The 55,157-nt window shown below is 58.4% G+C and carries 58 protein-coding genes, 1 tRNA gene, 1 pseudogene and 1 riboswitch (1 of these 61 cut by a window edge); of the genes and pseudogenes, 26 read left to right on the top strand and 34 right to left on the bottom strand.

Annotated elements, in window-relative coordinates; translation table 11 throughout:
* Positions 1-32: 32 nt before the first annotated feature.
* Genes KUF73_RS07110 through KUF73_RS07100 form a run of 3 tightly spaced genes read right to left on the bottom strand, consistent with a single transcriptional unit; the run spans position 33 to position 1,894 of the window.
* Complete coding sequence (locus tag KUF73_RS07110) at positions 33-575, bottom strand: DUF2937 family protein (RefSeq protein WP_218437333.1); 543 nt, start codon at positions 573-575, stop codon at positions 33-35.
* Between the two features lie 12 nt (positions 576-587).
* On the bottom strand, positions 588-1,364 hold the full coding sequence (locus tag KUF73_RS07105; protein WP_034150022.1) for a class II glutamine amidotransferase: 777 nt from the start codon (positions 1,362-1,364) through the stop codon (positions 588-590).
* A gap of 32 nt (positions 1,365-1,396) precedes the next feature.
* A complete protein-coding gene (locus KUF73_RS07100) occupies positions 1,397-1,894 on the bottom strand; it encodes an MFS transporter (RefSeq protein ID WP_218437332.1) in 498 nt (165 codons plus the stop codon).
* Between the two features lie 215 nt (positions 1,895-2,109).
* Between KUF73_RS07100 and KUF73_RS07095 the strand changes: the two genes are divergently transcribed.
* Positions 2,110-4,164: a S9 family peptidase gene (locus tag KUF73_RS07095; RefSeq protein WP_218437331.1), complete on the top strand. Its 2,055-nt coding sequence runs from the start codon at positions 2,110-2,112 to the stop codon at positions 4,162-4,164.
* A 203-nt stretch (positions 4,165-4,367) separates the two neighbouring features.
* Positions 4,368-4,841, top strand: coding sequence for a cyclic nucleotide-binding domain-containing protein (locus KUF73_RS07090; RefSeq protein ID WP_218437330.1), 474 nt, complete (start codon positions 4,368-4,370; stop codon positions 4,839-4,841).
* On the opposite strand, the gene KUF73_RS07085 is transcribed toward KUF73_RS07090, so the two are convergent.
* A complete protein-coding gene (locus KUF73_RS07085) occupies positions 4,838-5,128 on the bottom strand; it encodes a hypothetical protein (RefSeq protein WP_218437329.1) in 291 nt (96 codons plus the stop codon). The genes KUF73_RS07090 and KUF73_RS07085 overlap by 4 nt on opposite strands.
* 94 nt (positions 5,129-5,222) lie before the next feature.
* On the opposite strand from KUF73_RS07085, the gene KUF73_RS07080 reads away from it, so the two are divergent.
* From KUF73_RS07080 to KUF73_RS07060, 5 genes are all read left to right on the top strand, one after another.
* Positions 5,223-5,909 carry a spermidine synthase gene (locus KUF73_RS07080; protein WP_218437328.1) on the top strand — a complete coding sequence of 229 codons (687 nt, stop codon included), beginning with the start codon at positions 5,223-5,225 and terminating at the stop codon, positions 5,907-5,909.
* Positions 5,910-5,958: 49 nt separating this feature from the next.
* Entirely contained in the window at positions 5,959-6,330 is a 372-nt protein-coding gene (locus KUF73_RS07075) for a YajD family HNH nuclease (RefSeq protein WP_007944009.1), read from the top strand.
* Between the two features lie 345 nt (positions 6,331-6,675).
* Complete coding sequence (locus KUF73_RS07070) at positions 6,676-7,533, top strand: hypothetical protein (RefSeq protein ID WP_218437327.1); 858 nt, start codon at positions 6,676-6,678, stop codon at positions 7,531-7,533.
* Between the two features lie 73 nt (positions 7,534-7,606).
* Positions 7,607-8,077: an RNA methyltransferase gene (locus tag KUF73_RS07065; protein WP_007911337.1), complete on the top strand. Its 471-nt coding sequence runs from the start codon at positions 7,607-7,609 to the stop codon at positions 8,075-8,077.
* An 82-nt stretch (positions 8,078-8,159) separates the two neighbouring features.
* A complete protein-coding gene (locus KUF73_RS07060; protein ID WP_218437326.1) occupies positions 8,160-8,531 on the top strand; it encodes a DUF2892 domain-containing protein in 372 nt (123 codons plus the stop codon).
* Between the two features lie 88 nt (positions 8,532-8,619).
* On the opposite strand, the gene KUF73_RS07055 is transcribed toward KUF73_RS07060, so the two are convergent.
* Both KUF73_RS07055 and KUF73_RS07050 read right to left on the bottom strand, forming a co-directional pair.
* Positions 8,620-9,852 carry a hypothetical protein gene (locus tag KUF73_RS07055; RefSeq protein WP_218437325.1) on the bottom strand — a complete coding sequence of 411 codons (1,233 nt, stop codon included), beginning with the start codon at positions 9,850-9,852 and terminating at the stop codon, positions 8,620-8,622.
* 36 nt (positions 9,853-9,888) lie between these two features.
* Positions 9,889-10,338, bottom strand: coding sequence for a YcgN family cysteine cluster protein (locus KUF73_RS07050; RefSeq protein WP_218437324.1), 450 nt, complete (start codon positions 10,336-10,338; stop codon positions 9,889-9,891).
* Positions 10,339-10,503: 165 nt separating this feature from the next.
* Here KUF73_RS07050 and KUF73_RS07045 point away from each other — a divergent pair, with 165 nt between their 5' ends.
* Entirely contained in the window at positions 10,504-11,097 is a 594-nt protein-coding gene (locus KUF73_RS07045) for a nitroreductase family protein (protein ID WP_218437323.1), read from the top strand.
* Between the two features lie 91 nt (positions 11,098-11,188).
* Here KUF73_RS07045 and KUF73_RS07040 read toward each other — a convergent pair whose 3' ends face one another.
* The 10 genes from KUF73_RS07040 to KUF73_RS06995 all read right to left on the bottom strand — a co-directional run bounded on the left by KUF73_RS07040 (position 11,189) and on the right by KUF73_RS06995 (position 21,165).
* On the bottom strand, positions 11,189-12,121 hold the full coding sequence (locus KUF73_RS07040) for a D-2-hydroxyacid dehydrogenase (RefSeq protein ID WP_218437322.1): 933 nt from the start codon (positions 12,119-12,121) through the stop codon (positions 11,189-11,191).
* Between the two features lie 120 nt (positions 12,122-12,241).
* Positions 12,242-12,535 carry a YcgL domain-containing protein gene (locus tag KUF73_RS07035; protein WP_218437321.1) on the bottom strand — a complete coding sequence of 98 codons (294 nt, stop codon included), beginning with the start codon at positions 12,533-12,535 and terminating at the stop codon, positions 12,242-12,244.
* Entirely contained in the window at positions 12,532-13,665 is a 1,134-nt protein-coding gene (gene rnd / locus KUF73_RS07030) for a ribonuclease D (RefSeq protein WP_218437320.1), read from the bottom strand. The genes KUF73_RS07035 and rnd overlap by 4 nt, the downstream gene beginning before the upstream one ends.
* A gap of 123 nt (positions 13,666-13,788) precedes the next feature.
* Positions 13,789-14,451 carry a class I SAM-dependent methyltransferase gene (locus KUF73_RS07025; RefSeq protein ID WP_218437319.1) on the bottom strand — a complete coding sequence of 221 codons (663 nt, stop codon included), beginning with the start codon at positions 14,449-14,451 and terminating at the stop codon, positions 13,789-13,791.
* 71 nt (positions 14,452-14,522) lie between these two features.
* Positions 14,523-16,172, bottom strand: a complete 1,650-nt coding sequence (locus KUF73_RS07020) for a phosphoethanolamine transferase (RefSeq protein WP_218437318.1) — start codon at positions 16,170-16,172, stop codon at positions 14,523-14,525.
* A gap of 235 nt (positions 16,173-16,407) precedes the next feature.
* Positions 16,408-16,773 (bottom strand): 5-carboxymethyl-2-hydroxymuconate Delta-isomerase, encoded by a 366-nt coding sequence (locus tag KUF73_RS07015; protein ID WP_218437317.1) that lies wholly within the window; start codon positions 16,771-16,773, stop codon positions 16,408-16,410.
* Between the two features lie 56 nt (positions 16,774-16,829).
* Entirely contained in the window at positions 16,830-17,756 is a 927-nt protein-coding gene (locus KUF73_RS07010) for a LysR substrate-binding domain-containing protein (RefSeq protein ID WP_218437316.1), read from the bottom strand.
* Positions 17,757-17,942: 186 nt separating this feature from the next.
* The gene (locus tag KUF73_RS07005; RefSeq protein WP_218437315.1) at positions 17,943-18,134 is read right to left on the bottom strand and encodes a DUF1508 domain-containing protein; all 192 of its coding nucleotides are present in this window, start codon (positions 18,132-18,134) and stop codon (positions 17,943-17,945) included.
* A gap of 305 nt (positions 18,135-18,439) precedes the next feature.
* Positions 18,440-20,158 carry a diguanylate cyclase domain-containing protein gene (locus KUF73_RS07000; protein ID WP_218437314.1) on the bottom strand — a complete coding sequence of 573 codons (1,719 nt, stop codon included), beginning with the start codon at positions 20,156-20,158 and terminating at the stop codon, positions 18,440-18,442.
* A complete protein-coding gene (locus tag KUF73_RS06995) occupies positions 20,155-21,165 on the bottom strand; it encodes a PotD/PotF family extracellular solute-binding protein (protein ID WP_256345467.1) in 1,011 nt (336 codons plus the stop codon). The genes KUF73_RS07000 and KUF73_RS06995 overlap by 4 nt, the downstream gene beginning before the upstream one ends.
* Before the next feature lie 218 nt (positions 21,166-21,383).
* Between KUF73_RS06995 and KUF73_RS31310 the strand changes: the two are divergent.
* Positions 21,384-21,647: pseudogene (locus KUF73_RS31310) on the top strand (sn-glycerol-3-phosphate transporter); the annotation flags it as partial.
* 77 nt (positions 21,648-21,724) lie between these two features.
* On the opposite strand, the gene KUF73_RS06990 reads toward KUF73_RS31310, so the two are convergent.
* From KUF73_RS06990 to dapA, 5 genes are all read right to left on the bottom strand, one after another.
* Positions 21,725-21,814: transfer RNA gene (locus KUF73_RS06990), tRNA-Ser, on the bottom strand.
* A gap of 83 nt (positions 21,815-21,897) precedes the next feature.
* On the bottom strand, positions 21,898-22,611 hold the full coding sequence (gene purC, locus KUF73_RS06985) for a phosphoribosylaminoimidazolesuccinocarboxamide synthase (RefSeq protein WP_218437312.1): 714 nt from the start codon (positions 22,609-22,611) through the stop codon (positions 21,898-21,900).
* Positions 22,612-22,639: 28 nt separating this feature from the next.
* The gene (locus KUF73_RS06980) at positions 22,640-23,398 is read right to left on the bottom strand and encodes an MBL fold metallo-hydrolase (RefSeq protein ID WP_218437311.1); all 759 of its coding nucleotides are present in this window, start codon (positions 23,396-23,398) and stop codon (positions 22,640-22,642) included.
* Between the two features lie 4 nt (positions 23,399-23,402).
* A complete protein-coding gene (gene bamC, locus KUF73_RS06975; protein ID WP_218437310.1) occupies positions 23,403-24,518 on the bottom strand; it encodes an outer membrane protein assembly factor BamC in 1,116 nt (371 codons plus the stop codon).
* 17 nt (positions 24,519-24,535) lie between these two features.
* Complete coding sequence (dapA, locus tag KUF73_RS06970) at positions 24,536-25,414, bottom strand: 4-hydroxy-tetrahydrodipicolinate synthase (RefSeq protein WP_218437309.1); 879 nt, start codon at positions 25,412-25,414, stop codon at positions 24,536-24,538.
* 326 nt (positions 25,415-25,740) lie between these two features.
* Here dapA and KUF73_RS06965 point away from each other — a divergent pair, with 326 nt between their 5' ends.
* Entirely contained in the window at positions 25,741-26,301 is a 561-nt protein-coding gene (locus tag KUF73_RS06965) for a glycine cleavage system protein R (RefSeq protein ID WP_007979776.1), read from the top strand.
* Between the two features lie 10 nt (positions 26,302-26,311).
* Positions 26,312-26,785: a peroxiredoxin gene (locus KUF73_RS06960; protein WP_218437308.1), complete on the top strand. Its 474-nt coding sequence runs from the start codon at positions 26,312-26,314 to the stop codon at positions 26,783-26,785.
* A 96-nt stretch (positions 26,786-26,881) separates the two neighbouring features.
* Here the strand turns inward: KUF73_RS06960 and KUF73_RS06955 are convergent, their stop codons facing one another.
* Positions 26,882-27,952 carry an AI-2E family transporter gene (locus KUF73_RS06955; protein WP_218437307.1) on the bottom strand — a complete coding sequence of 357 codons (1,071 nt, stop codon included), beginning with the start codon at positions 27,950-27,952 and terminating at the stop codon, positions 26,882-26,884.
* 31 nt (positions 27,953-27,983) lie between these two features.
* Positions 27,984-28,223 (bottom strand): sulfurtransferase TusA family protein, encoded by a 240-nt coding sequence (locus KUF73_RS06950; protein WP_096512996.1) that lies wholly within the window; start codon positions 28,221-28,223, stop codon positions 27,984-27,986.
* Positions 28,224-28,321: 98 nt separating this feature from the next.
* On the opposite strand from KUF73_RS06950, the gene KUF73_RS06945 reads away from it, so the two are divergent.
* Complete coding sequence (locus KUF73_RS06945; protein ID WP_218437306.1) at positions 28,322-29,755, top strand: M48 family metalloprotease; 1,434 nt, start codon at positions 28,322-28,324, stop codon at positions 29,753-29,755.
* Positions 29,756-29,831: 76 nt separating this feature from the next.
* Here the strand turns inward: KUF73_RS06945 and KUF73_RS06940 are convergent, their stop codons facing one another.
* The 4 genes from KUF73_RS06940 to rpoE form a co-directional block, all read right to left on the bottom strand.
* Positions 29,832-31,259 (bottom strand): DegQ family serine endoprotease, encoded by a 1,428-nt coding sequence (locus tag KUF73_RS06940; RefSeq protein ID WP_218437305.1) that lies wholly within the window; start codon positions 31,257-31,259, stop codon positions 29,832-29,834.
* A 178-nt stretch (positions 31,260-31,437) separates the two neighbouring features.
* On the bottom strand, positions 31,438-32,397 hold the full coding sequence (locus KUF73_RS06935) for a MucB/RseB C-terminal domain-containing protein (RefSeq protein ID WP_218437304.1): 960 nt from the start codon (positions 32,395-32,397) through the stop codon (positions 31,438-31,440).
* A gap of 8 nt (positions 32,398-32,405) precedes the next feature.
* Positions 32,406-32,993, bottom strand: coding sequence for a sigma-E factor negative regulatory protein (locus KUF73_RS06930; RefSeq protein WP_218437303.1), 588 nt, complete (start codon positions 32,991-32,993; stop codon positions 32,406-32,408).
* A gap of 31 nt (positions 32,994-33,024) precedes the next feature.
* Positions 33,025-33,606 (bottom strand): RNA polymerase sigma factor RpoE, encoded by a 582-nt coding sequence (gene rpoE / locus KUF73_RS06925; RefSeq protein WP_003172477.1) that lies wholly within the window; start codon positions 33,604-33,606, stop codon positions 33,025-33,027.
* A gap of 557 nt (positions 33,607-34,163) precedes the next feature.
* Between rpoE and nadB the strand changes: the two genes are divergently transcribed.
* Positions 34,164-35,780, top strand: a complete 1,617-nt coding sequence (gene nadB / locus KUF73_RS06920) for an L-aspartate oxidase (protein ID WP_218437302.1) — start codon at positions 34,164-34,166, stop codon at positions 35,778-35,780.
* Here the strand turns inward: nadB and KUF73_RS06915 are convergent.
* Positions 35,749-36,201: a protein YgfX gene (locus KUF73_RS06915; RefSeq protein ID WP_218437301.1), complete on the bottom strand. Its 453-nt coding sequence runs from the start codon at positions 36,199-36,201 to the stop codon at positions 35,749-35,751. The two genes, nadB and KUF73_RS06915, sit on opposite strands and share 32 nt — an antisense overlap.
* Positions 36,185-36,439 carry a succinate dehydrogenase assembly factor 2 gene (locus KUF73_RS06910; RefSeq protein WP_028624454.1) on the bottom strand — a complete coding sequence of 85 codons (255 nt, stop codon included), beginning with the start codon at positions 36,437-36,439 and terminating at the stop codon, positions 36,185-36,187. The genes KUF73_RS06915 and KUF73_RS06910 overlap by 17 nt, the downstream gene beginning before the upstream one ends.
* Positions 36,440-36,588: 149 nt before the next feature.
* Here KUF73_RS06910 and KUF73_RS06905 point away from each other — a divergent pair, with 149 nt between their 5' ends.
* The gene (locus KUF73_RS06905) at positions 36,589-37,530 is read left to right on the top strand and encodes a folate-binding protein YgfZ (RefSeq protein WP_218437300.1); all 942 of its coding nucleotides are present in this window, start codon (positions 36,589-36,591) and stop codon (positions 37,528-37,530) included.
* Positions 37,531-37,565: 35 nt separating this feature from the next.
* Positions 37,566-38,387 (top strand): HDOD domain-containing protein, encoded by an 822-nt coding sequence (locus KUF73_RS06900; RefSeq protein WP_218437299.1) that lies wholly within the window; start codon positions 37,566-37,568, stop codon positions 38,385-38,387.
* An 88-nt stretch (positions 38,388-38,475) separates the two neighbouring features.
* Here the strand turns inward: KUF73_RS06900 and KUF73_RS06895 are convergent, their stop codons facing one another.
* Both KUF73_RS06895 and KUF73_RS06890 read right to left on the bottom strand, forming a co-directional pair.
* Positions 38,476-39,864, bottom strand: a complete 1,389-nt coding sequence (locus tag KUF73_RS06895) for a sensor histidine kinase (protein WP_218437298.1) — start codon at positions 39,862-39,864, stop codon at positions 38,476-38,478.
* Entirely contained in the window at positions 39,857-40,528 is a 672-nt protein-coding gene (locus tag KUF73_RS06890; protein WP_218437297.1) for a response regulator, read from the bottom strand. The genes KUF73_RS06895 and KUF73_RS06890 overlap by 8 nt, the downstream gene beginning before the upstream one ends.
* Before the next feature lie 407 nt (positions 40,529-40,935).
* Here KUF73_RS06890 and KUF73_RS06885 point away from each other — a divergent pair, with 407 nt between their 5' ends.
* From KUF73_RS06885 to KUF73_RS06870, 4 genes are read left to right on the top strand one after another with little or no spacing between them, the layout of a single operon-like run.
* Positions 40,936-41,913, top strand: coding sequence for a tripartite tricarboxylate transporter substrate binding protein (locus KUF73_RS06885; protein WP_218437296.1), 978 nt, complete (start codon positions 40,936-40,938; stop codon positions 41,911-41,913).
* A gap of 58 nt (positions 41,914-41,971) precedes the next feature.
* On the top strand, positions 41,972-42,430 hold the full coding sequence (locus KUF73_RS06880; protein WP_218437295.1) for a tripartite tricarboxylate transporter TctB family protein: 459 nt from the start codon (positions 41,972-41,974) through the stop codon (positions 42,428-42,430).
* 1 nt (position 42,431) lies between these two features.
* On the top strand, positions 42,432-43,946 hold the full coding sequence (locus KUF73_RS06875) for a tripartite tricarboxylate transporter permease (protein WP_218437294.1): 1,515 nt from the start codon (positions 42,432-42,434) through the stop codon (positions 43,944-43,946).
* Positions 43,939-44,982, top strand: a complete 1,044-nt coding sequence (locus KUF73_RS06870; protein WP_218437293.1) for an AbrB family transcriptional regulator — start codon at positions 43,939-43,941, stop codon at positions 44,980-44,982. The genes KUF73_RS06875 and KUF73_RS06870 overlap by 8 nt, the downstream gene beginning before the upstream one ends.
* Positions 44,983-45,067: 85 nt before the next feature.
* Here the strand turns inward: KUF73_RS06870 and ung are convergent, their stop codons facing one another.
* Positions 45,068-45,760 carry a uracil-DNA glycosylase gene (ung, locus tag KUF73_RS06865; RefSeq protein WP_218437292.1) on the bottom strand — a complete coding sequence of 231 codons (693 nt, stop codon included), beginning with the start codon at positions 45,758-45,760 and terminating at the stop codon, positions 45,068-45,070.
* A 132-nt stretch (positions 45,761-45,892) separates the two neighbouring features.
* Between ung and KUF73_RS06860 the strand changes: the two genes are divergently transcribed.
* Positions 45,893-47,005, top strand: coding sequence for an enoyl-CoA hydratase/isomerase family protein (locus KUF73_RS06860; protein WP_218437291.1), 1,113 nt, complete (start codon positions 45,893-45,895; stop codon positions 47,003-47,005).
* Positions 47,006-47,121: 116 nt separating this feature from the next.
* On the opposite strand, the gene KUF73_RS06855 is transcribed toward KUF73_RS06860, so the two are convergent.
* Together KUF73_RS06855 and KUF73_RS06850 are read right to left on the bottom strand one after the other, a co-directional pair.
* Complete coding sequence (locus tag KUF73_RS06855) at positions 47,122-47,598, bottom strand: hypothetical protein (protein WP_218437290.1); 477 nt, start codon at positions 47,596-47,598, stop codon at positions 47,122-47,124.
* Positions 47,599-47,765: 167 nt separating this feature from the next.
* Positions 47,766-48,029, bottom strand: a complete 264-nt coding sequence (locus KUF73_RS06850; RefSeq protein ID WP_218437289.1) for a hypothetical protein — start codon at positions 48,027-48,029, stop codon at positions 47,766-47,768.
* 276 nt (positions 48,030-48,305) lie between these two features.
* Positions 48,306-48,406: riboswitch (guanidine-I (ykkC/yxkD leader) on the top strand.
* 60 nt (positions 48,407-48,466) lie between these two features.
* Here KUF73_RS06850 and KUF73_RS06845 point away from each other — a divergent pair.
* The 6 genes from KUF73_RS06845 to uca form a co-directional block, all read left to right on the top strand.
* Complete coding sequence (locus KUF73_RS06845) at positions 48,467-49,534, top strand: putative urea ABC transporter substrate-binding protein (protein ID WP_218437288.1); 1,068 nt, start codon at positions 48,467-48,469, stop codon at positions 49,532-49,534.
* A gap of 16 nt (positions 49,535-49,550) precedes the next feature.
* On the top strand, positions 49,551-50,366 hold the full coding sequence (locus KUF73_RS06840) for an ABC transporter permease (RefSeq protein ID WP_218437287.1): 816 nt from the start codon (positions 49,551-49,553) through the stop codon (positions 50,364-50,366).
* On the top strand, positions 50,363-51,151 hold the full coding sequence (locus KUF73_RS06835) for an ABC transporter ATP-binding protein (protein WP_218437286.1): 789 nt from the start codon (positions 50,363-50,365) through the stop codon (positions 51,149-51,151). The genes KUF73_RS06840 and KUF73_RS06835 overlap by 4 nt, the downstream gene beginning before the upstream one ends.
* Before the next feature lie 11 nt (positions 51,152-51,162).
* On the top strand, positions 51,163-51,888 hold the full coding sequence (locus tag KUF73_RS06830; protein ID WP_218437285.1) for an urea amidolyase associated protein UAAP1: 726 nt from the start codon (positions 51,163-51,165) through the stop codon (positions 51,886-51,888).
* Positions 51,889-51,899: 11 nt separating this feature from the next.
* Positions 51,900-52,541, top strand: coding sequence for an urea amidolyase associated protein UAAP2 (locus KUF73_RS06825; RefSeq protein WP_218437284.1), 642 nt, complete (start codon positions 51,900-51,902; stop codon positions 52,539-52,541).
* A gap of 279 nt (positions 52,542-52,820) precedes the next feature.
* Positions 52,821-55,157 carry the 5' portion of an urea carboxylase gene (gene uca, locus KUF73_RS06820; protein WP_218437283.1) on the top strand. Its footprint extends 1,311 nt past the window's final position, so only the first 2,337 of its 3,648 coding nucleotides appear in the window; it begins with the start codon at positions 52,821-52,823; its stop codon lies beyond the right edge, outside the window.

Below are 55,157 nucleotides of genomic sequence, written 5' to 3'. Positions count from 1 at the left end.
GCCGCAGGCTGCGATCTTTTGATCTTTCGTCCTTACAACCCGCGCATATCCCGCTCTTCGATCGGCCGGCTCTGCCGCAGTCGCTTGCCGCCCAGCACCACCCAGTCAATCAGACGGAACAGGCATTCCAGGCCGAACGACAACAGCAATGCGCCGCTCATGCCCCAGATCATCGCTTCCGGCGTCAACAGGATCTGGTAGCTGTAGCCATTCCAGGTTTCCTTGCGAATGTCCGGGTCAGCGGCCAGCACCACTTGCAGGAAGCGGATGTACCACGGGCCCTGCATCGCCTGGAACTGTTTGTCCAACGCCAGCTGACGGGTCAGCAGATTGCTCAGGCTGTCGGCGTCACTGCGGAAGATCGGGTCTTCGCTGGCGCGATAATGCGCCACCAGCGCTTGCATATCGCCTTTGAAGAACTGATTGGCCGTGCCCTGAAAGCCGCTCAAACTGGTTTGCGCTTCAATCAGATGCGCTTCGACCCGCTTGGCGTAATCGTTGATGAACCCCGGCACCTGGACACCGACCAACAGGCCCGCCGCGAACAACACCAGCCGTAGATAACTGAGCAACATGGGGGAGAATCCTTATTCGGTCTTGCCCTGGCTGACGCATTCACCGCGTCGCCACAGGCTCCATTGGCCCGGCTCGTAGCGGGTCCAGGTTTCGTTTTCGGTCAGGGGTTCGGTGGCGATCACCGTGACCACATCGTTGGGTGTGGTTTCGGCCTGGAAATCGACAATGACGTCGACATCCTTCAGGCGCGCCGGGCCGAACGGGGCTCGGCGGGTGATCTGCGCCAGCTTGGTCGAGCAATAGCAGAACAACCAATCGCCGTCGCTGAGCAGGCAGTTGAATACGCCTTTGCTTCGATATTCGGCGCAAGCGGCCACCAGGTCCGGCAGCAGTTCTTCGACTTCGACCGGCTCGGGGAACGCCGCACGCACACGGTTGAGCAAATCACAGAACGCCGCTTCGCTGTCGGTATCGCCCACCGGGCGGTAGAAACTGGCGGTTGGTTGAAAATCCGCCAGTTGGCCGTTATGCGCGAAACACCAGTTGCGGCCCCACAATTCGCGCACGAACGGGTGGGTGTTGGACAAACAAACCTTGCCGACGTTGGCCTGGCGTATGTGCCCGATCACCACTTCGCTCTTGATCGGATAACGCTGCACCAGGTTCGCGACTTCCGACTCACAACTCGCCGCCGGGTCCTGGAACAGGCGCAATCCCCGGCCTTCATAGAAGGCGATGCCCCAGCCGTCGCGGTGCGGACCGGTGCGGCCGCCGCGCTGCATCAGCCCGGTGAAGCTGAACACGATATCGGTCGGGACATTGGCGCTCATGCCCAATAACTCACACATGCTCGGACTCTCGCTCAATGGCAGGGGCAAGGTTACAGACGGGGTTCTACCCGCATACGCTGGGGATTGCTCGGCACAGGCGGACGGCCGTAACGATCATCGCCGGCACCGCCGAAAGGATGATATTCTTCCGGTTCGTCAGCGGCGACAGCGGCCTTGGCAGCAGCAGCCCTTTCCTTGCGCGCATTGGCGGCGCGCTCGATCGCGAAGCGGATCGCCACAAACACCAGGTAAATGCCGAAAGCGATCATGCCGTACATGAACAGATCGGAAATCGCCCGCCACGCGTTGTTGCCGACCTTGAACGCCAGATCAAGGGCGGTAATGGCGATGGCCGGGGCGACCTTTTCTTTCACCGGGTCGATAATGGTCGGGGAAAACAGCAGCACCGCCATCAGCAGCCGCAGCGGTTCACGCAACCAGCGCCACATCCAGCGGGTAATGCGCATCCACACCAACAGGCAGCCTAAAGCGGCAAAGGCGTAAAGGCCCCAAGCGATCAGATAGTCGTTCTCGGTCATGGTGTCCATGGCAAGGCAGGCAAAGAGGCGCTTATAGTAACGACTTTTCGCACGTCAGGCTGCACCAATGGCAGTCTGTCAAACGCAATCCCATGTAGGAGCGAGCCTGCTCGCGAAAGCGGTGTGCCAGTCAGCAGAAATGTTAAATGCGCTGACCCTTCGCGAGCAGGCTCGCTCCTACAGGTTGCGAAGTCTCTATTCCGTACTTTATTCGAGAGCCGCTCATGCCCCCATCCGCCAACGTTTCCGTCGCGCCCATCGCCCACAAGGCCGAAGGTTCCGACCCGTATGCCTGGTTGCAGGAGCGCGACACCGATGCGGTGCTCGACTACCTCAAGGCTGAAAACAGCTTTCAAGAGGCGCAAACCGCCGATCAGGCCGGGCTGCGCGAAACCCTGTTCGAAGAGATCAAGGGCCGGATTCTCGAAACCGACCTGTCCCTGCCCTCCCCATGGGGACCCTACCTGTATTACACGCGCACCACAGCCGGTGACGAATACGCCCGTCACTACCGCTGCCCGCGCCCGGCAGACGACAGCCTGCAACTCGACGAAAGCCAGGAACAACTGCTGCTGGACCCGAACGCCCTGGCCAATGGCGGCTTCTTTTCACTCGGTGCCTTCAGCATCAGCCCGGACCACCAGCGCCTGGCCTACAGCATCGACTCGACGGGCGATGAGATTTACACGCTGTTCGTGAAGGAATTATCCGACGGTCGCGTCAGCGAACTGGAGTTCCAGGACTGCGACGGCAGCATGACCTGGGCCAACGACAGCCTGACCCTGTTTTTCGGCGAACTGGACGACACCCATCGCCCGCACAAACTGTTCCGTTATCGCCTGGACGGCACGGCCGCCGAAGAAGTGTTCCATGAGCCGGACGGCCGCTTCTTTATGCATTGCTACCGTGCAAGTTCCGAGCAGCAATTGTTGCTGTCGACAGGCAGCAAAACCACCAGCGAAGTCTGGGTGCTCGACGCAAACCAGCCACAGCAGGCCTTTACCTGCATCGCGCCACGGGTCGAGGACCATGAGTACGACGTTGACCACGGCGCACTGAATGGCCAGTGGACCTGGTTCATTCGCACCAACCGCGACGGCATTAACTTTGCCCTGTACACCGCCGTCGATACCGGCGCAGCGCCCACCGAGGCTGACTGGCAGAACCTGATTTCCCACAGCGACACCGTGATGATCGACGGCATGAGCCTGAACGCCGGCGCCATGACCCTGAGCCTGCGTGAAGGCGGCTTGCCGATCATCGAAGTGCATCCGCAAGACCTGCCGAGCTACCGCGTGCAATTGCCCGACGCCGCCTACAGCCTGCATGTGCAGAACAGCCTGGAGTTCGTCAGCCAGCGTATTCGTCTGCGTTATGAGGCGTTGAACCGCCCGGCGCAAATCCGCCAACTCGAACTGGCCACCGGCGAACAGAAAGTCCTCAAGGAAACCCCGGTGCTTGGCCCGTTCGACGCCGACGCCTATGTCAGCCAGCGGCTTTGGGCCACGGCCCCCGACGGCACGCAGGTGCCGATCAGTCTGGTGGTCAAACGCGAAATGCTGGGCAAACCCGTGCCGCTGTATCTGTACGGCTACGGCGCTTACGGCGAAAGCCTCGACCCGTGGTTCTCGCATGCGCGCCTGAGCCTGCTGGATCGCGGCATGGCGTTTGCCATCGCCCATGTGCGCGGCGGCGGTGAACTGGGTGAAGCCTGGTATCGCGCCGGCAAGCAGGAACACAAACAAAACACGTTCAGCGATTTCATTGCCTGTGCCGAACACCTGATCGCCAATGGTTTCACCACAGCGCCACAACTGGCGATCAGCGGTGGCAGTGCCGGTGGCCTGCTGATCGGCGCGGTGCTCAACAGTCGACCGGAGCTGTTCGGCGCAGCGATTGCCGAAGTGCCGTTCGTCGACGTGCTCAACACCATGCTCGACCCGGACCTGCCGTTGACCGTTACTGAATACGACGAGTGGGGCAATCCTGAAGAGCCGGACGTTTATGATCGGATCAAGGCCTACGCCCCGTACGAAAACGTCACTGCGCAAGCGTATCCTGCGACCCTGGTGATCGCCGGCTATAACGACAGTCGTGTGCAGTATTGGGAAGCAGCCAAGTGGGTGGCGAAATTACGTGCGACCAAAACCGACACAAATCCCCTGCTGCTCAAAACCGAACTGGGCGCCGGGCATGGCGGCATGAGCGGTCGATATCAGGGATTGCGTGACGTAGCACTCGAATACGCATTTTTGTTCAAGGTTTTGGGTGTTGCCTGAGGAACTTGGTCCGATGAACCGGTCTTAATTGCGGACACCTGTGGCCGATACAACACCAAATCCCCTGTAGGAGCTGCCGCAGGCTGCGATCTTTTGATCTTGAAAATCAAAGTCAAAAGATCGCAGCCTGCGGCAGCTCCTACAGGAGGTTGCGGTGATTTCAAATCCAGAATCGAACCAGACAACAAAAAAGACCGCACGACATGTCAGAACTGACCTTACTGAACAACGAAATTCGCGACTGGCTGATGGACTGCGGCCTGTTCAATCAACTGTTGCCCGCCGACTTCGCCGCGGCCTCGGGCTATTTCAGCATCAGCACGATTGCCCAGGGCGAAGAGATTTTCCAGGAGGGTGATGCCGGTAGCTTCATGTGCATCATCCACACAGGCCAGGTGGCGGTGCAGAAGACCTCCGCCGACGGGCAGCGGGTGACCATCGCAACGTTGCGCAGCGGCCGTTCGTTCGGCGAAATGGCCGTGCTTGATGGCGAACGCCGCTCGGCCAGTTGCGTGGCCGCCAGCAACTGTCAGTTGCTCAACCTGGGCAAGGACTCGCTGGAAAAAATGCTCAACGACGCGCCGAAAATCGCCGCCAAGATCATCCGCGCCCTTGCCGTCTCCCTTTCCAAACGCTTGCGTATGGCCGACGGGCAACTGCTGTCGCAGCAAGTCTAACCGCCAGGCGATTTGGCTTTTGGCGGGTTGGACTCCATACCCGGCAATGGCTGGTCTTTGCTCGGCGGACTTGGCATTTCCATGGGTACCAACGGTGGTCCGCCACTGCCGGGGCCGACTCTGGGCAAGGGTGCCGGGCTGATTTGCGGATACGGCGTGGGCGTCGCGGTGCCCGGCGAACCGGGCATCGGCGCGGGAGTGACCGGTGTGGATTGCAGCTGTTGAGCCTGCACTGCAGTTATCGAGAGCGCGGCCAGGGTAATGACCGTTAGAATGGTGCGCTTCATCAATGGCTCCGTTGGCCTTGGTGTCATGTGCAGGCTACTCCCAACTGCATGTATTTGCCCTCCCCGAAATGCCAATTCTTCTCAAGAGTGCTCCATGAAACGTTTCGTACTGCTCGACACCACCCCCATTCCCGAGAACGGCGGTGCCCTGTGCCTGTTCGAATACGGTGAGGATTTCGTCATCAAGATCCAGGGTGGCGACGGCGGGCAATTGATGAACACGCGCATGCACGGCTCCGAAGATGCCTTGGCCGAGATCCCCTGCCGCAAGGTCGCCGGCCGGCCCAATTCGCGGGTGTTGATTGGTGGGCTGGGTATGGGCTTCACCCTCGCCTCGGCACTGAAGCATTTGGGCAAGTCCGCTGAAGTGGTGGTCGCCGAGCTGGTGCCCGGTGTCGTGGAATGGAACCGTGGGCCGCTGGGCGAGAAAGCCGGCAATCCCCTGCTCGACCCGCGTACGGTGATTCGCATGGAAGACGTGGCCAAGGTGCTGCAAGCTGAGCCACAAGGTTTCGATGCGATCATGCTCGACGTCGACAACGGCCCCGAAGGCCTGACCCAGAAGGCCAACAGTTGGCTGTACTCCGCCGGCGGCCTGAGCGCCTGCGCCAAGGCCCTGCGGCCTAAAGGCGTGCTGGCGGTCTGGTCAGCCAGCGCGGACCGACAGTTTTCCGACAAACTGAAAAAAGCCGGGTTCAAGGCCGAGGAAGTTCAAGTCTTCGCCCACGGCAACAAGGGCACTCGCCACACGATCTGGATTGCCGAGAAGCTCAAAGGCTAGGCTAAACTTCACCCATAACCGTCATTAGTCTTTCTACAAAGGTGAACCCATGAGTTCGTCCACCCCAACCAACACGTCGAAGCTGGACCGCATCCTCGCCGACAACCAGCGCGACAAAGAAATGGGCTACCGCGACAAAGCCCTGAAGATGTACCCGCATGTCTGTGGCCGCTGTGCCCGTGAATTTTCCGGCAAGCGCCTGAGCGAACTAACGGTGCACCACCGCGACCATAACCATGACAACAACCCGCAGGACGGTTCGAACTGGGAATTGTTGTGCCTGTACTGCCACGACAACGAACACTCGCGTTATACCGACCAGCAGTATTTCGGTGAAGGCTCGCTGAGCACGCCAAAAATCGCCAAGGCGACGCATAACCCATTTGCCGCCCTGGCTGGGTTGATGAAAAAAGAAGACTGAACCTACTTCAACCTGTAGGAGCAAAGCTTGCTCGCGATGATGGCCGCACAGACAACATCTGCTTTGCCTGACAGTCCGACATCGCAAGCAAGTTTTGCTCCTACAGGGGTGTGTCAACAAGCCGGCAAAACCTGACGGCAGACGGCGATAATCTGCCGCTACCGGCAAACACCTCCACCTTCCCGCGCTGCAAACATGTCCAGACCGTTACAAAGCCACGCCTAAATGCCATCAGCCCTGATGGCACTGTTCTTGCTGCGTACCAGCATCGATACACTGAGCGCTGTCAAAATCCGGGTTGCTCAGCCGTCTCTAAACTGTGTCACACATGGACATGCCTGATTTATGAACGTCACCTCAACCCTCAATAGTGCCGCCATGGTGGCCTACAACAATTCGGCTGAGACCAGAACTAAAGCCACAGCGCGTGCATACGAACAGACGGCCACCCAATCCAAAAAAGATGATGCACTCAGTCTCTCTAAAACAGCCGCTGACTACAGTGGCTCGATTACCGACAACGCACCGTTTTTTCCGGTACGTCCGGGCATGAACGCCGATGCCCTGGTACTTGGCGTCACCCAGCCGGGTGCTACTTCCAGTTCAAAAGACAAAACCTTTGCGCAGGTCGCCACCGATGCGCGCAAACGCATGGACGACAAATACGCGCAGATGAAGGCTGGCGATAAGCCGTACACCGGCAGCGTTGAAGACCGTAATGCGCTGATGGGCGATCTGGATCGACGTTCACTCAACGCCGTCGCAACGAATGAAGGCGGACAGTTTTCCAAGGATGAGCAGGATGCGGCGAAAGCGTTGATGCAACAGCAGTCGCGACTGGCAACCGGTTACTTCAGCGGCCCCGAAGATCAACGAAAGGACTGGAAAGATCCCTTCGCCAATGACCCGGTCGGCCGAGCCAAGGCTGCATTGAATTTTCTCGACAATATGAGCCCTGAAGAAAAAAACACACCGCAATGGCTGTCCCAGCACATGACCTTGCAGAATGCATTGAATCAGTACGACAAGGTCGCTCCAGATTCCGCGGAGAAGAAATCCGGGCATTTCCACAACCTTGCGGAAATTCTCGCAGGGGTCGACACCGACGGTTCCGAGAGTAAAAACCCGCAGAACGACAAGATCAACACTGCCGGGAATGCCATGATGGACAGGATCAAGGCGCTCATGCCAGCCACCCAGTGAGGCTGTCGCCGAATCAGCGGGCCGAGCGCAATCCCCGTATAATCGCGCTTTTTTCCTGAAAGGCACCCCGCTCGTGGCAGACAAACGGTACAGCTGCATTGGTTTGTATAACCCCAAATCACCGGAGAACGTCGGTTCGGTGATGCGCGCCGCTGGCTGTTATGGCGTGGCTTCGGTGTTCTACACCGGCAAGCGCTATGAACGCGCCGCCGACTTCGTCACCGATACCAAGCGCGTGCACTACGATATCCCGCTGATTGGCATTGACGACCTGAAGAAAATCTTGCCGCTCAATTGTGTTCCGGTCGCCGTAGAACTGGTGGAAGGCGCTCGCCCGCTGCCGGAGTACACCCATCCAGACCGCGCGCTGTATATCTTCGGCCCGGAAGATGGCTCGCTGGATAAAGAGATTCGCGACTGGTGCGAAGACGTGGTCTACATCCCGACCACCGGCTGCATGAACCTCGCGGCCACGGTCAACGTCGTGCTCTACGACCGAATGGCCAAGGGCCTCAATACCCGTTCGGGGCCGAAATTCCGCTGAATCGACGTACATCCGATGGAACCCGCCGACCGCCCAGGCAGTCAGCTGACTATCGATTATTGAAGCAGCCTGGAGACAGATCATGAGCGAACTCAAACGCGTCGAGCGCATTGAATCCACCCCGTTCCAGACTTATTCCGACCAGAACGTCCAGGGCTGGGAACGCATCGGCTCCCTGGCGGGTGGCGTGGTGATGGTAGGCAAGGGCCTGCGTCGTGGCGGCATCTTCGGCCTGATTCAAGTGGCTATCGGCGGCGTCGCCCTGGCCCGGGGCATCACCGGCCATAGCTCGGCGAAAAGCCTGCTGGAAAAAAGCCGCCAGGACATGGACAACGTGCGGGCGAAGATTCAGCGCGCGGGTGAGGAGTTGAGCCGTTTGAAAGCCAATGCCGAGGCGGCGACCAAAACAGCGACGGTGACTGGCAATGATTCTCTGAAATCGCCGAAGCTTTAAAAAGCACAAGATCGCAGCCTTCGGCAGCTCCTGCAGGGTGTACACCAACCCAATGCAGGAGCTGCCGAAGTCTGCGATCTTTTGATTTTTACTGAAGCAACTCGGTATCAAGAACCTTGGAAGACTCGCCGATAACGCTTTCACTGAGCTGCACAAACGCCTTGGTATCAACACTCTCCAGATGCATGGCCCCACGCAACACATCATCCAGCGAACGCTTGTTGCGGGTCTTCAGGCGAATCTCGCGATCCAGCTCCTGCAACACCACTACCGCTTTCGAGACTTGCGCCGGGCTGATCTGCTCACCGCGCAAGGTCGTGACTTTCTGACTGTCCTTGATCAGCTTGTCCTGAAGGCTTTGGTAGCGCTCGTCACTCACGCCTCCGGCGCGACGCACCAGTTCGATCGCGTAAAACTCGGCAAACCCCTCGCTGATCCAGTCGCTGCGCTGAGTATCGTTGATCCGCCCGAACACCTGCACCAACTCACGAACCAACGCACTGGTGCCGCTTTCGCTGACCAACGGCAAGTGGCTGTTGAGGTAGATCGACTCGTGCGCCGCCAGCCCCCCGCGCCACATCGGATCATTGGCGCCGACAATCAGCAATTTAGTGGGGTGACGAGGGAACACGGCTTGCACTTGCGGCCAGACGAAAGTCAGCAGGGTCAGCACATCCATGCGGCGCATGCCCTGGCCTCGGGGTGAGGCGACGGTAACTTCGGTTTCGCCCAGTCGAGTGCGACGACTGCCGAGCTGTCCGGCGAGCATCCAACCGGTTGGTCGGTCGAACAGTCTGGAAACATTGTCGATGCGGAATTTGTTCTTGCCGATCCTCGGCCAGGCAGTTTCGATGCTTTTCCAGCCGTTGGGCAATTCGAATTCGAGGCGTGAAACCAGCTCGATGCCATCCTGCTGATCGAGTTTGGCGGCCGGCACCAGATCATCGCCGCGCATCAAGGCCCAGGCCGGGGTCATGCGCGTGTCGAAGCTACCGCTCTTGCGTCCATGGCTGATGCGTACACGGTAGGTCAAGCGGGCCTTGTCGGTGGCCGGTCGCCACACGCCGCGGGCCTGCTTGCCGGGTGTCAGCTGCCACTGGCCGTCGGCTTTGAAATCGCTGTAATGGCTGCCGTCGCCGAGGTCGAAATCCAGACTGCGGACTGCCGAGCCCTGGGCCAGCGTCAGGCGGACTTCAGCCTGATCACTTTGCGGCAACAGGCGCACGTGGTAATCCAGATCGACCTTCTTCGTCGCCGCCCACAGGGGCGAACTCAGGGCCAGTAATCCAACGACCAGCGTCCGCCGCCATCCCACAGCCATACACACTCCTTCGTGAATCATCAGAACGCAATGCGCTCAACCCGCCCGGAAAATCAGATGATCTTCCCAATCATCTTCCGGCACGCTGCCTTCGGCGAGCATACGCCCGGATTGTGAAATACGTTCGTGATGCACCGCATCGCGATCACCGCACACCAAGTGATGCCACAGTGGCAGGTCCTTGCCCTCGCTGACCAGTCGATAACCACAGGTCGGCGGTAGCCATTTGAACTCGTCAGCCTTGCCCGGCGTAAGCTGGATGCAGTCAGGCACGAAGTCGCGACGATTCGGGTAATCGCTGCACTGGCAGGTTTTCAGGTCCAGGAGTTTGCAGGCGATGCGCGTGTAATAGACGCTGTTGTCGTCTTCATCCTCAAGCTTTTGCAGACAGCACAGGCCACAACCGTCGCACAGCGATTCCCATTCCTCCTGATCAAGTTGATCGAGGGTTTTACGTATCCAGAACGGTTCGACTTTGGCGACCATGGCTCAAGCATCAATATCAGGTGGTGAAAAGGCCGCCAGTCTAGTGCCCTAAGCCTCGCGGGCCAAGCATTGGCGACTGCCGGTAGAACGCGCTTGTCAGTTATTGCGCCGCCACGTAGGGTTTTGCGTCGCCCCTCACTTTCAAACGTAGCAAGGAATCTCTTGATGAGTGCAAACACACGCGTTGCCGACTATGCCATCCATCCTCAGTTCACCGATCGCTGGTCGCCTCGCGCTTTCACCGGCGAAGCCATCCCCGTCGAGACGCTGCTCAGCTTCTTCGAAGCCGCACGCTGGGCACCGTCGGCGTACAACTCACAGCCTTGGCGGTTTCTCTACGCGCGTCGCGACACCGCGAATTGGGAGCGTTACCTGGGCCTGCTGAACGAGTTCAACCGCAGTTGGGCGCAACATGCTTCGGCGCTGGTGATTGTGGTATCGAAAACCACCTTCGCGGCGCCTGGCGCCACCGAAGAAACCCCGGCCCTGTGGCACACCTTTGACACGGGTTCGGCCTGGGGCCATCTGGCGTTGCAAGCGAGCATCAGCGGCTGGCACACCCACGGCATGGCCGGTTTCGATCAGGAACTGACCCGCAAGGAGCTGAACATTCCTGAAGGCTACGCCCTGCACGCCGCCGTGGCGATTGGCAAACTGGGTGACAAATCGACACTGGCGGACTACCTGCAAGCCCGTGAAGCGCCAAGCCCGCGTCGTCCACTGAGCGAACTCGCGGCTGAAGGCGACTTCACCCTCTAAAAGTAAAAGATCGCAGCCTTCGGCAGCTCCTACAGGTGTACACCTATCCCTGAAAGAGCTGCCGCAGGCTGCGATCTTTTTTGCTTACGCCTCAATACCCGCGATCGAAATCCACTTCCCCGCGCAACGCCTCACCCGCCTGATACGCCCGCAGATTCTCGACAAACAGGTTAACCATCAGCGATGGCGAGGTCGGTGCCGAACTGTGGCCCGTCAACAATAAGCCCCAGGCTGTCCAGAATGGATGACGTTGCGGCAACGGTTCCTGACGGCAGACGTCGATCACCGCACCCACCAGATGCCCTTCTTTCAAGGCATCCACCAGGTCCGCATCGACCACCGCGACACCGCGCCCGACGTTGATGAACAACCCGGTCGGCTTGAATCGCTTGAACAACGCCGCATCGTAAATATCGTGAGTGTTCGGCGTATTGGGCAGCAGATTGACTACGTAATCCACTTCACCGACCAAACGCGGCAGATCGGCCAGCGAGCCGACTTCGACAAACGGTGCGAGTTCACGAGCGGTACTGGCGATGCCATACAGTTCGACGCCGAACGGCAGCAAAAACTGCGCGACGGTCTGGCCGATATCACCGGTGCCGACGATCAATACCTTGCGCCCCGCCAGGCTTTGGCCATGGCGACTGTCCCATTTGCGTTCGACCTGGCTGACCAGCCGCGCCAACACTTCACGTTCGTGACCGAGCATATAAGTAAGCACGTATTCAGCCATGACCTGGCCGAAAATCCCCACCGCGCGGGTCAGGCGATAGTGCCGTGGCAAGCCATCAGCCAACAGCGGCGTGATACCTGCCCAAGTCGATTGCAACCATTGCGGCTGATGGCCCTGACGCAGCAGAGTCGCCAGCAGGTCAGGCTGGCCGAGCCATACAGGGCAATCAGCCGCCTGACGGGCCAATTCGGCGGAGTCGCCGCTAGTCAGCACTTCCAGATCCGGCGCTGCCTCGCGCAACAGTTGGGCGTAGACAGGGTGGTCGTGTTCAGCAATCAGAACGCGCATGCTTCAAACCTTTCGAAAGCGGTGCAGACGGCCGCCGCCAGAGTGTCGCTCCGTCGTCGCGGCCGTCGCCAAAATCATTCCAGTGTTTCATACAGGCTCTGAACCGAACCTGTCTGCCGATCACATCGGATCGTTGCGTCGCAGCAACTCTTCCGGCAAGTGTTCGATGTATTCGTCCTCGGCCGGCGGCATTTGCAGGTGATAGCCCTGCTTTTCGAGATTTTCCAGCACCACGGCGATGTCCTCACGCGACAGTTTTCGCTCGGGAGTCAGGACTAGATCGAACGCGTGATGAGGCTTGCCGAACGCTGCCAACAGCGGCTCCGGGACGCGCTCCAGTGCATCGCTTTTGAGCACATAGAGGTACATCTCGTTTTTCTTCAGGCTTCGATAGATGGAACAAATACGTTTCAAGGCTGTTCTCCGGCGGTGGCCAGGCTGTCGAGCAGCGCCTGGCCCATCAACTCGCGGCGCCAGCCACGCAGCGAATCAGGCAATTGGTAAGGACCATTGGGATAGCCGCTCTTGAGCAGCGCTTCCAGGGTTTTCTTGCGCAGCATCAGTTCGGGCGCGATGTTCAGGCGCTCGCCCTCGGCCTGGCCGATGGCTTTCATCTGTTTGAGTAGCGCGGCGGCATCCACCGGCAATGGCTCCGGCACGGCTGGCGGCCATAGATCAGGCGACACACTGCCAGAGCGCTTGATCAGATCAAGCAGAAACTCACCGTCCTGACGCACGGTACGCGGGTGCATGTCTTCGATTTTCGCCAACGCGCCGAGGTTGTCCGGCTGCGTGCGTGCCAGTGGCCACAGTGAATGCTCGCGGATGATGCGGTTACGCGGCAGATCACGGGCACGGGCTTGTATCTCGCGCCAGGCGCAGAGCTCACGCAATACGGTGAGTTGGGCACGGGACAGTTTCCAGGCCAGCTTGGCGTCGCGATAGACCTCATACGGGTCGATCTCGCGACGCAGATTGGCCACCAGTTCGGCACCGTCTTCCAGGACCCAGGCGTATTTGTCGTCAGAAAGCTTCGGACGAAGCTGTACGAATACTTCCGCCAGGTGCAAGGCATCTTCGGCGGCGTAGCTGATCTGGGTATCGGAAAGCGGGCGTTGCAGCCAGTCGGAGCGGGTTTCACCCTTCGGCAGGTCAATGCCGAGCACTTCCTGCACCAACCGCGAATAGCCCATGGAGAAGCCCAGGTTCAGGTAAGCGGCGGCCAGTTGGGTATCAAACAGCGGCGCCGGCAGACTGCCGGTCAGGCGCAGCAGGACTTCGAGGTCTTCGCTGCACGCATGAACAACTTTGACCACCGCCGGATTTTCCAGCAAGGCGGCCAAAGGCTGCCAGTTGTCGATGGTCAGCGGATCAATCAGGTAAGCGCGTACGCCATCGCCCACCTGCAGCAGGCCCGCGATGGGATAGAAAGTATCGACCCGCATGAATTCGGTATCGAGGGCAACGTAGGGCAGTTGGTGCCATTCGGCGCAAAACCGACCGAGGCTATCGTTGTCGCGAATCCAGTGAATATCGATGGCCACACGGCTCTCCCTTGATGAATGGCGCGCAGTATATATCGCCCCCGGCGATTTCCGCGCATCCACTGAACAAGAGCGTTAGCGAAAATACCTGCTTAACAAAAAGAATAGTCCGACAAAACCGGGCTAGCCGACCTTACGCAGCACGTAAACCCGCATCGGCGCGCAGCCGGGAAGGAAGTCCTGGTAGCTGAGCACAAGAAAACCCGCCTGCTTGAATTCGGCCTCTACCTCCGCCTTGCTGGCCAGCGGACGCGCTGCAAGCCCCTCCACGTCGGTGCGTCGCCCCTTGAAACGGCCGCCGACGTGAACCGCGATAATCACCGTATCGCGACTGACCCGGTGAAACTCGCGCAGCATCGTCAAGCGATGTTCGGAGCAAGCGATGTGCTGAAACAGTTGCATGCAAAAAATGCAATCAACTGCATTCTCTGACAAACCAATGTTGAAGGCTGAACTTTGAAACGTCCTGACCCGCTTCAATAAGCCAGGCGAATGGTGAGTACGGGCGTGATCGAGAATGTCCTGGGACGGATCGGTTGCCAGAATCACCCGGTTCGCATGCTCGGCCAGCACCGACCAGAAGCGCCCGACACCGCAAGCTACATCGAGGATCAACCCTGGTTCGCCGGCGACATAAAGCGCATTGCGTACCAGTTGCTCCTCACGCCAGAACGCCAGACGCCCGGCCAGACCCTGCGCGCACGGCTGCAGACAGACGCGGGCGTGTTCCTGATCGTAGCGCCGGGCGAACTCGAGTTCTATGGCGGATGGGGTCTGAGCAGGCATGTGCAATGGCTCTTGATCAAAGTGTTACTGGCCGCAGGAGAGCGGCCGCTGCAAGAAATAAACCCGGTTATTCAATCTTTGGCCAACACTCCGTCGGCCACCGCGCCACGGCACCCGGCAAACATATCCAGATCCTGGTTGTAGACCTTACTGTTGACTTCCAGCAGCCCCAACATCGAATGGAACAGATTGTCCTGACTCAAGGGTTTTCCACGGCTCAGCTGCAGGCAATGGGTGTCCACCGAGAACGACTTTTGATAGCTGTCGGAGAACCAGGCCAACATCGCAACATGCTTTTGTTGTTCCGGCGCCAGCATGTAAGGCGTGCCGTGCAGGAACAGGTTGTATTCGCCCAGGGACTCGCCGTGATCCGACAGATAAAGCATCGCGGTATCTACTTTGCCCTGGTTGCTGCGTAACAGATCGATCAGGGTCGAGAGCACATGATCGGTATACACCAGTGTGTTGTCATAACCGTTAACGATACTTTCGCGACTGCAATTGTTCAGCGCATTACTTTCACAAACCGGGGTAAAGCGCTCGTATTCTTTCGGGTAGCGCTTGAAGTATTCCGGACCGTGACTGCCCATCTGGTGCAATACCAACACCGTGTCTTTATCCAGGGTATCGATGAAATGTTGCAGCCCCTGCAGCAGAATTTCATCGCGGCATTCACTGTTGGCACACAGCACCGGGTCTTTCAGGTTGCTGACGTCATCCAGCGTGACCCGATCGCAAGTGCCTTTGCAACCGGACTGGTTGTCGCGCCAGATCACATCGAGACCGGCACGCTTGAGCACGTCCAGCAAACCTTCTTCGTTCTTCGCTTTGCTCGCGTTGTAATCCTTGCGCCCCATATTGGAGAACATGCATGGCACCGATACAGCGGTTTCAGTGCCGCAGGAGTGCACATCGGTAAAGGCAATCAGGCCGGCTTCCTTGCTGAGTTTTGGTGTGGTATCGCGGGCGTAACCCAGGATGCCGAAGTTCTCGGCCCGGGCACTTTCGCCTACCACCAATACCGTCAGGGATTTGCGCCCGTGGTTTTGCCAGGCTGGGTTGCGCTGGGCATCTTCACCCACTTTGACAAAAGGCTGATGCGCAGACGCAACCTGCTCACGCAAGTAACCGAATGAAGCGCCAATGTAGTTGCTCGGCACCACCATCAGGCGCAACTCATGGTGATTGCGAAACAACGACGACAAACCTTGATAGTTAACCAAAGCAACGCCACCGATGACGGCAACCGATGCAATGCTCACCAGAACTTTACTGAGTAACTCACGGTGCCAGCGACGGTAGTTAATCGGAGTTTTCCACAACAACCATGACGGCAATATACCGAGCAGCACAATATAAACGAGCAACTTGATAGACAGTAAGTCACGCACTTCCGTGGCATTGGTTTCAGCGAAATTACGGAACATACCGGCGTCGATCAATACGCCGTATTGACCCATGAAGTACGCCACGCCCGCGCTGACCATGAACAGCAGCGTCAGGACCGGCTTCATCACAGGACGGAAGGCCAGCAGGGTCAGCACGATGTTGAAAGCGGCGAAGATCATCGCCGCAAAAGCAACGCGCATGGCGATGCCTTTACCGTCAGCCGCGGTGATCTCAAAGAGGTGTTGCCACAGTACAAAATTGAAGCCAATTAATAGAAAGGCACTGGCAATCAGTGTCACCCACTCGGGGCGCACGGCTTTAAACTTCAACATGGTGATCGGCTGTTCCTGAAAAGAAGTGCCTACGGCAAATGTGAAAATTTCATTTACCGCGACAGCACAAATTTTAGGTAGCCGACCATCAATTTTTTGTGAAAAAGAAGCCAACGATTAGTTGGCTTCAGGCATCAGACAGAAAGTTTCGGTTTATTTGAGAATGGTTCAGCCCTGGTTCAGGATTAGGAAGCCCACCCCGTGGGGCGTTCCAGATCGCCAAAAGGCCAAAAACTCAAACGCCGATGGCGGTCTTGCTGTAAGACTCGCGATCGATGTCGAGTATTTCCACGCACAGCTGGACTTCAATGCCCACCGGCCATTCACACAAATCTTTCACGACGGCCAACAGGCTTTCGGACAGTTGTTGCTTGATCTGGGAAGATCGACCGCTCAACAGCGCCAGCTTCACGTGCACAAACGCCCGCTCGGCCAATACCGTACCGACCTTGAAAGTCTCGACCTTCACCGCGCGGCTCTTGATGTCGAACTCGGCACCGAACTGACCGGAACCCACCAGCGTGTTGTTGAGCCGTATCAGTGCCACGTCGGCATTCAGCTCAGGGAGGTTGGCGGTGTATTCCAGGTGCAGGTGAGGCATGGCGTTAGTCCTTCAGGTCGGTGGAAGATGCGTACATATAACACAGCGCTGCCTGGTTACTGGGGCAGTGACAATAAGTTGCGCTCCCCCATATATGCTTCAAGCCGTGATCGCAGCCAGCGCTCGGCAGGGTCGGTATCAACATGGCTTAACCACACCATGGACAACTCAAGGGTCGGGGTCTTGAACGGAAACGGCTCCTTGAACAACTGCCCGGACGCCGCCATGGCTTCGGCCGTGTAGTCCGGCAGGCTGGCAATCAGATCCGTCCCGGCAAGCAATGCCGGCAAGGAACTGTACTGCGGTACCGAAAGCACCACTTGGCGTGAGCGACCGATCTGCGCCAGCCACTCATCGGCGTAGCCGCTGACGTTGGCGATATGGGACACCAGCACATGCGGGCGCGAGCAGTACTCATCGATGGTCAGCGGCGTATCGGAAGCATCGGCACGCAACACGCAGGGATAGATATGCCGCAGCAACTTGCGTTTGGCGTTGGCTGGCAATCCGCGAGTCTGGGTGATGCCTACCGTTACATCGCCGGATGCGAGCAGGTCCGGTATCCGCCAGTAATCGACACTTTGCACCACGAAAACCACCTTCGGCGCTTCCTCGCGCAACGCGCGTAGCAGCGGCGGTAACAGACCAAACTCGACATCGTCAGACATACCGATACGAAAGGTCATGGTGCTGCTGCTGGGGTCAAAATCATGGGTCAGGCTCAACGCTACCGACAATGAATCCAGCGCTGGCGACAGGTGTCGAAAAATCTCTTCCGCCCGCGCCGTCGGTTCCATGCGATGACCGACGCGAATGAACAACGGATCGTTGAACATTGTACGCAGACGATTGAGCGCTGAACTGATGGTCGGCTGACCGAGAAACAGCTTCTTTGCCACCTTGGTGACATTGCGCTCAAGCATCAGCGCCTCAAACACCACCATCAGGTTGATGTCGGCCTTGCGTAGTTCGTTGCGATTCATCCATTGCCCCCGCGCCCAATAACTGCCGACAGTTTAGGGAGGTGTCGCAATCGGCGTCTATGCGACCTGAGCGAATTGCCTCAACACTTTGCGTTTAATGCAAAAACGTTCACACGACTGGTGTTGAAACCCATGCAGCCCGGTGAAACGAAGCTGCTCAGTCCGAGCAGCTCCACTGATCGACGCCTAGATCTCCTTGACCGGGGTTTGATCGCACGTCCCCTTGATCAAACTGATGGCATGCACGCAATCAGTCTTGTTGACGTAAGCCTCCCCACTGGCAATCGTTTCATGATTTCCTGCCCGTAAACGCCAGCGCCATTGGCCTTTGCCGGTCAGAACAGTGCCACGGGTTTGCCTGTAAATCTCAAAATACATTGTTCGCTCCTTGCGATTATTAACAGCAACAGGCTTTTAACCTGTTCTGACAGAGTAGATGAGCGAGGCAGGTTATAAAGGCAAATAAAAGCCAGCAGATGTTACGAAGCAAAGCGCTACCTTTAATCAAAACAAACCGCACAAATCAAAGTAAGACTGATGACACGCACGAGTAACTTTTCAGACAAACACACGAAACATCCAGCCAGCATTGCTCTTGATATCCTCTGGAATTCGCCGCCGTTTACAAACTTTAGACACGGACTTGGCTGGAGATATAAAGCAATAACTGGCACACGCCAGACTTAACTCATCACTTCAAAAGAGTACCTGTTTCTACCTGAACTCTTGGCTTTATACATCGCATGATCGGCATGCTGGATCAGTGCGCCAATGTCGCTACCGTCGCGCGGGAACATGCTAACGCCCATGCTGGCATGAATTTCCACCGCTTTCCCCTCAATTAATAATGGCAGTTGAAGGCAAAGGTGCAGTTTTTCCAGGAGCGCGACTATCTTCTGAGAATCCTGAACATCCTCAAAGAAAATGACGAATTCATCTCCCCCCAAGCGTGCCACGCTATCACTGGCCGGGCTGGCCGAACTCAGCAATTTGGCCACCGCCTGCAGTACCTGGTCACCAAAACGATGACCCCATTGATCATTCACTTCTTTGAAGTGATCCAGATCGACAAACAGTAACGCTATCTTCTGATCGTTTTTTCGTGCAACAGCCAACGCTTGTTCCAGCCGCTCGAAGCACATCCGCCGGTTAGGTAACCCCGTCAACGAATCATGGCGAGCCAGATGTTCAAATGCCGCACGACTGTGGGTGAGATCCTCAAGCTGCGTAAGAATTTCCTGTTTCATCGACCAAAAACTGCGTGCCAGCAACCCCAATTCATCATGCCTTGGTGTCAACTCGCTGATTTTTCGCTCCCGAGAAAACAGCTCGACCGCTTCGGTCATGTGACGCAGCGGTCGAATCAAAGCGCGGGAAGCAATAAACGCTACCAGCAGCGCCAACAGGCTAAAAAACAACGCAATCCGCGCGATGTCACCGCCCGCCCGCGAGGCTTGCGCCAACACATGACTTTGCAGCTGCCCCAGACCAAGCACAACAAACGGCTCAGAGGATTGGTTGTTGTTGGAAAGCCGTACAAACGCGGCGACCAATCCATCCTGCTGATCTTGTTCCACGCTACGGCTGATCAAGTTGCCTGGCCCCTCCGCACTCAGGAGTTGCGCCACGCCAGGGAATTCATCTTGCAGAAACAGGCGTCGGCCCTGGTCGAAGCCAAAAGTCCGCCGATGGTCCGGATGAATCAGCAAATCGCCCCAACGGTTACCGAGATAAACCTGATACTCGCTCGGCAAATCACCCTGGAGCTGACTGAACAGCTGATCGAGATCGACGTTTATGACCAATAGTGCAAACACTTTTCCGTTCACGTCCGCCACCGGCGTCGATACGTGCAACGTCGGCTTGCCCAACCCCGAGTGAGCCCCCTGTTCATGGTTTATGACTATCGGCGAAATGCGCACCTCTCCCGGTGCCAACCTCAACGTCTCGAAGACATAGGCATAATGCCCCTTCTCTTGCAGATCAGCGCCACTGACCCTGACGAGATGCTTGCCATCCCGATCCTGGCGCACCCATTCCAATCCATGATCGGTGGCGCTTATCAGTCGAATCTGCATGTAGTCAGGGTGTGCCAGCAACATCGCACGGAACGATTCGGCCAAATCATCCTGCACATGGTTACGCTGAACGGGGTCACTGAGACTCCCCAGCCGCTTGACCTGTGGGCCATTCGTTAACACTGCGGCATCTAAAGAAATATTGTGCAAGCTGCCCAGCAGGTTACGTCCGAGCACCTGAACCGCGGTCTGCAAATCGCGCTCGGCGGCCTGAAGCAGCAGCTCACGGCTGCTGTTATAGATGTAATAGCCCGCAAGCGCCGTCGGCAGCATGCCGAACAGTGCCATCAAGCAGCCGAGTTTAAAGGCGATGCCGAACCTCATTGCTGCTCCAAAGGCGGACGCTCACCAGAAACAATTCGTTGCCAGAGTTCAGTGCGGCGCTTGTCATCTTCAACGGGGTGCAGCCATATCAGGAGGTTTGAGGGGCTGCCGTCCTGTGGCTCCTGCAATGTATTGGAGAGTCCCTGACGCTCGCTCAGGACATTACTGACCTCAGGTTCAAGCATGAAGTTGATCCAATCGTTGGCCAGCGCCGTATCACGTGCGCCGCGACTTATTGCCCAGCAGTCGATCCAGGCCAGCGCACCTTCGCGGGGGATCACATACCCCACGTCAATGCCCGCGTCCCGCAGCTGCTTGAGTTGCTGGCGCCCGTAGTTGGCAAATAAAAGCGCGGCATTATGCGTACGAAACAGCTCGGCAGCCTCTTCAGGCAGCGAATAGAACGTCAAGACATTACGGCGCAGTGCAATCAATTGCTCGGACACCCGCGGAAAATCCGCTGGGCTTATCCGAAATGGATCGCCGCCCAATGACAAGCTGGCCAGGGAAAAATTGTGATTACTTGTATTGAATGCCAACACGCGGCCCTGATACTTCGGGTCCCACATACTGGTAATTGAGTCGGGTGGCTGACTGAACTGCTTTCGATCGTAGATCAGGCCCATGTCGGACCAGACATAGGGAATGGCATAAATCTGTCCGCCGACGACAATATCCGGAACTCTTGAGTAATCGCGAAAACGCATCAATTGACGTGAAGTATTGGCTATCCGCTCCGGGCGAAGCGGCTGCAACAAACCTTGTTCAGCGTAGTTATGGACTTCCGCCGTATTAGCGGCAATCACATCAAAATCACCGCCCTGATTTTCGGTCAACTTGCTGCGAAGCACTTCATCACTACCGACCAGGGTGACTTCTACTTTTACGTTGTGGCGCTTTTCAAAGGCCGCGACGATGTCACTGTCGGCGTACCCGGGCCAGGCAAGTACTCGCAGTGTCTGCTCATCGGCTTTCACCTGCATCGATACTAATAAGGACAAAAGCACGACCCATAGCGGGCACCGGTAACTCATGAAGACTGCCCACAGGATGCAATAGACTCACTATACATATGGCAATGTGCCGCCGCTCAGATACCTCCACCAGTGAGCACCGCCTTCGGTCGGAAACGCTATGCTCATCACGAAAATCTACCTAGCCTGAAAACCGCTGCTATCGCAAGAGTAAGCGCCCACCATAAAACTTCTACTGTTAGCCCTGGGATTTCCTGAACTCTTTCGATCAGCGTTCTTACTACTCGTATTACGGCCGACGCTGGGTCGATGAGCAGTATTCGGTTTACCTGAAACTCAGCGGCGGTCTGATCGAAGGATACAAAGGACAATACGACGACGAAATCCCACTGAATCATTTCGGTGTGGCTCCGGTCATCATTCCTTCGGTCGGTGCCTTTTATGGCCCGGTAGGTGCTGAACTAGTGGTGCTGGGAGCGGCTGCGGTGATGATCAACGTAGGATTCAGGTATTAGGGCAGCCCTGACCAATAAGACAGAAACGAAAAAGCCCCCGTAATCAATGATTACGGGGGCTTAGTCTTATTCAATAATGGCGGAGAGATAGGGATTCGAACCCTAGGTACCGGTGAAGGTACAACGGATTTCGAATCCGTCCCATTCGGCCACTCTGGCATCTCTCCAACGGCGCGCATCATAACAACACTTTTGCCGGAAGCGAACCCCCAAAGCGAAATATTTCTGTGCTATCAGATGCTTGCGTCGATTACAGCGGTACGCCCAGACGATTGGCGACTTCTTCGTAGGCTTCGATGACATCACCGAGGCCCTGACGGAAGCGGTCCTTGTCCATTTTCTTGCCAGTCGCCTTGTCCCACAGGCGGCAGCCATCCGGGCTGAATTCGTCGCCCAGGACGATAGTGCCGTCGTGGAATACGCCGAATTCAAGTTTGAAGTCGACCAGCAGCAGGCCGGCATCGTCGAACAGTTTGCTCAGCACTTCGTTGACCTTGAGCGACAGTTCTTTCATGCGAACCAGTTGCTCGGCAGTGCCCCAACCGAATGCCACAACGTGGGATTCGTTGATGAACGGGTCGCCCTTGGCGTCGTCCTTGAGGAACAGTTCGAAGGTGTAAGGGTTGAGCTTCATGCCTTCTTCGACACCCAGGCGCTTGACCAGGCTGCCAGCTGCGTAGTTACGCACGACGCACTCGACCGGGATCATGTCGAGTTTTTTCACCAGGACTTCGTTGTCGCCCAGCAGTTTGTCGAATTGGGTCGGCACGCCGGCTGCTTCGAGTTTCTGCATGATGAAGGCGTTGAACTTGTTGTTCACCATGCCCTTGCGGTCGAGCTGTTCGATGCGCTTGCCGTCGAACGCCGAAGTGTCGTTGCGAAACAGCAGGATCAAACGGTTAGCGTCGTCGGTCTTGTAAACCGATTTGGCTTTGCCGCGGTAGAGTTCTTCACGTTTTTCCATGATGGGCTCCGCTTGCTAAGTAGATGGGCTAGGCGATGTATCGCCAGTCGAGCCCTGAATCTTGATCGGCCAGTTGCAGCCAGTCCGGGTCGCACCCGAGGGTATCGACAAAACATTGCCGGGCCAGCTGCGGCAGGTTGTTCTTGCTGCTCAGATGGGCCAGGACCAGATGTTGCAGGCCTTGCCAGCCCAACTCGGCCACCAGGAATGCCGCCTGATGGTTGTTCAAATGTCCCAGTTCACCGCCCACCCGCTGCTTCAGAAAGTACGGGTAGTGACCGCGAGCCAGCATGTCACGGCAATGGTTGGCCTCGATCATCAATGCGTCGAGATCCCGATAGCCGTCCAACACCTTGTTGCAATACGAGCCCAGGTCAGTCAACAGGCCGAAGCGTCGTTCACCATCGCTGAAGACGTATTGCGTCGGCTCCTGCGCATCATGGGCCACGGCGATGACACCGATGCTCAAGTCGCCGATCTGCAATTGCTCGCCGCCGGCCAAAAAGCCTGCGGGTTCAATCGGTTTGCGCATCCCGCGCAAGGTTCCGCGACTGAGGTAGACAGGCAGATTGTAGCGCCGAGACAGCAAACCCACGCCATGCACATGGTCGGCATGTTCGTGGGTCACGAGTATCGCGCTCAGCTGCGCAGGGTTCACACCCAGGCGCAGCAGGCGTTTTTCGGTTTCCCGCAGGGAGAAACCACAATCCACCAGCACATACGTGTCAGCGCTGGCTATCAGCGTGCCGTTCCCTTGGCTACCGCTGCCGAGAACGGCAAAACGCATGTGATCAGCCCAGGTTGTCCTGAATCACGCTCAACACTTTGCGCGCCACATCAGCAGGCGCCACGGTATTGATGTTCTTCTCGACGGTGACCTGAACGCTATCACCCACCTTGCTCAGGCGAACCTGATAGCGCTCGGCGCGAGCTTCAAGTTCGTCCTTGGCCGGCTTGCTGCCAAACAGACTGCTGAAGAAACCTGGCTTGTCGTCCTTCTTCTCGGCTTTTTCCGCCAGGTTGATGTAGTACAGGCCCAGACTGCGGTTGATGTCTTCAACGCGCCATTCACCCTGCTCCAGCGCACGACCGACGCTCGACCACGCACGATCCAGGTCGGAACCGACGTTCAGGACAGGGTTGCCACTGCCGTCAACGCTCAAGGCGACACGGCTTGGCGTATCGAAATCACGCGAGGCCAGCATGGAGACCGAACCGCCCTTCTCCGAGATGCGGCTCATGCTCGCAAGCATGTCATCGACCAGGGCCGCGTCCAGGCCAGTGTTGACCGAACGGTTGGTGAACGCGACATCGGCCGTGCTGCCGGCAGGGCGCTCGGCGGTTACCACATAAACTTCACTGGTATTGCGCTGCACACCCGGCTCGATACGCACACGGGCACGGATTTCGCTGTCAGAGGCGACGCCAGCCGCGCTCAGACGCTTGGCCATGGCTGCAGACAGCTCATCGGAATGCTGCCAGGTCGTGGTGAATTCGCCGGTTTGCGGGCGCTGCTCGTCCAGGCGGAAACCGTTGTCCTGGAAGAACTGCACGGCCACAGGCCAGGCTTCCGCAGGCGGGTTTTGCGCCAGGATCCAGTGCGCATCACCACTTTTCTGCAGCGTGTAGGCACTGGCATCGGCGGCGGCCGTCAATGGCAGCGGCCGAGGAACGACGTACTCGCCCTTGAACGTGTCATCGGCTACGTTACGCGGGATCGGCAACAGCGGATCCAGACGCTTGGCATCGGTGATATTCGTTGGAAGTTGCATCGGTGCAGTCTGTTGCGCTTGCAGGTAATCGCTACCACGGTCACGGAAATAACCTTCCGGGCCCCAGATCCATCCACAGCCACTGGTGCTGGAGATAATCAAGGCAAGTGCGGAAAGTCCGGCCAATCGCTTCATGCGTAGTACTTCCTCAATTAAACCAGGACGCCGGACAGGCGCATGGCCTGCCGCAGCGGTTCGTGACATTCGGCGCTGAGCCAGGTGAGCGGCAGACGGATACCGTCCGGCATCAGACCCATTTCATGCAGCGCCCATTTCACGGGGATAGGGTTGGATTCGATAAACAGGGTTTTATTGAGTGGCATCAACTTTTCGTGAATGGCACGCGCCTTGTCGGCCTCGCCATTCAGGGCGGCGATGCACAGGTCGGCCATTTCGCGCGGGGCGACGTTGGCGGTGACCGAAATGTTGCCCTTGCCGCCCAGCAGGATCAGTTCGACTGCGGTGGCATCGTCACCGGAGATCACCAGGAAGTTGCTGCTGACACCGTCGATGATGGCCTTGGCACGCTTGAGGTCGCCGGTGGCTTCCTTGATACCGATAATGTTTTTGACCGTCGACAGACGGATTACCGTCTCGGCCTGCATGTCGCAAGCCGTGCGACCTGGCACGTTGTAAAGGATCTGCGGGATATCGACGGCTTCGGCGATCGTCTTGAAATGCTGATACAAACCTTCCTGGGTCGGCTTGTTGTAGTACGGCGTGACCAGCAAGCAGGCATCGGCACCGGCGGTCTTCGCGTTGGTGGTCAGTTCGATGGCTTCGCGAGTCGAGTTGGCGCCGGTACCGGCGATAACTGGAATGCGACCATTGACCTGCTTCACTACACGGCGGATGACTTCGATGTGTTCGTTCACATCAAGAGTGGCCGACTCACCTGTAGTGCCGACCGCCACGATGGCGTGGGTGCCGTTTTGCAGGTGAAAGTCCACCAGTTTGCTCAGACTGTCCCAGTCGAGACGACCCTGTGCATCCATGGGTGTGACCAGTGCCACCATACTGCCCGCAATCATGCAACCGCTCCTGCCGGAAAAAGAGAGCGGTAATGGTACTGGCGACAAGATGCTTGTACAAGCGAAGTACTGCGCTGCCGCCATTCCCCTTGGCGTTGCTTTTCGCTACCCTTCAGACTTTGATCGGTACTGATAAGCGCGTACGTCGGGTTTCAGCCTCCTTTTTCGGCATCAAAAGCCCCGATCCAGCGTTGCCACCTTTCGCTCCTGCCATTGTGGAGCACGTTGCAACCTGCGCCTCGGGTTTTCTGAGTTCGCATCCGCAGGCTTCGCCCGGTGAACAAGCCGACAGAAGTACCGACCGCTCATCGCTTTAGGAATGCTGCATGTCCACCCCCACAGTTCGCGAACAATTCCTTGTCATCAGTGCCCTCGGTGCCAACCCCATGGAGCTGACTAACGTCCTGTGCCGCGCCAGCCATGAAAATCGCTGCGCCGTGGTTACTTCTCGCCTGACGCGTCATGGCGAGTGCAGTGCGCTGGTCCTCGAAATCTCCGGCAGCTGGGATGCCCTGGCGCGCCTGGAAGGCAGCCTGCCAGTATTGGCAAAAAGGCACGCCTTCACTGTCAACGTGGTGCGCAGCGCAGCGCTGGAAAACCGTCCCCAGGCTCTGCCTTACGTCGCTTACGTCAGCTCGGCCTACCGCTCCGACATCATCAATGAACTGTGTCAGTTCTTCATGGACCATAACGTCGAGTTGGAAAACCTGACTTGCGACACCTATCAGGCCCCGCAAACCGGCGGCACCATGCTCAACGCCACGTTCACCGTGACGTTGCCGGCCGGTGTGCAAATCAGCTGGTTGCGCGATCAGTTCCTGGACTTCGCCGATGCGTTGAACCTGGATGCCCTGATCGAACCATGGCGCCCACAAAACCCAATGTAAGGAAGCTTTCATGGCCGTTGCTATCGACCAACCGGTTGCCGACTTCGAAGCACCCGCCACCAGCGGGCAGACCGTCAGCCTCGCGGCCCTTAAAGGCAAGCAGGTGGTGATCTACTTTTACCCGAAGGACAGCACGCCGGGTTGCACCACCCAGGGCCAAGGCTTTCGCGATCAGCTTGAAGCGTTTAAAGCGGCGAACACCGAAGTCTTCGGCGTGTCGCGTGACAGCCTGAAATCCCACGAGAACTTCAAGGCGAAACAGGCATTCACCTTCGAACTGATCAGCGACAAGGAAGAAGCGCTGTGCCAGCTGTTCGATGTGATCAAGTTGAAGAAACTGTATGGCAAGGAATACATGGGCGTTGATCGCAGCACGTTCCTGATCGACAAAAATGGTGTGTTGCGCCAGGAATGGCGTGGCGTGAAGGTGCCGGGGCATGTTGATGCGGTTCTAACAGCTGCTCAGGCGCTGAACAAGGCTTGATACCGAAAAAGATCGCAGCCTGCGGCAACTCCTACATGGATCGTATTTCAATGCAGGAACTGCCGCAGGTTGCGATCTTTTTGCATCACCACCGATTTAAAGCAACGGCGCCACAATCGGTTCTTTTCTCGGCCAAGCATCCAGTACGGCTTTGAACAGCGTCGCCAGGGGAATCGCAAAGAATACGCCCCAGAAGCCCCACAACCCGCCAAACAACAGTACTGCACAAATGATAGCCACCGGGTGCAGGTTGACCGCTCCCGAGAACAGCAACGGCACCAGCACGTTGCCGTCCAGTGTCTGGATGATCCCGTAAACCGCCATCAAATAAATGAACTGATCGCTCCAGCCCCACTGGAACAACGCAATCAGCATGACCGGCACGGTCACCACGACAGCCCCGACGTAGGGCACCACCACTGACACACCAACCAGCAATGCCAGCAGCGCCGCGTAATTGAGATCCAGAACGACAAACGCGATGTAGGTCACGCCACCGCAAATGAAGATCTCAATGACCTTGCCGCGAATGTAGTTGGCGATCTGCCGATTCATTTCATGGGCGACACGGGTGATCAGCGCTCGCTCACGGGGCAGATAACCGCGCACCCACTGGCCGATCATTGCCCGATCCTTGAGGAAGAAAAACACCAGGATCGGCACCAGGACCAGGTAGATCATGATGTTCACCAGCAGCGGCAGGCTCGACAGCGAGAACGTCAGCGCCCACTGGCCGAACTTGCCAATCTCGCCCCGCGCCACTTCGATCGCTTGCAGCACCTGCTCGTCAGACACCAGATGCGGATAGCGTTCCGGCAGCAGTAGTAACAGCGACTGCCACTTGGCAAGCATGCCGGGCAACTCGTTGAACAGCGTGATCAGCTGATGCCATAGCAACGGCACCACAATCACAATGAACACCAGCAACAACCCCATGAACAATGCAAAGACCAGCCCCACTGCCGCCCCGCCCGGTACACGCAGGCGTTCGAGGGTCACTACCAGCCCCTGCATCAGGTAAGCCAGGACCATCCCCGCCAGCACCGGCGCAAGCATGCCGCCCAGCGTGAGCACGGCGGTGAACGCCAGGAACAGCAGGACCGCCAGCACCACGGCTTCTTCATCGGAGAAGTAACGCTGAATCCAGTCGCGTAACACTTTGAACATCAATAATCCTTAGGAACAAACGCAGCAGGTTTCAGGCTTTTTTCAACCAGTAGCGGTACACGCCCGCTTCATCTTCTTCACGAAGCAGCGTATGACCGGCCAATCGGGCAAAGGTGCGAAAGTCGCGCTGTGAACCGGCGTCGGTGGCGATCACCTTGAGCACCGCGCCACTGGTCATCCGATTGAGTTCCATCTTCGCCTTGAGCAACGGCAACGGGCAATTCAAGCCACTGGCGTCCAGTTCAACGTCATGGGCTACAGCGTCGGTCATTGCATCACTCCGGGTCAGGTCGTTGAGCTGCCTAGAATATCTGGTCGCAAGGCTGGTGTCCGGCTACAGTAAGGTCTTTGTCGACTAAGGCTTTGTGCATGACTTTTTTGCGCCCTACCCTGCTGACGCTCGCTTGCCTGCTTGCCTCACCAGGCTTCGCCGACGACCTGCCGTCACTCGGCGACGCCAGCTCTGCCATTGTCTCGCCGCAGCAGGAGTACCAATTGGGCCGTGCATGGCTGGCGCTCCTGCGTAGCCAGGTGTCGCAGCTCAACGATCCACAGCTCAAGGACTACGTCGAATCCAGCGTTTATCGACTGGTGGAAACCAGCCAGGTCAATGACCGGCGCCTGGAGTTCATCCTGATCAACAGCCCGCAACTCAACGCCTTCGCCGCACCGGGCGGAATTGTCGGGGTGAACGGTGGCCTTTTCCTCAATGCCCAGACTGAAGGCGAATATGCCTCGGTACTGGCTCACGAATTGGCTCACTTGTCGCAACGTCACTTTGCCCGTGGTGTCGAAGCCCAACAACGCATGCAAGTGCCGATGATGGCTGCTTTGCTGGCCGGTATCGTGATCGCAGCGGCCGGTGCCGGCGATGCGGGTATCGCAGCCATTGCCGGTACACAGGCGGCAGCGATTCAGGAACAGCGGCGATTCTCACGCCAGAACGAACAGGAAGCGGACCGCATCGGCATCCTCAACCTGGAAAAGGCAGGTTACGACCCACGCTCAATGCCTACGATGTTCGAGCGCCTGGGGCGTCAGTATCGCTATGACGCTAAACCACCTGAATTCCTGCTGACTCACCCGGTCACCGAATCGCGGATCGCCGACACCCGTAACCGTGCCGAACAGGCCCCGCAGGGCGGCATCGAAGACACTCTGCGTTATCAGCTGATTCGTGCGCGAGTCCAGCTGATTTATGAAGAAACGCCAGGCCTGGGGGCCAAACGCTTCCGCGCCGAGCTGGATGAAAACCCAAAAAACGATGTCGCTCGCTATGGCTTGGCCATCGCCCAGATCAAGGGTGGCCAACTGAACGAAGCGCGGGAAAACCTCAAGCCGCTGCTGGCCAAGTCGCCGAACGAAATCATCTATAACCTTGCTCAGATCGACCTGGACACCACCAATAACCGCCTGCCGGATGCGCAATCCCGGGTGGATCGAATGCTGACCCAGTACCCGGGCAACTATCCGCTGAACCAGGTCCGGGTCGACCTGCTGCTGAAACAGAACCGCGCTGCCGACGCCGAAAAAGCCCTTGAAGGCCTGCTCAAGTCGCGCCCGGACGATCCGGACGTCTGGTATCAGGTTGCCGAGACTCGCGGCCTGTCAGGCAACATCATCGGCCTGCATCAGGCGCGCGCCGAGTACTTCGCACTGGTGGGCGACTATCGCCAGGCCATCCAGCAACTGGACTTCGCCAAGCGCAAAGCCGGCAGCAATTTCCCGCTGTCGTCGCGAATCGATGCCCGTCAGCGAGAGCTGATGGAGCAAGAGCGCATGATCAAGGACATGATGGGCTGACGGCTTTATCAACAAATTTCAGGCACAAAAAAACCGCCTCTTTCGAGGCGGTTTTTTTATTCAGCCAACAACCGGATTATTCAGCCAGTTTGAAGGTTATGAAGCTGGCGCGACCTTGACGCAGAACGCGCATCGACACCGAGCGATTCTTCGGCAGCGACTTGGCGATCTCCGTGAACTGCTTGGTGGACTCAACGGCCTGATTGTTCAAGTGAGTAATGACATCACCTGGCTGCAAGCCGATCATTGAAGCAGGGCCATCCTGCACTTCCTTGATCACCACTCCGCCTTTGAGGTCGTAGGTTTTCCTCTGCTCATCGGTCAGTTCGACTACGGAAACACCCAGCCGATTGCTGCTGCGCTCGACACTGGACTTAGGCAAGGCGTCCAACTCTTTGCCTTCTTCCGGAATAGCACCGACAGTCAACTCAATGTTCTGGCGCTTACCTTCGCGAATCACTTCCAGATTGGCTTTAGCGCCCGCTTTCAGCGCGCCTACAAGGTGCGGCAGATCGGCGGACATAACGATCGGCTGACCGTTCATGCTCAGGATCACGTCGCCAACTTGCAGGCCACCCTTGGCAGCCGGGCCGTCATCCTGGATCTGCGCAACCAGCGCACCGGCCGGCTTCTCCAGACCAAACGACTCGGCCAGATCCTTGTTCACTTCCTGGATCACGACACCCAGCCAGCCACGACTGACTTTGCCACCGCTTTTCAGCTGGTTGGAAACGTCCATGGCCACGTCGATAGGGATCGCGAACGATACGCCCATAAAGCCGCCAGAACGGGTGTAGATCTGCGAGTTGATCCCGACCACTTCGCCATTCAGGTTGAACAACGGACCACCGGAGTTGCCCGGGTTGATCGGCACGTCGGTCTGGATGAACGGCACATAGTTCTCGTTCGGCAGGCTACGGCCGACGGCACTGACAATGCCTTGAGTCACGGTGTGGTCAAAGCCAAATGGCGAACCGATTGCAACGACCCACTGGCCGGCCTTCAGATCCTGGGATTTACCCAGTTTCAAGACTGGCAGGTCCTTGCCTTCGATTTTCAGCAATGCCACGTCAGAACGTGTGTCAGTGCCGACCAGCTTGGCCTTCATTTCGCTGCGATCGGCGAGGCGCACGAGAATTTCGTCGGCATCGGCGATTACGTGGTTGTTGGTCAAGATGTAGCCGTCAGGCGAGATGATGAAACCCGAACCCAGGGATTGGGCCTCACGCTGTCGATCACCGCGGGGTGAACGAGGTGGCGGCATACCACGTTCGAAGAACTCGCGCAGCATTGGCGGCAAGCCTTCCAGGTCCGGCATCTGCTGGGCCGACACTTTGCGGTCTGGCAGTTTTTGCGTGGTACTGATGTTTACCACCGCAGGCGAGGCCTGTTCGACCAGCTGCGTGAAGTCAGGCAATTCGACTGCTTGAGCAGCGACCGACTGACCGAGCACCAGGACGGTGGCAAAGATGGAGAGGTAAGACTTCAAGCGTGGTATCGACATACGGCTCCCGTTACGACGAGCATGGTTAAGCGATATGGATCAAGGAACACCGAGAAAGATACGCCGGTATTTTTGTTCCGGGAACAACAAACAAGGCCAGAGCCGAGGGGCTCTGACCTATAAAAAATCTCAGGGGAATTTGCAAATTGAAATGCTCACGAAACATTTCGATCTCAGCTCACTGCGTGGCAGCAGTGGCATCAGTGCGCATGGAAAGCGCAATCCGTTCAGCGGTGCCTACGGGGATTTCGCCCACCACCGTCACCATCATTTCGCCTTGGGGCGTGTTCATGCGACGGGAAACAGCAACGGTTGGCCCCAACTGAGCACGGGCATCAGTGACTGTTGCGCCATTCAAAGGCTCCAGGAATACCGAAAAACGCGCCAGACCATCGTCATACATCAGGCTATTGACCTGAGTTTTGGTTTCCGGATCCTTGCGCGCCGTACTGCTGGTGAGTTCGAAACCGGGCGGAAGCCAGTCTGAGTGCCAGACTTGAGCGGTCTTGATTGCAGAAGCCTTGTCACTGTCGAGGTTGACCGCTTTGCAATCTGCGCCCGCCTGCAAACTGCCATCAGAAGGAACTTCAGCGGTATTTAACTGCGTGAACTGGAACCGCTCCAGCAACTGCCCTTTGTCATTGAGCAACAATGACTTGAGAGGCAGGCCGGTTTCTTTATCCAGATGCAGTTCAAAACCGTAGCGGTGTTGATCGCGAGGTGTCAGCGTCACAATCACGGCCGGTCGCCCGGCCACGCGAGACTTGCCAACGACAGCAAGGTCATACCAATTCTTGAGCTTTTGTGGATCGAGTGCACGAGCTGCTGAGTTGGGGGAATCCCCAAGCCCTGCGATCAAGGTGCCGCTAACGCATTGAGTATGCCCATCAACGCGCACGACCTCCTGAGCGGAGCCATCGAGCTGGAGTAACCGCTCGCGGACCTTGCCATCCTGGACACGATGCCAGATGTTGTGGGTAGAAAAACTACCGTTACGCTCGTAGACGAAAGTACCTTGGAAGCTTTGCTGCTGCTCGGCTTGACCAAGACGGGTCAACCAGTCCTGGGCTTCATCGGCGTGGGCTGGAACAACAATCCAGCCACCAAGCAAAAGCGTAAGTAAAGGTATGGCGCGCATGATCCTCCTTAACGGTTTTCCAGGCTTGCTGCACGAGCATAAGGCAGAGCGCTCTCAGTACCTTTCAGTGCAGCCTGTTGAGCATGTTGGCGCAGGTAGCTCGGCAGACGTTGATCGTGCCAGCCTGGCTGACCTTGCAATACGCCGTTGGCCATAGGGCCAGTGGCTTCCGAACTCTCATTGTAGCCTGCCAATACGGCCGGGCCCTTAACTTGAGGCGCGATCAGGTTTTGTTGACCGGATTGCTGAGCCAGCTCGACACCTGCAATCTCGTCCTGGTTGTACAGACGAACACCGGCCAAAACCGCGAGAGTTACCGAAGCGGCAACTGCCAGACGACCCAGGCTGCGCCATGGACCACGAGTGGCTTTTGCCGGTACGGCCTCATCAGCCAGTGCGGCAGAAACAGCCGCTGCGATGTCCAGACGTGGAAGCAGCAGATCCTTGTGCATCACTGCCCGAGCGATCTGATAACGAGCCCACGTTTCACGGGTTTCAACATCGTCACAGGCATTCAATACCCGACGCAATTCCAACTCGTCCGCTTCGTTATCCATCACTGCGGACAGCGATTCCTGCAGGGCTTCACGACTCATGGCGTTCCTCTCTTGGCTGTCGCCGCTGTCTTTAGTTTTCCTGCAACAACGGCTGCAGGGCTTTATCGATGGCCTCCCGGGCGCGGAAAATCCGGGAGCGCACGGTGCCTACCGGACACTGCATGACGCTCGCAATGTCCTCGTAACTCAGACCATCGAATTCACGTAAAGTTAAAGCCGTACGCAAATCTTCTGGCAGTTGCTGAATGGTTCGATGGACGGTGCCTTCGATCTCATCCCGCAGCAAAGCTCGTTCTGGCGACTCGAGATCCTTGAGGCCATGATCGCCATCGTAGAACTCTGCATCCTCGGAACTTACATCGCTATCCGGCGGCCGACGGCCGCGTGAAACCAGATAGTTTTTCGCCGTGTTAATGGCGATGCGGTAGAGCCACGTATAAAACGCGCTGTCGCCGCGAAAATTTCCAAGCGCACGGTATGCCTTGATAAAGGCCTCTTGTGCCACATCCTGGGCTTCATGGGTGTCGTGCACGAAACGCACGATCAACCCGAGAATTTTGTGCTGGTATTTCAGCACTAGCAGATCGAAAGCACGCTTGTCGCCGCGTTGAACGCGTTCGACCAGTTGCTGATCCTCTTCCTGGGTTAGCATGAACACTCCTCGATAAGCTCGGAGGAGGCTTGCATTACTAAACGACCGGGCTTGCAAACATAGACTCGGGCTTTTCGCAAAAGTTCTCCCCCTCCAGGCAAGTTTCCTGCGGGCTCTGATTCGGCACGCACGAAAAACGCAGCGCGAGATGGCCCGGCTGCGCAAATAATCTTGTTATCGAATTCACTGGCAAGGATCCAACTGCAGATCCTGCACTGAAGCCGACACTGTCCCTTGATTCAGGCAACCGTCTATTGATCTTGGGCCTTTGGCAAAAGTTCCAAATATTTATAGCCGTGCCAAGCCGACATTGTGCAACCTTGAAGGTAAAAGGACTGTTAAATCCACGATACAGTCTTCAAGTCGCCGAACTGGCCAAAAAACATCCGACGAAGCGTCGGGTCTTTTCTGTCACGGTAGTTTCACAATGCCATATGGGCTCGGGTATTGTGCCGCTCCCCCCCTCTATATACTAGTGGGCTGTGCGGCTGCCTGACTCGCCTGTCCAGTTGTCTGGCGCCTACCCCGACCCGGGTCGCTTTGAGCGGAATCCTGAAATGAGCCAACAGTTTCAACACGATGTTCTGGTAATTGGCAGCGGCGCTGCCGGCTTGAGCCTTGCGCTGACCTTGCCCGGTCATTTGCGCATCGCTGTACTGAGCAAAGGCGACCTCGCCAACGGCTCGACCTTCTGGGCGCAAGGAGGTGTTGCTGCGGTCCTGGACGACACTGACACAGTCGAATCCCACGTCGATGACACCCTCAATGCTGGCGGTGGCCTGTGCCACGAAGACGCCGTGCGCTTTACCGTCGAACACAGTAAAGAAGCGATCCAGTGGCTGATCGACCAGGGCGTGCCGTTTACTCGCGATGAACAGTCCGGCACTGAAGATGGCGGATTCGAGTTTCACCTGACCCGCGAAGGCGGCCACAGTCACCGGCGCATCATCCATGCCGCCGATGCTACTGGCGCTGCAATTTTCAGAACCCTGCTCGCCCAGGCAAAACAAAGACCGAACATCGAGTTGCTGGAACAGCGCGTCGCGGTCGATCTGATCACCGAGAAACGCCTGGGCCTTGAAGGCGATCGCTGCCTAGGCGCGTACGTGCTTAATCGCGGGACCGGCGAAGTCGACACCTATGGCGCGCGCTTTGTCATCCTTGCATCCGGCGGCGCCGCCAAGGTTTACCTCTATACCAGCAACCCCGATGGCGCCTGCGGTGACGGCATCGCCATGGCCTGGCGCTCAGGCTGCCGGGTAGCGAACCTGGAATTCAACCAGTTCCACCCCACCTGCCTGTATCACCCGCAAGCCAAGAGTTTCCTGATCACTGAAGCCCTGCGCGGCGAAGGTGCACACCTGAAACTGCCCAACGGCGAACGCTTCATGCAGCGTTTCGACCCACGGGCCGAATTGGCCCCTCGGGACATCGTCGCCCGGGCCATCGACCATGAGATGAAGCGCCTTGGTGTCGATTGCGTCTATCTGGACATCAGCCACAAGTCCGAAGAGTTCATCAAGACGCACTTTCCGACCGTGTATGAGCGCTGCCTCGAGTTCTCCATCGATATCACCAAACAACCGATCCCGGTGGTCCCGGCGGCGCACTATACCTGCGGCGGCGTGATGGTCGATCAGCAGGGTCGCACTGATGTGCCGGGGCTGTATGCGATTGGCGAAACCAGCTTCACCGGTCTGCACGGCGCCAACCGCATGGCCAGCAACTCGCTGCTGGAGTGCTTTGTCTATGCGCGTTCGGCGGCGGCGGACATCGTTGAACAGTTGCCACAGGTTTCGGCGCCTGACGCCCTGCCTGTCTGGGATGCTAGCCAGGTTACCGACTCCGATGAAGATGTAATCATCGCGCATAACTGGGACGAACTGCGGCGCTTCATGTGGGACTACGTGGGCATCGTGCGCACCAACAAGCGCCTGCAGCGGGCTCAGCACCGCGTTCGTCTGCTGCTCGATGAAATCGATGAGTTCTACAGCAACTATAAAGTAAGCCGGGATTTGATCGAACTGCGTAACCTGGCCCAGGTGGCCGAGCTGATGATTCTGTCAGCCATGGAGCGCAAGGAAAGTCGTGGCCTGCATTACACCCTCGACTACCCGAAGATGTTGCCGGTCGCCCTCGACACTATTCTGGTGCCGCCCACCTACGCCGACTGAACTTGAGCCGCACCCGCAGGCGTCGGTGCAGATCCGCCGCCTGCGAATCCCGTGGCACGCAAATCGCCCGGACTCGCCGCTCACCGCGCAGACGAAATCTCAATACCACGACCAACGGCAGCGCCAGACTGTCCGGGCGTAGCTGCACCGGCTGCCATCCCTTCGCCTGATTCCATAACTGCCAGCCATCGGCATCGCGACGCAAACCGCAAAAGGCCTGCGGATGCGTCAGTAGAATCTGACGAGGCAGCGCCCAAAAGCCATGCAACAGGCAGCAAAAAGCGCCAGACAGGCTGGCCCAAAGCGGAATAGCGAGAAGAAACAGCGAACCCAGCGCGAACAGCTGGACCAACAGATACGCCGCCAGCAACTGCCGTGAGGCATGCCAGCGGCATTCAAAACCATTACTTGGGCTGGACACGGTCCAGAATCATGCGAACCATGCGTTGCAGCTCAGGATCTTCCGATTCAGCACGTTCCATGAACCAGCCGAACATGTCCTGATCTTCGCATTCGAGCAACCTGACGTAGCAGTCGCGATCGACCTGGTTAAGGTGCGGATAAACCTCTTTCACAAACGGCACCAGCAACACGTCAAGCTCAAGCATGCCGCGGCGGCTGTGCCAGTAGAGGCGATTCAGTTCAACATCTTCGACCATGGAGCGCTCCTCAAATAGGCCGCAAGTATACAGCCCCGCGCCTCGTCGAACAGTCGGCTTTGGTCGGGCACCGGCGATCCTTTGTTAACTACCCATTTCAACAGCGCCCCCTTATCATGTCCGCCAGACTCTTTACCCTGCGATGACCCATGGCCGATTCTGCTTTTTTCTGCACGCTGTCTCATGAAGGTGTTCTCGCGGTCCGTGGCGCGGACGCCGGCAAGTTCCTGCAAGGCCAACTGACCTGCAATCTCAACTACCTGAGCGATACTCAAGCCAGCCTCGGCGCGCGCTGCACGCAGAAAGGCCGGATGCAGTCGAGCTTCCGCATCCTGCTCGAAGGTGACGGCGTACTTATGGCCATGGCCAGTGAGTTGCTGGCACCGCAGTTGGCGGACCTGAAAAAATACGCCGTGTTCTCCAAATCCAAACTGACAGATGAAAGCGCTGCCTGGGTCCGCTTCGGCGTTGATCATGGTGACGCTGCCCTGCACAGCCTGGGTCTTGAGCTGCCAGCAGACACCGATCAGGTCGTGCGTAACGACGGTTTGATCGCCATTCGGGTTTCGCCGGATCGTGCGGAACTCTGGGTCGCCGCCGAGCAAGCTGACAGCATCAAGGCCAAGCTGTCCGCCCTGTTGGCCGAGGGCGATTTGAATCAATGGGTGCTGGGCCAGATCCGCGCAGGGATCGGTCAGGTAATGCCGAGCACTCGCGAGTTGTTCATCCCGCAGATGCTCAACCTGCAAGCCGTCGGTGGCGTGAGTTTCAAAAAAGGCTGCTACACAGGCCAGGAAATCGTCGCGCGAATGCAGTACCTGGGCAAACTCAAGCGCCGCTTGTATCGCGTGCAACTGGACGCCAACGATTTGCCTGAGCCTGGCACTCAGCTGTTTTCCCCGAGCCACGGCAGTTCAATCGGCGAAGTAGTTCTGGCCGCACGCAGCGAGCAACACATTGAGTTGCTCGCTGTATTGCAAGCCGAAGCGGCAGAAGGCGGCGACATTCACGTCGGAGCGCTCGACGGCCCGGCCCTGCACTTGCTCGACCTGCCTTATCAACTGGATCGCGACCGCGAAATCCAGCGTTAACAGCAGTACTTTTTGCAACACCCTAGAGAAACGAAATGAGTGAGCTGGCGGAAAAGGTCCAACAGGATTTGGTTGAGGCCATCGATAACGATGACCTGGTTCTGCCAACATTACCGGAAGTGGCTCTGCAGATTCGCAAGGCCGCTGAAGACCCGGAAGTCAGTATCAGCGCCTTGAGCAAAGTGATCGGCCGCGATGCTGCGCTTTCAGCGCGCCTGATCAAAGTGGTCAATAGCCCGTTACTGCGCGCGACCCAGGAAGTCACCGAGTTGCACACGGCGGTCACCCGCCTGGGGATCAACTACAGCAGCAACCTGGCCATCGGCCTGGTCATGGAACAGATCTTCCATGCCCGCTCCGAGGTGGTAGAACAGAAAATGCGCGAAGTGTGGCGCAAAAGCCTGGAAATCGCCGGTGTCAGCTATGCGTTGTGTCGCAATTACACCCAGCTCAAGCCTGACCAGGCCGCCCTTGGCGGTTTGGTGCATCAGATTGGCGTGCTGCCTATCCTCACCTATGCCGAAGATCACTATGAATTGCTGTCCGACGCGGTCAGCCTCAATCATGTGATCGATCAGATTCATCCCTTGCTCGGCGACAAATTACTCAGGGTCTGGGAATTTCCGGACATGCTGGTGCAGGTGCCGCGCCTGTATCTGAACTTCAAGCGCGAGTCAGCGCAGATCGATTATGTGGATCTGGTACAGGTGGCCAGCCTGTATTGCCACAAAGACACCGATCACCCTTTCGCGCGTATCGACCCCTTCAGCGTGCCCGCCTTCAACAAGCTCGGAATTGATCCCGACAACAAGGCAATGTGCGACGAACTGGAAGAAACGCGGACGATGTTTTATTAACAGCTTCGCGGGGCAAGCCTCGCGCCTACAGGACAGTGTGACTCTGCAGGAGCGAGGCTTGCCCGCGAAGACACCAGCACAAACACCCTCACTCCCCCGCTATAAAACTCACCCGCACCTTCAGCCCCGCTTTTTCACCATCATGCAGGCTGATCTGCGCCAAATGCGCCCGACAAATCTCACCCACAATCGCCAACCCCAACCCCGAACCTGCCACCTGCTGATTGCGACGGTAAAAGCGCTCGAACACCCGATCACGCTCATCCAGCGGAATGCCCGGCCCATCGTCCTCGACCTCCAGCACCGCCGGCGCCGAGACCCGCAGAATGACGTTACCGCCCGATGGCGTATGGGCCAGCGCGTTATCTACCAGATTGCTCAACAGTTCATTCAGCAACGTCGGCTCGCCCCGCATCCATACCGGCTCGTCCGCTTCCAGCGCCAGCGCCACGCCGCGCTTATGGGCCAGCGGCGCCATAGCCATACCTAATTCACGCGCCAGTTGGCTGAGATCGAGCAACTGCGCGCCGCCCTCGGCAATTGCTCGGGCGCCATTTTCGACCCGCGCCAGGGAGAGCAATTGATTGGCCAGATGAGTCAAGCGATCGGTGCCCTGAGCGGCGGTTTCCAGGGTACTGCGCCAGGTTTCGGGTTCGCTCGAACGTAAGCCCAACTCCAGGCGCGCCTTGAGCGCCGCCAACGGGGTGCGCAGTTCGTGGGCCGCATCGGCGATGAACTGCGCCTGGCGCTCGAACTGTCCGCGCAGGCGTTCGGTAAAGTGATTGAGTGCGCGCACCAAGGGCCACAACTCGTGTTGCACTTCAACCAATGGCAATGGCCGCAGGTCGTCCGGCTGGCGCTCTTCCACCGCTGTGCGCAGCCGCTCCAGTGGGCGCAACGCCGCACTGACGGCAAACCACACCACCATCAGCGCTCCGACCGCGAGCATGCCCAAACGCAACAACGTGTCCGCCGCCAGACTTCGGGCCATGCTGACCCGCGCCTCGTCGGTTTCGGCCACGCGGATTTCCGCCATGCCATTCATGTTCGGCTCGCTGACCGGCTTAAGCAGGCTCACCACACGCACGTTTTGCCCTCGGTAGGTCGCGTTGTAAAAGCGCGCCAGCGCCGGATAGTCATCGGTGCGCGGCGTTCCTGGTGGCGGCGCAGGCAGGTTTTCGTAGCCGGAGATCAGCTTCTGATTGATGTCGTTGACCAGGTAAAAAATCCGCCCGGCGCTGTCGTAAGCAAAGGTGTCGAGGGCCACGTAAGGCACGTCGGCGCTCAGCGTGCCATCACGTTGGGTTACGCCTGCGGCGATGGTCCGGGCAGAAGCGAGCAAGGTGCGGTCATACGCGGTATCGGCAGCTTCGCGCCCATTCCAGTAGGCGCTCAATCCGCTAGCCAGCATTAACACCACCAACAACAGCGCCAGGTTCCACAGCAACCGCCAGCGCAGGCTGCTGGGCTTATGCATCGCGGCTTTCCAGCAAGTAACCAAGCCCGCGGAACGTCACGATGGCAACCGGCTGGCCGTCGAGTTTCTTGCGCAAGCGGTGCACATAGATTTCGATGGCATCGGGACTGGCCTCTTCATCAAGGCCGAACACTTGGGAAGCCAGTTGTTCCTTGCTCATCACCCGACCGGGACGAGCAATCAGCGCTTCAAGCACAGCCTGCTCGCGGGAAGTCAGGGTCAACAGTTCTTCACCGAGGGTGAAGCGCCGCGTCTCCAGATCGTACGCCAGCACGCCACAACGCTGCACGCGCTCACCGCCTAATACACTGCGGCGCAGCAAGGCTTTGACCCGGGCTTCGAGTTCGCTGAGTTCGAACGGTTTGGCCAGGTAATCATCGGCGCCCAGGTTGAGCCCATGGACCCGGTCCTTGACGTCGCTGCGGGCGGTCAACATCAACACCGGCAAATTCTTGCCCCGTGCACGCAAACGCGCCAGCACCTCAAAACCATCCATGCGCGGCAGGCCGACATCGAGTATCGCCATGGCGTATTCCTCGCTGCCCAGCGCCAGATCCGCAGCCACGCCATCGTGCAGCACATCCACGGTCAACCCGGTGCTTTTGAGTGCCTGGGCGACACTTTCGGCAAGCTGCAGATGGTCTTCGACAAGCAGGACACGCATGGATTTTCACCTCAATCAGGAATGGTCGACGCCCTTCTTTGGCGCGGAGTTTACAGCGGCATCCGTCGCTGTGAAGCCTGAAAAACCTTGAAAGCCCGCTGAAAGGTTAGCGAAAGGTTGGGCCGTTAGAGTCGGCCCACGGATGGTTTCGTCTGCCGACCATCGAATCGTAGTTTGAAAACGTGCTTTGACATGTAACTACCGAAAAACGCCTCGAAGCGTTTTCGCCAATAAGAACAATAACCGAGGTACTGCACCATGCTGTCCACACAGCTTCAGGCTTACCCGCCCCATCCTTTTCTTCGATCCCCATTGTTTACGCTTGCCAGCGCCGTAGCCGGTTGCACGGCGTGAAACTGCCGCGCCTGAAACATCCCCAAAAACAAAAACTCCCGTGGAGACTAAAAATGAATCGATCAATGCGCCGTTTCGCCCTTGCCGCCAGCTGCATGCTGTTCGCCGGCCAACTGATGGCCGAACCCAAACGCCCGGAATGCATTGCGCCGGCGTCGCCGGGTGGTGGTTTCGACCTGACCTGCAAACTGGCGCAAAGCGCGCTGGTCAACGAGAAACTGCTGACCAAACCGATGCGCGTGACCTACATGCCCGGCGGTGTTGGCGCGGTCGCGTACAACGCGGTGGTCGCTCAGCGCCCAGCGGATGCCGGCACTCTGGTGGCCTGGTCCAGCGGTTCGCTGTTGAACCTGGCTCAGGGTAAGTTCGGGCGTTTCGATGAAACCAATGTGCGCTGGCTGGCCGCCGTTGGCACCAGTTACGGTGCCATCGCGGTGAAAAGCGATTCGCCCTACAAGACCCTCGACGATCTGGTACAGGCGCTGAAGAAAGATCCGAGCAAAGTGGTGATCGGTTCCGGCGGCACCGTCGGCAGCCAGGACTGGATGCAAACCGCGTTGATCGCCAAAGCCGCCGGTATCAACCCGCGCGACTTGCGCTACGTCGCCCTCGAAGGCGGCGGTGAAATCGCCACTGCCCTGCTCGGCGGCCACATCCAGGTCGGCAGCACCGACATTTCCGACTCCATGCCACACATCCTCAGCGGCGATATGCGCTTGCTGGCAGTGTTCGCCGACAAGCGCCTCGACGAGCCAGAGATGAAAGACATCCCGACTGCCAAAGAGCAAGGCTACGACATCGTCTGGCCGGTGGTTCGCGGCTTCTACCTCGGGCCAAAAGTCAGCGATGAAGACTACGCCTGGTGGAAAGCGGCCTTCGACAAACTGCTGGCGTCCGAAGACTTCGCCAAGCTGCGCGATCAGCGTGAACTGTTCCCGTTCGCCATGACCGGCCCGGAGCTGGACACCTACGTGAAGAAGCAAGTCGCGGACTACAAAGTGCTGGCCAAAGAGTTCGGCCTGATTCAGTGATCGCCTTTGTCTAGCGGCTACGGCCTCCGCTTGCGAGGCCGTGGCACAGGAGTTTCCCATGCTCTTACAACGCATTTTTGCTTCAGTGCTGTTGCTGGTCTGCGTCGGCCTGGCGCTGATGGCGTGGCCGTACCAGGCGGCTTTTTCCTACGAACCGGTAGGGCCTCGGGCCTTCCCATTGTTGATGATTGGCCTGATGGGTGCGGCGCTGCTGTACATGATTTTTCGTCCGGCGCCGATCAAACACAGTGCTGAGGAACCGCCGCTGGATCGCGAAACCCTGACCAAAATCGGTCTCTGCGTGGTGCTGTTGCTGGTGTTCGCCGGCACCTTCGAACCCTTGGGTTTCATCGTCGCCAGCATCCTGACCGGTGTGCCGATGGCGCGCCTGTATGGCGGTCGCTGGTTGCCTAGCGTCGTGATTATCAGCCTGATGGCCGTCGGCCTTTACCTGCTGTTCGACAAGTTGATGGACGTGCCGCTGCCCTTGGGCGTGCTCGACGTTCTGGAGAACTGATATGGATACTCTTGGCTATTTGGGTCAGGGCTTCGGCGTCGCGCTGAGCCCGTACAACCTGGTAACCGCATTGTGCGGCACCCTGATTGGCACCGTGGTTGGCCTGTTACCGGGCCTGGGGCCGATCAACGGCGTGGCGTTGCTGATACCGATAGCATTCGCCCTCGGCCTGCCACCGGAGTCTGCATTGATCCTGCTGGCGGCGGTGTACCTGGGTTGTGAATATGGCGGCCGGATCAGTTCGATCCTGCTGAACATTCCGGGCGAAGCTTCCACCGTGATGACCACCCTCGACGGCTATCCGATGGCCCGCCAGGGTTTGGCCGGCGTGGCGCTGTCGTTGTCAGCGTGGAGTTCGTTCATCGGCGCGTTCATCGCCACCTGCGGCATGGTGTTGTTCGCCCCGCTGCTGGCGAAATGGGCGATTGCCTTCGGCCCGGCGGAATACTTCGTATTGATGGTGTTCGCGATCGTTTGCCTGGGCGGCATGGCCGGTGATCGACCGCTCAAGACTTTTATCGCGGCACTGATCGGCTTGTTCATGTCGACGGTCGGCATCGATGCCAACAGCGGTGTGTACCGTTTCACCGGCGACAACATTCACCTGACTGACGGCATTCAATTCGTGGTGCTGGTGCTGGGTCTGTTCTCCATCAGCGAAATCCTCCTGTTGCTGGAAAAAACCCACCACGGCCAGGAAGCGGTGAAAGCCACCGGGCGCATGATGTTCAACTTCAAGGAAGCGGCGTCGGTGTTCACGGTGAACCTTCGCTGCGGCGTACTTGGCTTCATCATGGGCGTGTTGCCAGGTGCCGGCGCGACCCTGGCCAGTGCCGTGGCCTACATGACCGAGAAGCGCATTGCCGGTGCCAACGGCAAGTTCGGTGAAGGCGACAAACGCGGCCTCGCCGCACCGGAAACCGCCATCGGTGGCGCGGCCTGTGGGGCGCTGGTGCCGATGCTGACCCTGGGTGTTCCGGGGTCGGGCACCACGGCGGTGATGATCGGCGCGTTGTCGCTGTACAACATCACGCCGGGTCCACTGCTGTTCCAACAGCAACCCGACATCGTCTGGGGCCTGATTGCTTCGTTGTTCATCGCCAACGTCATGCTGGTGATCCTCAACATTCCGATGATCCGCATCTTCACCCGCATCCTCGCCGTGCCGAACTGGGCACTGGTGCCAGTGATCGCGATCATCACCGGGATCGGCGTCTATGCGGTGCACGCCACCACGTTCGACCTGTTCCTGATGATCGGCATCGGCATCTTCGGTTACATCCTGCGCAAGCTGGACTTCCCGTTGTCGCCACTGTTGCTGGGTTTCATCCTCGGCGGCCTGATGGAGCAAAACCTGCGTCGTGCCCTGTCGATCTCCAACGGTGCGCTGGAAATCCTCTGGTCGAGCCCGATCACTTTCGGTTGCTGGGTCCTGACGGCGATCATGCTGCTGATGCCGATCATCCGTATCTGGCGCAAACGCTCAGCGGCTCAACGCGCGATTGCCGATGTCTGATCGAACACCTTTCAAAGCCTGGTGGGGAACCCCGCTAGTCGGTCTGCTGGGCGGCTATGTCGCCAGCCAGATCGGCTGGCCGTTGCCGTGGATGGTCGGCTCGCTGCTGGCGATCATCCTGGTGCGCTGCCTGACGCCCTGGCAATTGGCGGAAATTCCTGGTGGCCGCAAATGCGGTCAGTGGGTTGTAGGAATCGGCATCGGCCTGCACTTTACGCCGGTGGTGATGGAGCAGGTGCTAGGCCACTTCGGGCTGATTTTCTTCGGTGCGTTGGTGACCAGCCTGTCCGCAGTGGTCGGGGTCTGGTTGATGCGGCGCACCGGTGAGGATCGCGCCACCGCATTCTTTTCCAGCATGCCGGGCGGTTCCGGGGAGATGGTCAACCTCGGTGCCCGTAATGGCGCGGTGCTCAGTCGCGTTGCCGCAGGGCAGAGTTTGCGGGTGCTGGTGGTGGTGCTTTGCGTGCCGGCAGCCTTCAAATATTTATTAGGCGACGGTACGCCGGTGTTGCAGGCTACGGCGGTCGACTGGCGCTGGCTGGCCCTGCTGTTTCCTGCCGGTGCGTTGGCGGCGTGGATCTGGGAGCGTCTGCGTCAACCCAACCCCTGGCTGTTCGGGCCGTTGCTGGTGAGTGCGGCGGTGAGCATCGGTTGGGATCTGCATACCGGTTTACCTCACGGTGGCAGCCAGATCGGTCAATGGCTGATCGGCAGCGGTTTGGGTTGTCACTTCAATCGGCAGTTTTTCCGTCGCGCGCCATCGTTCATGGGCCGGACATTGATTGGCACGGTGCTGACGATGTTGATCGCCACGGCGGCGGCATTGGGTTTGAGCGCGCTGACTCATCTGGATCTGCGCTCGTTGACTTTGGGCATGATGCCTGGCGGGATTGCGGAGATGAGCCTGACGGCGGAAACCCTGCAATTGTCGGTGCCGCTCGTGACGGCGATGCAGGTGATGCGGCTGTTATTTGTGCTGTTTCTGGCGGAGCCGTTGTTCAAGTATTGGAACCGGCTTCCGAAGTCAGATTCATAGACCGAGTTGTACCCTTCGCGGGCAAGCCTCGCTCCTGCAGAGGAATGTAATTTTTCTGTAGGAGCGAGGCTTGCCCGCGAAGCTTTTAGACTGGTGGCAATCGCCACTCGATCGGCGTCTCGCCATTCTGTTCCAGAAACTTGTTGGTCCGGCTGAAGTGCCCGCAACCAAGAAAGCCGCGATAGGCAGACAGTGGTGACGGATGCACCGAGGTCAGCACCAGGTGCTTGGTGGCATCGATGAGTTTCTGTTTGCTTTGGGCATGCGCGCCCCACAGCATAAACACCAGATGCGGTTGCTGCTGACTGACCACTTCAATGATCCGATCCGTAAAAAACTGCCAGCCCTTATCTTTGTGCGCATTGGCATTGGCGCGCTCCACGGTCATGGTGGTGTTGATCATCAACACACCTTGATCGGCCCAGCTTTGCAGGTAGCCGTGGCTGGGAATGTCGATATTCAGGTCGCGTTTCAACTCTTTATAGATATTCACCAGCGATGGCGGCGCGGGCACCCCCGGTTGCACCGAGAAGCACAAGCCATGGGCCTGGCCAGGGCCGTGATACGGGTCCTGGCCAAGGATGACCACCTTGACCTTGTCCAGCGGCGTTGAGTTGAGCGCGTTGAAAATCATCGGACCCGGTGGATAGATTTCCTTGCCGGCCGCCCGCTCCTCTTGCAGGAATTTTCGCAACTCTGCCATGTAGGGCTGGTCGAATTCGGCACGCAGCGCCTCCTTCCAGCTCGGTTCGAGTTTGATACGGTCGTCAGCAGTCATGGTCATATCCGGTAAAAACAATGGGGCGAACCCTAAGAAGGCCCACCACGCTTGTCAATTGATCTGACGCAGATCCGGCACTTTCCCACACAGCGATCATACTCAACCCTCAAATTCCCGATCGAGGTCACGATGAATCTGCACTTCGAAGAACTCACCGGCACCGACGGTGCCCGCATCGGCATTGCCAGCCTGGATGCCGAACAGTCGCTCAATGCCCTGTCCTTGCCGATGATCAACGCCCTGCGCGATCAACTGGACGCCTGGGCCAAGGAACCGCAAATCGTCTGCGTCCTGTTACGCGGTAACGGCACCAAGGCCTTTTGCGCCGGTGGCGAAGTGCGCAGCCTGGTTCAAGCTTGCCGCGCCCATCCCGGTGAAGTGCCACCCTTGGCCGCGCAGTTCTTCGCCGCAGAATATCGCCTGGACTTCAGCCTGCACACCTACCCCAAACCACTGATTTGCTGGGGCCATGGTTATGTGCTCGGCGGTGGCATGGGACTGCTGCAAGGCGCAAGCATTCGCATCGTCACGCCCAGCAGTCGCCTGGCAATGCCGGAAATCAGCATCGGCCTGTACCCGGACGTCGGGGCCAGTTGGTTTCTATCACGGCTGCCCGGCAAGCTCGGCTTGTTCCTCGGCCTGACCGGCGCCCATATGAACGGTCGTGATGTGATCGATCTGGACCTCGCCGACCGTTTCCTGCTCGATGAACAGCAGGAAGCGCTGATCGAAGGTTTGTTGCAGTTGAACTGGCAGGAACAAACGCCGATGCAGCTCAACAGCTTGCTCAAGGCCATGCAGCAGGAAGCTCTCGCCAAAATGCCCGAGGCCCAATGGTTGCCGCGACGCCAGCGCATCGATGAACTGCTGGATGTCAGTGACGTGCGTTGCGCCTGGAAGGCCATCAGCCAGTTGCGCGACAGCACGGATCTGCTGCTCAGCCGTGCGGCGAAAACCATGAGCGAAGGCTCTCCGCTAACCGCGCATCTGGTGTGGGAACAAATCATCCGCGCCCGGCATATGTCACTGGCTCAGGTTTTTCAAATGGAATACACCTTGAGCCTGAACTGCTGCCGACATCCGGAATTCAGCGAAGGCGTGCGCGCGCGGTTGATCGACAAGGACCACAAACCGCACTGGCATTGGCCGGATATCAACAACGTGCCGGATGCGGTGGTGGAGGCGCACTTCCACAAGGCATGGGAAGGCCGGCATCCGTTGGCGGATCTGTCGCAGTACTAAATAAAATGTGGGAGCGAGCTTGCTCGCGAAGGCGCTGTGTCAGTTGACATTAATGTTGTCTGACACACTGCCATCGCGAGCAGGCTCGCTCCCACATGCTGGATTTTTATAGGTGATTAACGGTGATCGCCCCGACCGTCGTGGTCACCGTGACCGTTACGGTCGCCACGGCCGCCGTGATTGTTATTGCGCCCGCCATTCCCTTGGTAGTCATTGTTCCAACCGCCACGGTTTCGGCCGTCCCAGCCATGATTCTGATACGCCCGGTAGTCGGCCCGAGGCGGCTGGTAATTACGCGATGGTGATTGGTAATAGTGCGGCGCCGGTTGATAGACCCGCGGTTGCGAATAATACCGCGGGGTGGGCTGGTAATACCGTGCAGGCGGCGCGTAATACCGGGCCGGTGGCGTGTAGTAACCGCCGCCGTTTGAGTAGTAAGAACTGCCGCCGGCGTAATAGGCCGGTGCTGGCGAGGTATAGACCTCGGAACTGTAGTAGCTGGCTCCTCCATCGGAATAAGGCACGCACCCACCAACGGACAATCCCAACATAGCAATGAGTAGAATTCGGCGGAGCTTTTTTTGACAGAGCATGGCGGCCTCCTGGACCGCGAGTGAGCCATACCAGCGACGCTGGCAGGCGACAGTCACTTGTTTTGTAACTGTCGAAATATCTGACATCGAATTCGGAATCTGGTGCGACTCCGTAACAAGTTGAAACAACTGACCGATGAAAGGTTTTTCATCTATTCATCGGCTGATTAGTGGTGGCCACCGTGATATCCACCGCCGTAATAACGCCCTCCGCGACCACCGTAATAACCGTGACCGCCGTAGTAATAGTGGCTATAACCGCCATAAAAGCGCGGTCCGCCGTAGTAATAGCGCGGGCCGTAATAGTAGGAATATGGCGCATAGCCGGGATAGTAATAAGGCGTGGGATAAGCATCGTAGGAGCCGGCGTAGTAATAGCAGGCAGATAATCCAAGCCCCAACACCGCACTTAGCAACAGTCGACGAAACATGGCGGCCTCCTGAAAGACCCGCAGTCGGTACAGGCCGACTGACACCTGTTTTGACTGGCAATATTGCACCGAGTGCCGGGCGGCGGACGACTTCGGATCAGCGGCTGATCACGCTGCATCTCAGTGCACCGGCGCACCATCACGAAGCAGTGAACGCTTATTGCATCGTCCCGGGGATCGGCAATCCCCGCGCCAGACGCCTCGACAGGACTTGGCACGGCTCTCGCTTAAGCAAAAGCGTGCAGGAGTCAAAACAGGTTCGCGGCACCACAATTTGCAATGGCTGACTAGGGTTCCGGCTCGCAATGGCGAGTGGCTGGTCCGAGAGTTGGCGACCTCCAGTTGAGGTTACACGGCGGGACAAAAGCCCGGGAGACAAGCCACCGTTCGCGGTGCCGCTGCCTTCCTGCCCGCCCTTGATCAACTGGAGAACCACCATGTCCCAGCTTCGTTTACCCGCCCTGCTCGCCGCCGCTTTCGCAGCCCTCGTGAGCGTCTCTTCCCAAGCCGCACAGAAAGACCACTTCAGCGTCTGCTGGACGATCTACGCCGGCTGGATGCCCTGGGAATACGCCGGCAGCCAAGGCATCGTCGACAAATGGGCGAAGAAGTACGGTATCAAGATTGATGTGGTACAGCTCAACGACTACGTCGAATCGATCAACCAATACACCGCCGGCCAGTTCGACGGCTGCACCATGACCAACATGGACGCGCTGACCATTCCGGCGGCCGGTGGCGTCGACAGCACCGCGCTGATCGTCAGCGATTTCTCCAACGGCAACGACGGCATCGTGCTTAAAGGCGAAGGCAAGAAGGTCACCGACCTCAAGGGCATGGACGTCAATCTGGTCGAACTCTCGGTGTCCCATTACCTGCTGGCCCGGGCGCTGGATTCGGTGGACCTCACCGAGAAAGACCTGAAAGTGGTCAACACCTCCGACGCCGATATCTCGGCCGCCTTCAACACCGATCAAGTCAACGCCGTCACCACCTGGAACCCGATGCTCTCGGACATCAAGGCCAAGCCTGCGGTGACCGAAGTTTTCAACTCCAGCCAGATTCCCGGCGAAATCATGGACATGATGGTGGTCAACAGCGCCACCCTCAAAGACAACCCGGCCCTGGGCAAAGCCCTGACCGGTGCGTGGTTTGAAGTGGTCGAGTTGATGAACGCCAAAAACGCCGCCAGCAAGGTTGCGCTGGAACACATGGCCAAAGCCTCGGGCACCGACCTGCCAGGTTTCCAGGCACAACTCGACACCACCAAATTGTTCGCCACGCCCAAGGAAGCCCTGGCCTTCAGCACCAGCAAGCAACTGCCAGAGACTATGCGCAAAGTCGCCGAGTTCTCCTTCCAGCACGGTTTACTGGGTGAAGGCGCCAAGGACACCAGCGCGGTCGGCATGGCTTTCGCCAACGGCGTGACCAGCGGCGATAAGGGCAACCTCAAGCTGCGCTTCGACCCGAGCTACGTGCAGATGGCTGCCGACGCCAAGTTGTAAGAACGAGGACTTGGCCATGCGCCTGATCAATCGCCACCCCGATCGCCCGAGTCGCCTGCTGTTGGTGATCCTGCCATTCGCCCTGGTGCTGTTCGCCTACTTCATGGGCTCGGCCGAGCGGCTGACAGACAACCCCAACGACAAGCTGCTACCAAGCGCCGTGCAGATGACCGACGCGGTGAAACGCCTGGCCTTCGTCGCCGACAGCCGCACCGGTGAATACGTGCTTTGGCAGGACACCGCTTCCAGCCTGCGACGCCTGGCCATTGGTTTGGGCATCAGCGCACTGGCCGGGCTGTGCCTGGGCATGGCGGCCGGCACGCTGCCGCTGTTCGGCGCACCGTTGTCGCCGTTGCTGACGGTGCTGTCGATGGTGCCGCCGCTGGCGATTCTGCCGATCCTGTTCATCGTCTTCGGTTTGGGGGAATTGTCAAAAGTGATGTTGATCGTCATCGGCATCACTCCGGCCCTGGCCCGTGATCTGGAACAGCGCGCCCGGGAGATTCCCGTGGAGTTGCTGATCAAGGCCCAGACCCTCGGCGCTTCAACCTGGACGTTGATGCTGCGGGTGGTGCTGCCGCAATTGCTGCCACGCTTGCTGATCTCGCTTCGACTGATGCTTGGTTCGGCGTGGCTGTTCTTGATCGCCGCCGAAGCCATCGCCTCCACCGACGGCCTCGGCTACCGGATTTTCCTGGTACGCCGCTACCTGGCGATGGATGTGATTCTGCCGTATGTGGTGTGGATCACCCTGCTCGCCTGGCTGATGGATTGGGGCCTCAAGCGCCTGACTCAACGTGCATTTCCCTGGTACGAAGGAGCGCGGGCATGAGCTTCATCACCGTGAAAAACGTCTGGCAGCAATACGCCGATCAAGTGGTGCTCGAAGGCCTGAATCTGAACGTCAACGAGGGTGAGTTCTGCACGCTTGTGGGCGCGTCCGGTTGCGGCAAATCGACCTTCCTGCGCCTGCTGCTGGGTCAGGAAAAAGCCAGTCGCGGCGAGATTCTGTTGGACGGCCACGCCTTGGCTGGCGAACCGGATGCCAGCCGTGGCGTGGTGTTCCAGCGCTACTCGGTGTTCCCGCATCTGAGTGTGCTGAACAACGTCGCCCTCGGCCTGGAACTGCCGCGCTCGCCGTTGCTCGGGCGCTTGTTTGGCAGCGCGAAAAAAGAGGCCCGCGAACAGGCATCAGTGCTACTGCATAAAGTCGGCCTCGGCCACTCGCTGGACAAATACCCGGCGCAGCTTTCCGGAGGCATGCAGCAACGGCTGGCCATCGCCCAGGCGCTGGTCATGAAGCCACGCGTGTTGCTGCTAGACGAACCGTTCGGCGCTCTCGACCCTGGCATCCGCAAAGACATGCACGGCTTGCTCCTGGAGCTGTGGCGCGAGACGCAACTGACGGTGTTCATGGTCACCCACGACCTGTCCGAAGGCTTCAGCCTCGGCACCCGTTTGCTGGTGTTCGACAAAGTCCGCGTCGACCCGCACGCCCCCGGCGCCTATGGCGCACGCATCACCTACGACATCCCTTTGAACAGCGACCGCCGCGCCAACCGTGCCGCCGTCGACGCCCTGCCGATGCAACTGGCAGGCACGCTTCGCACCGCTTAGAGGATTTGAAGATGACTGATTCGACTCAACTGTTCCCACCCTTCGCCGAAGAAATGCTCCCCGGTGGCGGCCATCGTTCCTTCGTATTGAAGCGCGGCCAACTGCTGCGCCTGACCGATATTCGCGGCGGCGCCAACGTCAGCCTGACGTTGCTTAACGCCCATGAAAAAACCGAACGCCTGAACCTGCCCGACAGCCTCAAATGCCAACACACCGCCAAACTCACCGCCGGCCATTGCCTGTACTCGGACATGGGCCGCGTACTGGCAGCCATCACCGCCGACACCTGCGGCTGGAGTGACAGCCTGGGCGGCGTGCTCTGCGCTGAAGAAGTGGCGGAAAAATACGGTGCGGGCCGCTATCAGGAACTGCGCAACGGCTTCTTTCGCAACGGCACCGACAACCTGCTGGTGGAGCTGGGTAAATGGGGTTTGGGCCTGTCGGACCTGCTGATGACGCTCAACCTGTTCAGCCGGGTGAACGTCGATGAGGCCGGGCGTTTCCATTTCGTCGAGGGCAATTCCAAGGCTGGTGATTACATCGAGCTTTACGCGCCGATGGACACGCTGGTGGTGCTCACCGCGCTGCAACACCCGATGGACCCATCGCCGGACTACGCCCCCAAACCGCTGAAGCTCAGCTGGATGAACGCCGACGCCAGCGTCGCCGAACACTGCCGCACCTCGCGCCCGGAAAACGAGCGCGGCTTCATCAACACCGACCGTCTGTTCACCTGAGGATCGCTGCCATGTCACTCGCTATCGCCACCGCCCAACAGCTTCCCGAAACGGCGGTCTACCGCGCCACCATCCCCGCCGGCGAACCCTGGCTGATGGAGGTCAAGGCCGGCCAGACTTTGCGCATCCTCGACCTGGAAGGCAATCAGGCGGTCGACACTTTGTTCTACAGCGTCGCCAATCCCAAGGAACGCTACGACGTACAACGCACCTTGCGCCGACAGAACAGCGTCTACCTGAGCACCGGAAGCGTGCTGTATTCCAACCTCGGCAAACCGATGTTGACCATCGTCGCCGACACTTGCGGGCGTCACGACACCCTCGGCGGCGCCTGCGCGCAAGAAAGCAATACCGTGCGCTACGCCCTGGAAAAACGCTACATGCACAGCTGCCGCGACAACTACCTACGTGCCTGCGTTCATGACGGGCGACTGGGCAAGGGCGACATCGGGCCGAACATCAATTTCTTCATGAACGTGCCGGTGACTGCCGATGGCGGGCTGACGTTCGAAGACGGAATTTCCGCACCGGGCAAGTACGTCGACCTGCGTGCCGAGATGGACGTGATCGTGCTGATCTCCAACTGCCCGCAACTGAATAACCCGTGCAACGCCTACAACCCAACCCCTGCGGAGCTGCTGGTATGGAACTGAAACTCACCCGTTTGCGTAAATGGTTGTTTGCCCTGTGCCAGGCCCGTTCAGGCCAGTGCATCAAATAACCTCCTCCCTGTAGGAGCTGTCGAGTGCAACGAGGCTGCGATCTTTTGATGTGGTTTTTTAAAGATCAAAAGATCGCAGCCTTCGGCAGCTCCTACAGAGGAAGGCGAAATCTTCAGTCATCCGGGACGGCCCGGGTGCATTTCGAAAAACTGCGGGACGGCCCGCATCCCAGGTCGAGGCTGATGCGCTATCGCCTCCGGGGGTTATGCCATGTTCGAAAAAGTCCTGATTGCCAACCGTGGCGCCATTGCCTGCCGCATCCTGCGCACCCTGCGCGACTTGGAAGTCCAGGGCGTTGCCGTGTACTCCGAAGCCGATGCCGCCAGCCTGCACATCTTGCAGGCCGATGAAGCCTACAGCCTCGGTGAAGGCGCGGCGGCCGGCACCTATCTGGCGGTCGAAAAAATCCTCGCCATCGCCAAAGTCACCGGCGCCACCGCGATCCATCCCGGCTACGGCTTCCTTTCGGAAAACGCCGCATTCGCCGAAGCCTGCGAAGCCGCCGACATCGCCTTCATCGGCCCGACGCCTGAGCAACTGCGCGTATTTGGTCTCAAGCACACCGCCCGCGCCTTGGCCAGGCAACACGGCGTGCCCATGCTCGAAGGCACCGAGCTGCTCGACAGCCTCGAATCCGCACTGGTCGCTGGCGAACAGGTCGGCTACCCGGTGATGCTCAAAAGCACCGCCGGCGGTGGCGGCATCGGCATGCGCGTGTGCCGCAGCGCAGCTGAATTGAGCGAATCCTTTGAAGCGGTCAAACGCCTCGGCCAAAACAACTTCAGCGATGCCGGTGTATTCATCGAGAAGTACATCCAGCGTGCGCGGCATCTGGAAGTGCAGGTGTTCGGTGACGGCCGCGGCGAAGTGATTGCCCTCGGCGTGCGCGATTGCTCGGTGCAGCGACGCAACCAGAAAGTCCTCGAAGAAACCCCGGCGCCGAACTTGCCTGAGGGCATGGCTGAAGAGCTCTGCGCGGCGGCAATCAAGCTTGCCAAAGCAGTGAATTACCGCAGCGCCGGCACCGTCGAGTTTGTGTTCGACAGCGACGCCCAGCGTTTCTATTTCCTTGAAGTGAACACTCGCTTGCAGGTCGAGCATGGCGTCACCGAACAGGTGTGGGGTGTCGATCTGGTGCGCTGGATGGTGGAACTGGCGGCCGGTGATTTACCGCCGTTGTCAGTATTGAGCCAAGGGTTGAAGGCCGAGGGCCACGCGATTCAGGCACGGCTTTATGCCGAAGATCCGGGTCGTGATTTTCAGCCGAGCCCAGGTCTGCTGACCGCCGTGAACTTCCCCGTCGCCAACGGCGTACAACTGCGTATCGACACCTGGGTCGAAGCAGGCTGCGAGATCCCTCCGTACTTCGATCCGATGATTGCCAAGGTCATCAGTTGGGCACCGACCCGCGAAAAAGCCGCTGCCGATCTGCATCAGGCCTTGGGCGAAAGCCTGCTCTATGGCGTAGAAACCAATCGCGACTACCTGCGGCAGATTCTGCTCGATGCACCCTTCGCCAGCGGCCAACCATGGACCCGTTGCCTGGAAGGTCTGGTCTATCAGGCCAATACCTTCGAAGTGCTCGGCGCTGGCACACAGACCAGCGTTCAGGACTACCCCGGCCGCCTCGGTTATTGGGCGGTAGGGGTTCCACCCTCGGGGCCGATGGACAGTCGCGCCTTGCGCTTGGGCAATCTTTTGCTGGGTAACGACGAAGGCGCCGCCGCGCTGGAAATCACCATGAGCGGGCCATTGCTGCGCTTCAATTGCGATGCCGTTGTGGCGGTTACAGGCGCCGTGATTCCTTTGATGCTGAACGGTGAAGCCGTGCCAATGAACACGGCGCTGCTGGTTCCAGCAGGGGCAACGTTAAGCGTGGGGACGATTGCCGGGGCCGGTGCGCGCAGCTATCTGTGCCTGCGTGGTGGCCTGCAAGTGCCCGATTATCTGGGCAGCAAAAGCACCTTCACCCTCGGCCAGTTTGGTGGACACGGTGGTCGCGCGTTACGCGCTGGCGACGTGTTGCACGTACCGGCATTGAGCGACCGCGATGCCGGCGCACAATTGCCTGAAACTCAGCTCAGCGAGCTGCCAACCGTACGACAAATCCGGGTGATTTACGGCCCGCACGGTGCGCCGGAATACTTCACCGAAAACTACATCGGCACCTTCTTCGCCACACAGTGGGAAGTGCATTTCAACTCCAGCCGTACTGGTGTCCGGTTGATCGGACCCAAGCCTGAATGGGTACGAGCCGACGGTGGCGAGGCCGGTTTGCACCCGTCGAACATTCATGACAATCCGTATGCGATTGGTGCGGTGGATTTCACCGGCGACATGCCGGTGATCCTCGGCCCGGACGGCCCGAGCCTCGGCGGGTTTGTGTGCCCGGTGACAGTGATTGAAGCGGATCTTTGGCAGCTTGGTCAGCTCAAGGCTGGGGACAAGGTGCAGTTCGTGCCGGTCGATCTCAAAACCGCCCGCAACCTCGCGTTGAAATGGAATACCTACTGTAAGAGTGAGCCTGCTCGCGATGACGGCATCACA

The organism is Pseudomonas sp. PD9R (genome assembly GCF_019200975.1).
GTDB lineage: Bacteria > Pseudomonadota > Gammaproteobacteria > Pseudomonadales > Pseudomonadaceae > Aquipseudomonas.
Note: the sequence above shows the minus strand (reverse complement) of the source record. Positions and strands in the feature narration are given on the sequence as shown.

Excerpts from the sequence above, each read along its gene's own strand:
- KUF73_RS07110 (WP_218437333.1), bottom strand. The coding sequence starts at position 575 with ATGTTGCTCAGTTATCTACGGCTGGTGTTGTTCGCGGCGGGCCTGTTG.
- KUF73_RS07105 (WP_034150022.1), bottom strand. The coding sequence starts at position 1,364 with ATGTGTGAGTTATTGGGCATGAGCGCCAATGTCCCGACCGATATCGTG.
- KUF73_RS07100 (WP_218437332.1), bottom strand. The coding sequence starts at position 1,894 with ATGGACACCATGACCGAGAACGACTATCTGATCGCTTGGGGCCTTTAC.
- KUF73_RS07095 (WP_218437331.1), top strand. The coding sequence starts at position 2,110 with ATGCCCCCATCCGCCAACGTTTCCGTCGCGCCCATCGCCCACAAGGCC.
- KUF73_RS07090 (WP_218437330.1), top strand. The coding sequence starts at position 4,368 with ATGTCAGAACTGACCTTACTGAACAACGAAATTCGCGACTGGCTGATG.
- KUF73_RS07085 (WP_218437329.1), bottom strand. The coding sequence starts at position 5,128 with ATGAAGCGCACCATTCTAACGGTCATTACCCTGGCCGCGCTCTCGATA.
- KUF73_RS07080 (WP_218437328.1), top strand. The coding sequence starts at position 5,223 with ATGAAACGTTTCGTACTGCTCGACACCACCCCCATTCCCGAGAACGGC.
- KUF73_RS07075 (WP_007944009.1), top strand. The coding sequence starts at position 5,959 with ATGAGTTCGTCCACCCCAACCAACACGTCGAAGCTGGACCGCATCCTC.
- KUF73_RS07070 (WP_218437327.1), top strand. The coding sequence starts at position 6,676 with ATGAACGTCACCTCAACCCTCAATAGTGCCGCCATGGTGGCCTACAAC.
- KUF73_RS07060 (WP_218437326.1), top strand. The coding sequence starts at position 8,160 with ATGAGCGAACTCAAACGCGTCGAGCGCATTGAATCCACCCCGTTCCAG.
- KUF73_RS07055 (WP_218437325.1), bottom strand. The coding sequence starts at position 9,852 with ATGGCTGTGGGATGGCGGCGGACGCTGGTCGTTGGATTACTGGCCCTG.
- KUF73_RS07050 (WP_218437324.1), bottom strand. The coding sequence starts at position 10,338 with ATGGTCGCCAAAGTCGAACCGTTCTGGATACGTAAAACCCTCGATCAA.
- KUF73_RS07045 (WP_218437323.1), top strand. The coding sequence starts at position 10,504 with ATGAGTGCAAACACACGCGTTGCCGACTATGCCATCCATCCTCAGTTC.
- KUF73_RS07040 (WP_218437322.1), bottom strand. The coding sequence starts at position 12,121 with ATGCGCGTTCTGATTGCTGAACACGACCACCCTGTCTACGCCCAACTG.
- KUF73_RS07025 (WP_218437319.1), bottom strand. The coding sequence starts at position 14,451 with ATGCCTGCTCAGACCCCATCCGCCATAGAACTCGAGTTCGCCCGGCGC.
- KUF73_RS07020 (WP_218437318.1), bottom strand. The coding sequence starts at position 16,172 with ATGTTGAAGTTTAAAGCCGTGCGCCCCGAGTGGGTGACACTGATTGCC.
- KUF73_RS07015 (WP_218437317.1), bottom strand. The coding sequence starts at position 16,773 with ATGCCTCACCTGCACCTGGAATACACCGCCAACCTCCCTGAGCTGAAT.
- KUF73_RS07010 (WP_218437316.1), bottom strand. The coding sequence starts at position 17,756 with ATGAATCGCAACGAACTACGCAAGGCCGACATCAACCTGATGGTGGTG.
- KUF73_RS07005 (WP_218437315.1), bottom strand. The coding sequence starts at position 18,134 with ATGTATTTTGAGATTTACAGGCAAACCCGTGGCACTGTTCTGACCGGC.
- KUF73_RS07000 (WP_218437314.1), bottom strand. The coding sequence starts at position 20,158 with ATGAGGTTCGGCATCGCCTTTAAACTCGGCTGCTTGATGGCACTGTTC.
- purC (WP_218437312.1), bottom strand. The coding sequence starts at position 22,611 with ATGGAAAAACGTGAAGAACTCTACCGCGGCAAAGCCAAATCGGTTTAC.
- KUF73_RS06980 (WP_218437311.1), bottom strand. The coding sequence starts at position 23,398 with ATGCGTTTTGCCGTTCTCGGCAGCGGTAGCCAAGGGAACGGCACGCTG.
- bamC (WP_218437310.1), bottom strand. The coding sequence starts at position 24,518 with ATGAAGCGATTGGCCGGACTTTCCGCACTTGCCTTGATTATCTCCAGC.
- dapA (WP_218437309.1), bottom strand. The coding sequence starts at position 25,414 with ATGATTGCGGGCAGTATGGTGGCACTGGTCACACCCATGGATGCACAG.
- KUF73_RS06965 (WP_007979776.1), top strand. The coding sequence starts at position 25,741 with ATGTCCACCCCCACAGTTCGCGAACAATTCCTTGTCATCAGTGCCCTC.
- KUF73_RS06960 (WP_218437308.1), top strand. The coding sequence starts at position 26,312 with ATGGCCGTTGCTATCGACCAACCGGTTGCCGACTTCGAAGCACCCGCC.
- KUF73_RS06955 (WP_218437307.1), bottom strand. The coding sequence starts at position 27,952 with ATGTTCAAAGTGTTACGCGACTGGATTCAGCGTTACTTCTCCGATGAA.
- KUF73_RS06950 (WP_096512996.1), bottom strand. The coding sequence starts at position 28,223 with ATGACCGACGCTGTAGCCCATGACGTTGAACTGGACGCCAGTGGCTTG.
- KUF73_RS06945 (WP_218437306.1), top strand. The coding sequence starts at position 28,322 with ATGACTTTTTTGCGCCCTACCCTGCTGACGCTCGCTTGCCTGCTTGCC.
- KUF73_RS06940 (WP_218437305.1), bottom strand. The coding sequence starts at position 31,259 with ATGTCGATACCACGCTTGAAGTCTTACCTCTCCATCTTTGCCACCGTC.
- KUF73_RS06935 (WP_218437304.1), bottom strand. The coding sequence starts at position 32,397 with ATGCGCGCCATACCTTTACTTACGCTTTTGCTTGGTGGCTGGATTGTT.
- KUF73_RS06930 (WP_218437303.1), bottom strand. The coding sequence starts at position 32,993 with ATGAGTCGTGAAGCCCTGCAGGAATCGCTGTCCGCAGTGATGGATAAC.
- rpoE (WP_003172477.1), bottom strand. The coding sequence starts at position 33,606 with ATGCTAACCCAGGAAGAGGATCAGCAACTGGTCGAACGCGTTCAACGC.
- nadB (WP_218437302.1), top strand. The coding sequence starts at position 34,164 with ATGAGCCAACAGTTTCAACACGATGTTCTGGTAATTGGCAGCGGCGCT.
- KUF73_RS06910 (WP_028624454.1), bottom strand. The coding sequence starts at position 36,439 with ATGGTCGAAGATGTTGAACTGAATCGCCTCTACTGGCACAGCCGCCGC.
- KUF73_RS06905 (WP_218437300.1), top strand. The coding sequence starts at position 36,589 with ATGGCCGATTCTGCTTTTTTCTGCACGCTGTCTCATGAAGGTGTTCTC.
- KUF73_RS06900 (WP_218437299.1), top strand. The coding sequence starts at position 37,566 with ATGAGTGAGCTGGCGGAAAAGGTCCAACAGGATTTGGTTGAGGCCATC.
- KUF73_RS06895 (WP_218437298.1), bottom strand. The coding sequence starts at position 39,864 with ATGCATAAGCCCAGCAGCCTGCGCTGGCGGTTGCTGTGGAACCTGGCG.
- KUF73_RS06890 (WP_218437297.1), bottom strand. The coding sequence starts at position 40,528 with ATGCGTGTCCTGCTTGTCGAAGACCATCTGCAGCTTGCCGAAAGTGTC.
- KUF73_RS06885 (WP_218437296.1), top strand. The coding sequence starts at position 40,936 with ATGAATCGATCAATGCGCCGTTTCGCCCTTGCCGCCAGCTGCATGCTG.
- KUF73_RS06880 (WP_218437295.1), top strand. The coding sequence starts at position 41,972 with ATGCTCTTACAACGCATTTTTGCTTCAGTGCTGTTGCTGGTCTGCGTC.
- KUF73_RS06875 (WP_218437294.1), top strand. The coding sequence starts at position 42,432 with ATGGATACTCTTGGCTATTTGGGTCAGGGCTTCGGCGTCGCGCTGAGC.
- KUF73_RS06870 (WP_218437293.1), top strand. The coding sequence starts at position 43,939 with ATGTCTGATCGAACACCTTTCAAAGCCTGGTGGGGAACCCCGCTAGTC.
- ung (WP_218437292.1), bottom strand. The coding sequence starts at position 45,760 with ATGACTGCTGACGACCGTATCAAACTCGAACCGAGCTGGAAGGAGGCG.
- KUF73_RS06860 (WP_218437291.1), top strand. The coding sequence starts at position 45,893 with ATGAATCTGCACTTCGAAGAACTCACCGGCACCGACGGTGCCCGCATC.
- KUF73_RS06855 (WP_218437290.1), bottom strand. The coding sequence starts at position 47,598 with ATGCTCTGTCAAAAAAAGCTCCGCCGAATTCTACTCATTGCTATGTTG.
- KUF73_RS06850 (WP_218437289.1), bottom strand. The coding sequence starts at position 48,029 with ATGTTTCGTCGACTGTTGCTAAGTGCGGTGTTGGGGCTTGGATTATCT.
- KUF73_RS06845 (WP_218437288.1), top strand. The coding sequence starts at position 48,467 with ATGTCCCAGCTTCGTTTACCCGCCCTGCTCGCCGCCGCTTTCGCAGCC.
- KUF73_RS06840 (WP_218437287.1), top strand. The coding sequence starts at position 49,551 with ATGCGCCTGATCAATCGCCACCCCGATCGCCCGAGTCGCCTGCTGTTG.
- KUF73_RS06835 (WP_218437286.1), top strand. The coding sequence starts at position 50,363 with ATGAGCTTCATCACCGTGAAAAACGTCTGGCAGCAATACGCCGATCAA.
- KUF73_RS06830 (WP_218437285.1), top strand. The coding sequence starts at position 51,163 with ATGACTGATTCGACTCAACTGTTCCCACCCTTCGCCGAAGAAATGCTC.
- KUF73_RS06825 (WP_218437284.1), top strand. The coding sequence starts at position 51,900 with ATGTCACTCGCTATCGCCACCGCCCAACAGCTTCCCGAAACGGCGGTC.